Source organism: Erwinia sp. PsM31, from assembly GCF_030433775.1.
Taxonomy (GTDB): Bacteria; Pseudomonadota; Gammaproteobacteria; order Enterobacterales; family Enterobacteriaceae; genus Erwinia; species Erwinia aeris.
Genome location: NZ_JARUWZ010000006.1, coordinates 1 through 57,671, shown reverse-complemented (window position 1 = coordinate 57,671; position 57,671 = coordinate 1). Strand labels below are relative to the sequence as shown.

42 protein-coding genes (1 of these 42 running past the window's edge) are annotated in these 57,671 nt (G+C 59.0%); 34 read left to right on the top strand and 8 right to left on the bottom strand.

What is annotated here, in order from left to right; translation table 11 throughout:
- From QCD69_RS07080 to QCD69_RS07060, 5 genes are all read left to right on the top strand, one after another.
- Positions 1-3,129, top strand: the final stretch of a protein-coding gene (locus QCD69_RS07080; RefSeq protein WP_301251523.1) for a BapA/Bap/LapF family large adhesin. 4,581 nt of this gene lie to the left of the window's left edge; the window shows 3,129 of its 7,710 coding nt (coding positions 4,582-7,710); the start codon falls outside the window, past its left edge; its stop codon occupies positions 3,127-3,129.
- A 59-nt stretch (positions 3,130-3,188) separates the two neighbouring features.
- Positions 3,189-4,631, top strand: a complete 1,443-nt coding sequence (locus tag QCD69_RS07075) for a TolC family outer membrane protein (RefSeq protein WP_301251521.1) — start codon at positions 3,189-3,191, stop codon at positions 4,629-4,631.
- Positions 4,609-6,783, top strand: a complete 2,175-nt coding sequence (locus QCD69_RS07070) for a type I secretion system permease/ATPase (protein ID WP_301251519.1) — start codon at positions 4,609-4,611, stop codon at positions 6,781-6,783. The genes QCD69_RS07075 and QCD69_RS07070 overlap by 23 nt, the downstream gene beginning before the upstream one ends.
- A complete protein-coding gene (locus QCD69_RS07065) occupies positions 6,780-7,946 on the top strand; it encodes an HlyD family efflux transporter periplasmic adaptor subunit (RefSeq protein WP_301251518.1) in 1,167 nt (388 codons plus the stop codon). Before QCD69_RS07070 ends, QCD69_RS07065 begins: the two co-directional genes overlap by 4 nt.
- Before the next feature lie 135 nt (positions 7,947-8,081).
- Positions 8,082-8,615: an RcnB family protein gene (locus QCD69_RS07060; RefSeq protein ID WP_253456556.1), complete on the top strand. Its 534-nt coding sequence runs from the start codon at positions 8,082-8,084 to the stop codon at positions 8,613-8,615.
- 60 nt (positions 8,616-8,675) lie between these two features.
- Here QCD69_RS07060 and QCD69_RS07055 read toward each other — a convergent pair whose 3' ends face one another.
- Both QCD69_RS07055 and QCD69_RS07050 read right to left on the bottom strand, forming a co-directional pair.
- Positions 8,676-9,290 carry a hypothetical protein gene (locus tag QCD69_RS07055; RefSeq protein WP_253456554.1) on the bottom strand — a complete coding sequence of 205 codons (615 nt, stop codon included), beginning with the start codon at positions 9,288-9,290 and terminating at the stop codon, positions 8,676-8,678.
- Positions 9,291-9,425: 135 nt separating this feature from the next.
- Positions 9,426-10,016: an HD domain-containing protein gene (locus tag QCD69_RS07050; RefSeq protein WP_253456552.1), complete on the bottom strand. Its 591-nt coding sequence runs from the start codon at positions 10,014-10,016 to the stop codon at positions 9,426-9,428.
- A 66-nt stretch (positions 10,017-10,082) separates the two neighbouring features.
- On the opposite strand from QCD69_RS07050, the gene QCD69_RS07045 reads away from it, so the two are divergent.
- From QCD69_RS07045 to QCD69_RS06955, 19 genes are all read left to right on the top strand, one after another.
- A complete protein-coding gene (locus tag QCD69_RS07045; protein WP_301251517.1) occupies positions 10,083-10,541 on the top strand; it encodes a MarR family winged helix-turn-helix transcriptional regulator in 459 nt (152 codons plus the stop codon).
- A gap of 101 nt (positions 10,542-10,642) precedes the next feature.
- Positions 10,643-11,071, top strand: coding sequence for an organic hydroperoxide resistance protein (locus QCD69_RS07040; RefSeq protein ID WP_125289275.1), 429 nt, complete (start codon positions 10,643-10,645; stop codon positions 11,069-11,071).
- A 267-nt stretch (positions 11,072-11,338) separates the two neighbouring features.
- Positions 11,339-13,036, top strand: a complete 1,698-nt coding sequence (gene eptB, locus QCD69_RS07035; protein ID WP_301251516.1) for a kdo(2)-lipid A phosphoethanolamine 7''-transferase — start codon at positions 11,339-11,341, stop codon at positions 13,034-13,036.
- Between the two features lie 199 nt (positions 13,037-13,235).
- Positions 13,236-13,565, top strand: a complete 330-nt coding sequence (locus QCD69_RS07030; RefSeq protein WP_301251515.1) for an SMR family transporter — start codon at positions 13,236-13,238, stop codon at positions 13,563-13,565.
- 613 nt (positions 13,566-14,178) lie between these two features.
- A complete protein-coding gene (gene dppA / locus QCD69_RS07025; protein ID WP_301251514.1) occupies positions 14,179-15,789 on the top strand; it encodes a dipeptide ABC transporter periplasmic-binding protein DppA in 1,611 nt (536 codons plus the stop codon).
- A 189-nt stretch (positions 15,790-15,978) separates the two neighbouring features.
- A complete protein-coding gene (dppB, locus tag QCD69_RS07020; protein ID WP_253456545.1) occupies positions 15,979-16,998 on the top strand; it encodes a dipeptide ABC transporter permease DppB in 1,020 nt (339 codons plus the stop codon).
- A gap of 10 nt (positions 16,999-17,008) precedes the next feature.
- A complete protein-coding gene (gene dppC / locus QCD69_RS07015) occupies positions 17,009-17,911 on the top strand; it encodes a dipeptide ABC transporter permease DppC (RefSeq protein ID WP_253456542.1) in 903 nt (300 codons plus the stop codon).
- Between the two features lie 9 nt (positions 17,912-17,920).
- Positions 17,921-18,910 (top strand): dipeptide ABC transporter ATP-binding protein, encoded by a 990-nt coding sequence (gene dppD / locus QCD69_RS07010; protein ID WP_125289282.1) that lies wholly within the window; start codon positions 17,921-17,923, stop codon positions 18,908-18,910.
- Positions 18,897-19,922 carry a dipeptide ABC transporter ATP-binding subunit DppF gene (gene dppF / locus QCD69_RS07005; protein ID WP_301251512.1) on the top strand — a complete coding sequence of 342 codons (1,026 nt, stop codon included), beginning with the start codon at positions 18,897-18,899 and terminating at the stop codon, positions 19,920-19,922. The genes dppD and dppF overlap by 14 nt, the downstream gene beginning before the upstream one ends.
- 1,197 nt (positions 19,923-21,119) lie before the next feature.
- Positions 21,120-21,962 carry an RNase A-like domain-containing protein gene (locus QCD69_RS07000; RefSeq protein WP_253456530.1) on the top strand — a complete coding sequence of 281 codons (843 nt, stop codon included), beginning with the start codon at positions 21,120-21,122 and terminating at the stop codon, positions 21,960-21,962.
- 3 nt (positions 21,963-21,965) lie between these two features.
- Complete coding sequence (locus QCD69_RS06995) at positions 21,966-22,250, top strand: contact-dependent growth inhibition system immunity protein (RefSeq protein WP_253456527.1); 285 nt, start codon at positions 21,966-21,968, stop codon at positions 22,248-22,250.
- A gap of 718 nt (positions 22,251-22,968) precedes the next feature.
- Entirely contained in the window at positions 22,969-23,799 is an 831-nt protein-coding gene (gene bcsO / locus QCD69_RS06990; protein ID WP_301251509.1) for a cellulose biosynthesis protein BcsO, read from the top strand.
- Positions 23,790-24,587, top strand: coding sequence for a cellulose biosynthesis protein BcsQ (gene bcsQ, locus QCD69_RS06985; RefSeq protein WP_253456521.1), 798 nt, complete (start codon positions 23,790-23,792; stop codon positions 24,585-24,587). The genes bcsO and bcsQ (QCD69_RS06985) overlap by 10 nt, the downstream gene beginning before the upstream one ends.
- A 76-nt stretch (positions 24,588-24,663) precedes the next feature.
- On the top strand, positions 24,664-26,760 hold the full coding sequence (bcsA, locus tag QCD69_RS06980; RefSeq protein ID WP_253456518.1) for a UDP-forming cellulose synthase catalytic subunit: 2,097 nt from the start codon (positions 24,664-24,666) through the stop codon (positions 26,758-26,760).
- On the top strand, positions 26,757-29,099 hold the full coding sequence (bcsB, locus tag QCD69_RS06975) for a cellulose biosynthesis cyclic di-GMP-binding regulatory protein BcsB (RefSeq protein WP_301251506.1): 2,343 nt from the start codon (positions 26,757-26,759) through the stop codon (positions 29,097-29,099). Before bcsA (QCD69_RS06980) ends, bcsB (QCD69_RS06975) begins: the two co-directional genes overlap by 4 nt.
- 2 nt (positions 29,100-29,101) lie before the next feature.
- On the top strand, positions 29,102-32,851 hold the full coding sequence (locus tag QCD69_RS06970) for a cellulose biosynthesis protein BcsC (RefSeq protein WP_301251610.1): 3,750 nt from the start codon (positions 29,102-29,104) through the stop codon (positions 32,849-32,851).
- A complete protein-coding gene (bcsD, locus tag QCD69_RS06965) occupies positions 32,851-33,315 on the top strand; it encodes a cellulose biosynthesis protein BcsD (RefSeq protein ID WP_301251505.1) in 465 nt (154 codons plus the stop codon). The genes QCD69_RS06970 and bcsD overlap by 1 nt, the downstream gene beginning before the upstream one ends.
- A gap of 11 nt (positions 33,316-33,326) precedes the next feature.
- Complete coding sequence (locus QCD69_RS06960; protein ID WP_301251504.1) at positions 33,327-34,325, top strand: glycosyl hydrolase family 8; 999 nt, start codon at positions 33,327-33,329, stop codon at positions 34,323-34,325.
- A gap of 243 nt (positions 34,326-34,568) precedes the next feature.
- Complete coding sequence (locus tag QCD69_RS06955) at positions 34,569-36,071, top strand: T6SS phospholipase effector Tle1-like catalytic domain-containing protein (RefSeq protein ID WP_301251503.1); 1,503 nt, start codon at positions 34,569-34,571, stop codon at positions 36,069-36,071.
- Between the two features lie 32 nt (positions 36,072-36,103).
- Here QCD69_RS06955 and bcsG read toward each other — a convergent pair whose 3' ends face one another.
- Genes bcsG through bcsE form a run of 3 tightly spaced genes read right to left on the bottom strand, consistent with a single transcriptional unit; the run spans position 36,104 to position 39,467 of the window.
- Entirely contained in the window at positions 36,104-37,756 is a 1,653-nt protein-coding gene (gene bcsG / locus QCD69_RS06950) for a cellulose biosynthesis protein BcsG (RefSeq protein ID WP_301251502.1), read from the bottom strand.
- Positions 37,753-37,938 (bottom strand): cellulose biosynthesis protein BcsF, encoded by a 186-nt coding sequence (gene bcsF / locus QCD69_RS06945; RefSeq protein WP_253456500.1) that lies wholly within the window; start codon positions 37,936-37,938, stop codon positions 37,753-37,755. Before bcsF ends, bcsG begins: the two co-directional genes overlap by 4 nt.
- On the bottom strand, positions 37,935-39,467 hold the full coding sequence (gene bcsE, locus QCD69_RS06940; RefSeq protein ID WP_301251501.1) for a cellulose biosynthesis protein BcsE: 1,533 nt from the start codon (positions 39,465-39,467) through the stop codon (positions 37,935-37,937). The genes bcsF and bcsE overlap by 4 nt, the downstream gene beginning before the upstream one ends.
- A gap of 176 nt (positions 39,468-39,643) precedes the next feature.
- Between bcsE and bcsR the strand changes: the two genes are divergently transcribed.
- From bcsR to QCD69_RS06900, 8 genes are all read left to right on the top strand, one after another.
- Positions 39,644-39,838 carry a cellulose biosynthesis protein BcsR gene (gene bcsR / locus QCD69_RS06935; RefSeq protein ID WP_301251500.1) on the top strand — a complete coding sequence of 65 codons (195 nt, stop codon included), beginning with the start codon at positions 39,644-39,646 and terminating at the stop codon, positions 39,836-39,838.
- Complete coding sequence (gene bcsQ, locus QCD69_RS06930; RefSeq protein ID WP_301251499.1) at positions 39,838-40,566, top strand: cellulose biosynthesis protein BcsQ; 729 nt, start codon at positions 39,838-39,840, stop codon at positions 40,564-40,566. The genes bcsR and bcsQ (QCD69_RS06930) overlap by 1 nt, the downstream gene beginning before the upstream one ends.
- Positions 40,563-43,157, top strand: coding sequence for a UDP-forming cellulose synthase catalytic subunit (gene bcsA / locus QCD69_RS06925; protein WP_253456488.1), 2,595 nt, complete (start codon positions 40,563-40,565; stop codon positions 43,155-43,157). Before bcsQ (QCD69_RS06930) ends, bcsA (QCD69_RS06925) begins: the two co-directional genes overlap by 4 nt.
- 21 nt (positions 43,158-43,178) lie before the next feature.
- Entirely contained in the window at positions 43,179-45,491 is a 2,313-nt protein-coding gene (gene bcsB / locus QCD69_RS06920) for a cellulose biosynthesis cyclic di-GMP-binding regulatory protein BcsB (protein ID WP_301251498.1), read from the top strand.
- The gene (bcsC, locus tag QCD69_RS06915; protein WP_301251497.1) at positions 45,491-48,955 is read left to right on the top strand and encodes a cellulose synthase complex outer membrane protein BcsC; all 3,465 of its coding nucleotides are present in this window, start codon (positions 45,491-45,493) and stop codon (positions 48,953-48,955) included. Before bcsB (QCD69_RS06920) ends, bcsC begins: the two co-directional genes overlap by 1 nt.
- A gap of 153 nt (positions 48,956-49,108) precedes the next feature.
- Positions 49,109-51,094 carry a biofilm formation regulator HmsP gene (gene hmsP / locus QCD69_RS06910; protein ID WP_253456478.1) on the top strand — a complete coding sequence of 662 codons (1,986 nt, stop codon included), beginning with the start codon at positions 49,109-49,111 and terminating at the stop codon, positions 51,092-51,094.
- A 141-nt stretch (positions 51,095-51,235) separates the two neighbouring features.
- Positions 51,236-51,490, top strand: a complete 255-nt coding sequence (locus tag QCD69_RS06905) for a type II toxin-antitoxin system prevent-host-death family antitoxin (RefSeq protein ID WP_253456475.1) — start codon at positions 51,236-51,238, stop codon at positions 51,488-51,490.
- Positions 51,487-51,915 (top strand): type II toxin-antitoxin system VapC family toxin, encoded by a 429-nt coding sequence (locus tag QCD69_RS06900; RefSeq protein ID WP_301251496.1) that lies wholly within the window; start codon positions 51,487-51,489, stop codon positions 51,913-51,915. Before QCD69_RS06905 ends, QCD69_RS06900 begins: the two co-directional genes overlap by 4 nt.
- A 155-nt stretch (positions 51,916-52,070) precedes the next feature.
- Here QCD69_RS06900 and QCD69_RS06895 read toward each other — a convergent pair whose 3' ends face one another.
- Together QCD69_RS06895 and QCD69_RS06890 are read right to left on the bottom strand one after the other, a co-directional pair.
- Complete coding sequence (locus QCD69_RS06895; RefSeq protein WP_253461162.1) at positions 52,071-52,385, bottom strand: addiction module antidote protein; 315 nt, start codon at positions 52,383-52,385, stop codon at positions 52,071-52,073.
- Positions 52,378-52,725, bottom strand: coding sequence for a type II toxin-antitoxin system RelE/ParE family toxin (locus tag QCD69_RS06890; RefSeq protein ID WP_301251494.1), 348 nt, complete (start codon positions 52,723-52,725; stop codon positions 52,378-52,380). Before QCD69_RS06890 ends, QCD69_RS06895 begins: the two co-directional genes overlap by 8 nt.
- 370 nt (positions 52,726-53,095) lie before the next feature.
- Here QCD69_RS06890 and QCD69_RS06885 point away from each other — a divergent pair, with 370 nt between their 5' ends.
- Complete coding sequence (locus tag QCD69_RS06885) at positions 53,096-54,382, top strand: dicarboxylate/amino acid:cation symporter (RefSeq protein ID WP_253456466.1); 1,287 nt, start codon at positions 53,096-53,098, stop codon at positions 54,380-54,382.
- A 227-nt stretch (positions 54,383-54,609) separates the two neighbouring features.
- On the top strand, positions 54,610-56,109 hold the full coding sequence (locus tag QCD69_RS06880; protein ID WP_253456463.1) for a M16 family metallopeptidase: 1,500 nt from the start codon (positions 54,610-54,612) through the stop codon (positions 56,107-56,109).
- Between the two features lie 243 nt (positions 56,110-56,352).
- Here the strand turns inward: QCD69_RS06880 and QCD69_RS06875 are convergent, their stop codons facing one another.
- Positions 56,353-57,228 carry an alpha/beta hydrolase gene (locus QCD69_RS06875; protein ID WP_253456460.1) on the bottom strand — a complete coding sequence of 292 codons (876 nt, stop codon included), beginning with the start codon at positions 57,226-57,228 and terminating at the stop codon, positions 56,353-56,355.
- Between the last annotated feature and the right edge of the window lie 443 nt (positions 57,229-57,671).

Below are 57,671 nucleotides of genomic sequence, written 5' to 3'. Positions count from 1 at the left end.
CTGGATATGGCTGTCTCCGTAACCAGCACCACGGACTATGAGATCACCGCCAGCCAGGCCGCTTCAGGCAACCTGCTGACCGACGAGGGCATCGACGGCGCCATCGACAAGCTCAGCTCCATTTATACCCGGCTTTACGCCAAAGCGGGCGACGGCAGTGCCGATACCGACGTCGACAGCAGCTACGTTGCCGTAACCGAAAGCGGCATCACCCTGGTCGGCGAATATGGCACGCTGCTGCTCTATAGCGACGGCACCTATCTCTATACGCCGGATGCCACCACGCTGCCGTCAGGCTCTCAGGATATCTTTACCTACGCGCTGCAAGGGGTGAACGGCAAGGTGGTTACGGCCACGCTTACCGTCAACCTGGGCGTGGAGGTTGACGGCAGCAATGGCGGCGCGCTGGTATTCCAGGGCACGGAGGCGAATGACGTTTTCGCGGTTTACGATACGGATTTTGCGCAGATGGACGGCGCGGACGGCAGCGATACCCTGGCCTGGTACGGCAAGGCCGAACTGGTGCTGAGCGATGTCGCCGCCAGAGTCAGCAATATCGAAACCCTGGCGCTCGCGGCAGAAAGCAGCGGCAGCGTGGTGGTCACTGCTCAGGACGTGGTCGATATCACCAACGACGTGAATACGCTCACCGTTACCGGCGCAGCGGGCGACACCGTTACGCTGGTGGGAAGCTGGATCAACAGCGGCACCACGGTGATAAACAGCGTTTTGTACACGCATTACACAGGCACGACCGGGGCGGGCGTCGCTGTCGATCTCAACGTGCAGCAGTCGGTTGCGCTTTCGGCGGCGGGCTACCAGGACAGCTCGTCAGGCAGTGAATATGACGTGGTCGCCGCAGAAGCGATTACGGGCACGGACGGCAACGATCTTTTTAACGTTGACGGCAGCGACTTCGCCAGTATCGATGGCGGCGCCGGGCTGGATACGCTGGTCTGGCGCGCCAGCACGCTGACGGTCAGTGAGATCGCGGACAAAGTCAGCAATATTGAAGAGATCGAGCTGGCCGCCGACGCGGGCAATTTGCTGATTTCCGCGCAAAACGTGGCGGATATTACCGATGACGACAACACGCTTTATGTGAAAGGCGAGGCTGGCGATACGCTGACGCTGGGCGGCAGCTGGCAGTGGATCGGCAGCGAGGTGCTTAACAACGCCAGCTACGACCGCTACGTCAGCACCGCGGCCGACGGGCAAAGCGTTACCCTGCTGGTCGACAGCGAAATAGCCTTCAGCGCCACGGAAACCGCAGCGGAAAACAATGCCGCCGACGTCACCGGCCAGGTGACACTGCTCAGCGACAGCGTGGCGCAGACGGTTACCGTGGAGGAGGAAAGCAACAGTTTTATCAGCGACAGCTTCGTCATCGCCAGCAGTAGCGACCAACAGGCGATCGGCTTCAGCGTCTCCGGCGCCTCGATCGATGCCGATAACAGCGTGTCGGCCACGTGGTCATTGCAGCGCTACAACGGGCAGACCTTCGCCTGGGAAACCGTTACCGGCGGCTCACAGGCGCTGACCAGCAGCAGCGCGCTGAACGTGACGCTTTCTGACCAGCCGGTCGGCACTTATCGTCTGACCATCGACACCACGCAGAGCGGCCACACCAGCCTGCTGTTGCTCACGGTTTATGACGAACTGGCGATCGAGGTGGCGGTCAATATCGTCAGCACCACCGACTATCAGGTTACCGCCGATGCCAGCAGCGCCGGATCCGTCTTTACCAGCGATAACGGCCTGATAGTGAAATCTATTGCGGCAGGCATCGTCACCGGCGCGGCCAGCTACACGCTGGTAGCGGCGGCGGGTACGACGATCGTTGGCGAATATGGCTCGCTGACCATTCACAGCGACGGCAGCTACACCTATACGCTGGCCAGCGGCTCGACGATCCCGCTTGCCAGCAGCGAAGATGCCTTTACGTATCTGCTGAGCGACGGCACCACGCAAACGCTGACGGTGACGCCGGGCGTGGCGGTGGATGGCCTGGGCGGCGGCGCGCTGACCTTCGAGGGCACGGTCGGCGACGACAGCTTTGCGATTTACGACACGCAGCTGACCGTGCTGGACGGCAAGGCCGGTCACGATACGCTGGTCTGGCGCGGCGAGGGCGAGCTGCGGCTGAGCGATCTTGCCGGTAAGGTCAGCAATATCGAGGCGATAGATCTTCAGGATAACGGTGCGGCGGCGGTGCTGACGCTGAACGTTGATGATATCGCCAGCGTCACCGGCGACGGCAACGCGCTTTACGTACGCGGCGGCAGCGAGGATTCGCTTTCTCTGGCGGACGAGTGGCTGGTCAGCGGCGTGGAAACGCTGAATAACATCGTTTATACGCTTTACACCAGCGCCACGCTCAATGGCACGACTATTAAGCTTTACGTACAGGAAGGCATAACCTTTAACGAAGTAACCGCCGGGATTGAAGGCTCGTTGAGCGCCGAAGAAATGCAGGATCTGACGCTCGTCTCCGTCAGCCAGAATGGCGAAACCGCCGTGGTCGACGGCGAGGCCGCGAGTCTGCAAGGCTACTGGGGTACGCTGGCTATCGACGGCGCGGGCCACTACCGCTACGTGCCGGATGAGGCGGCCGCGCAAAGCGGCCATACCGATACCTTCACCTACACCTTATCGGACGGCAGCAGCGCGTCGCTGAGCGTCAGCTTAGGGGTGACGGTGGACGGCAGCGCGGGCGGCGCGCTCACCTTTAGCGGCTCCGGCGGCAGCGATATATTCCAGCTTTACGATACCGACTTCACCTCGATAAACGGCGCGGACGGCAGTGATACCCTGGCCTGGCACGGCAGCGGCTCGCTGGATCTGAGCGCTATCTCCGCCCGAGTCAGCAATATCGAAGCCGTAGATTTGCTGGACAACAGCGTTAACGACAGCCTGACCGTCAGCGCGGAAAGCCTGTTCAATATCACCGACGACAATAACACGCTCTACGTCAGGGGCGCGGAAGGCGATACGGTGACGCTAAACGGCAGCTGGACGCAATCGACGGCCCTGCTGGCGGACGGCATCAGCTACGAGCACTACACCAGCACGGCCGCCGACGGCTCGCTGGTGCAGCTCTATATCGAAGACGATATCGTTATTGGCTGAGCAAGCGCCGGGCGACGCGCCTGCCGCCCGGCCTGGCCAGGGATTTTCAGGATGAAGCTATGGAAAGACGTTTTACCGCCTTTTGCTGCCTGCTGGCGCTGCCTTGTGTCAGCCTTGCGCAGCCGTCGCCGCCGAAAGAAGCGCCTGATGGATTCTGGGGGCTTTTTTCCGGCGCGCCGGACACCCTGCCTGAGGCCGCCGCAGACCAGACCGATATGCTGCCGACGGGCGACGGCAAAACGCTGCCCGTCGACTGGCACACCGCGATCCTGCTGGCGGTGCAGCACCATCCGGCCATCAGCAGCAGCATCGCCTCGCTGGAGTCGGCGGGCTTTAGCATCGATAACGCCAGCGCGGGCTACCTTCCCGCGATTAAAGCGGGGGTTACCTCGGGCCGACAGCAGGACGAAGGCAGCGGGCAAATCGCCACGCTGGGGCTGTCGCAAATGCTTTATGACTTTGGCAAAACCGGCGGCGCGGTGGATCGGGCAACGGCCGGCTATCTGCGGCAGCAGGCCGCTTTGCTGGCGCAGGTCGATAGCGTGATTGAGCAAACGGCGCTGGCGCTGAACGAGGTCTGTCGCTATACGCAGCAGCTTGATAACGCACGCAAACAGGTCAGGGCGCTGCAGGATATTTTACGGCTTACGCAGCTGCGCACGACGGCGGGCGCCAGCACGCGCGTCGATCCCGTACAGGCGCAGGCACGCGTTGAAGCGGCCGAGGCGCAGCAGCAGGAGAGCGAGATCAAACTTCGCCAGGCGAAGTACCACCTTCAGGCGCTGCTGGGCCAGCCGATCGCGGACAGGCCGCTCGCCACGCCGCTGGATCTACAACCGCTGATCCGCAAACTGGGCACCACGCTCGATCTGAACAGAAACCCCACCATCCTTATCGCACAGGCCGACGCCGCCATCGCCAGCGCCGACCTGCGCAGCAGCAAAGCGCAGCGTTATCCCACGCTGTCGCTGGAAGCCAGCAGCAACAAATATATCGGCGATATCGCCCGCTATCAGAGCCGTAGCCAGTATCAAAACGTCTATCTCTCCCTGAACAGCACCCTCTATCAGGGCGGCGCGCTGGCGGCGCAGGAAAACGCCAGCGCGCGCGCGCTGGCCGCGGCCAGAGAAACCATCAGCAGCCAGAAGCTGGAGCTGACCGACCGACAACGCAGCGCGTTTCAGAGCATGGCTGGTCTGCAAAACAACATCAGCATCCTCGCCCGGCGGCTGCGCACCATTACCGAAACGCGGTCGCTTTACCGCGAGCAATATCTGGCACTGGGCAACAGGAACGTGCTTGATTTGCTCAACGCCGAACAGGAAATCAGCCGCGCGGAGCTGGATCTTATCAACGCCCGCCGCGACCTTTGGGCCGCCGAAGTAACTTATCTTGCGCTGGCCGGTATGGCCAGAGACGCCTTCAGCATCAATATGCCGGCCGTCCAGGCGCAGCGGCAAACAGTGAAAAATGAGCCTTATGAACAACCCTTTCTCAGATAACGACGCCACCGGCCATACTGAAAAAAGCCGCTACCTGCCGTGGCTGGAAGCCCTGCTGCTGATCGCCAGGCATTATCGCCTTGAGGCTTCGCCAGAGCGGGTAAAAGGCGAGGCGGAGTGGCAGCTGCGACAGCTGCCGCAGGACAAGCTGATTGAAAACATGGCGCGCCAGCTCGGCCTGCTGGTGCTGTTTGACGACTTCCATCCCGACTGGCTGGACGCCTGGCGGCTGCCGCTGGTGGTGGATTTCGGCGCGCGCGGCGTCGGCGTGGTTACGTCGCTGAGCGCCCAAGGCCAGGCGAGCGTGATGCTGACCGGCGAAAAACAGCTGCAAAGCGTGCTCAGCGTGGAAGAGCTGGGCCGCTATGCGCAGCGCGTGCTGCTTGCCCGCCCTGAAACCGCCGTGCCCGACGCCAGAGTCGACGACTATATTCAGCCTTACCGCGCCAGCTGGCTGTGGCAGACGCTGCTGCGGGAGTGGCCGAGCTGGATCAACATCATGTTCGCCTCGCTGATGATCAACGTGCTGGGCCTGGCGGCGATGCTGTTTACCATGCAGGTGTACGACCGCATTATTCCTTCGCAGTCCGTGCCGTCACTGTGGGTACTGTTTGGCGGCGTTATGATTGCGCTGACTTTTATCTTTATCCTGCGCATGGCCCGCACTTATATTTCCGACTGGGCGGGCAAGCGCGCCGATTTGCGTATTTCCGACAAGGTCTTCGGCCACGCCTTGCGCATCCGTAGCGACGCGCGGCCAAAATCAACCGGATCTTTTATCGCGCAGATCCGCGAGCTGGAGCAGCTGCGCGAGCTGATCGCCTCCACCACTATCTCCGCCGTGGCCGATCTGCCGTTTCTGATCCTCTTTCTGATCGTGCTCTGGCTGCTGGGCGGCTGGCTGGTGCTGGTGCCGCTGGTGGCGATCCCGCTGATTGTGCTGCCGGGACTGCTGGCGCAGCGGCCGCTGGCGAAGCTTTCCAGAGCCACCATGCGCGAGTCGGCCCTGCGTAACGCCATGCTGGTGGAGTCGGTGCAGGGCGCGGACGATATCAAGCTGCTGCGCGGCGAGCCTTACTTTCAGAACCAGTGGAACCACCTGAACGAAACGATCGGCAAGGCGACGGTCAGGCAGCGTTTTATCAGCGGGCTGCTGGCCAGCTGGACCAGCGAGGTACAGACGCTGGCCTATGTCAGCGTGGTGCTGGTGGGGGCGTTGCTGGCGATGGACGGCGATATCTCCACCGGCGTGCTGATTGGCTGCTCGATGCTGGCCTCGCGCATGATGGCGCCGCTGGGCCAGCTGGCGATGATTTTTAGCCGCTGGCAGCAGGCGAAAGTCGCCAGAGAAGGGCTGGCAAGCCTGCTAAACAGCGAGGTAGACCAGCCCGAGCGCGGGGCGCAGGTGCATCGCGCAAAACTGTACGGCGACTACAGCCTGGACGGTATTGTCTATCGTTATAGCCCTGAAGCCGCCCAGGCGGCGCTGGCGCTCGATAAGCTGACCATCAAGCCCGGCGAGAAAATCGCGCTGCTGGGCCGCAACGGATCTGGCAAATCCACGCTGCTGCAAATGCTGGCCGGGCTGCTGCGGCCTACGCAGGGCGCGCTGCTGCTGGATGACGTCCGGCTCGACACGCTCGATCCGCTGGATGTCCGGCGCGACGTCAGCCTGGTCAGCCAGTCCTCGTCGCTGTTTTTCGGCACCATCCGCCAGAATTTGCGCCTGGGAATGCCGCTGGCTACGGAGGAGGAGATGCAGGAAGCGCTGGCTATCGCTGGCGCTATGACCTTTATCCGCCAGCTGCCGGAAGGCCTGGACTATCTGCTTCACGAGGGCGGCAAAGGCTTGTCCGGCGGGCAGCGCCAGCTGCTGCTGCTGGCCCGCGCACTGTTGCGCCAGCCCGCCGTGCTGCTGCTGGATGAGCCGACGGCCTGGCTGGACGACGCCGCCGAAAGCCGCCTGATCGAAAAGCTTAAGGCCTGGTCGGGCGAGAAAACGCTGATTATCGCCACGCACCGACCGGCAGTGATGCAGCTGGTGGATCGTATTTTACTGTTGGATAACGGCAAAATCGTGCGTGACGGGACGAAGGAGCAGCTGCTGGTTAAACCGGCCGCGCCGCGCCGCAAAACGGAGGCGTCATCATGAGCGGACGCTTCAGAGGCCGCAAAAAAACGGCCGGGCGCGGCAGCGCGCTGATCGTCTGGTCGCTGCTGACGATGCTGCTGCTGTTTTTTCTCTGGGCCAGCCTGTTTGAACTGGATGAGGTCACGGTCGGCGTCGGCAAAGTCATCCCCAGCAGCCACGCGCAGATCGTGCAGTCGCTGGAGGGCGGCATTCTGCAAACGCTGAAAGTGCGTGAAGGCGACGTGGTGGAGGCGGGCCAGGTGTTGGCGTTGCTGGATCCCACGCAGCTGGATTCCGGGCTACAGGAGAGCACGGCAAGAATGCGGGCGGCGCTGGCGACGGCGGCCCGTTTACAGGCGGAAACGGCGGGCAGCGAGCTGCATTTTCCGCCCGAGGTGCTGGAGGACGGCGATCTGGTGGCGGCCGAGACGGCGCTGTATCGCTCGCGCAGGGAGAACCTGGACAAAACGCTGAGCGGCCTGCGTGAAGCGCTGACGTTGATCAACCGCGAGCTTAAGCTGACCGCTTCGCTGGTGGCGCAGGGCGCGGCCAGCGACGTGGAAGTGCTGCGGCTGAAAAGACAGGCTAACGATCTGCAAAGCAAGCTGAACGACGCGCAAAATCAGTACATCGTGCACGCGCGGGAGGACCTGGCGAAAGCCAATGCCGAGGCCGCTTCGCAGCGATCGGTCATCATCGGACGCGCCGATGCGCTGAAGCGCACGACGATAGTCGCGCCGGTCAGGGGTATCGTCAAAGCGATCGAGGTCAACACGGTGGGCGGCGTGATCCCGCAGCGCGGCAACCTGATGGAGCTGGTGCCGCTGGATGAACAGCTGCTGATTGAAGCGCAGATTTCGCCGCGCGACGTGGCTTTTATCACGCCGGGCCAGCGCGCCGTGGTCAAGCTGACCGCCTATGATTTTAATATCTATGGCGGCCTTGAGGGGAAAGTGGCTTCCATATCGCCGGATACCCTCCAGGACGAGGTGCATCGGGACAACTACTACTATCGCGTCTATGTGCGTACCGAAAAAGATTATCTGCTTAATAAAAAAGGGAAAAAATTCCCGGTGCATCCGGGGATGATCGCGATGGCGGAAATCCATACCGGCAGCAAAACCATTATGGCTTACCTGTTGAAACCGCTGAACCGGGCGAAAGAGGCGCTACGCGAAAGATAACGCTGGGCGAAAAGGGCAGACCACGCTTTTTCCTGCTTCCCTTGCCTGAAAAGAAACGATAATGTGCGCGTGACGAAGTGGCGCTTCCTCGCTGACCGGTGCCACCTGATAATTTCATTTTCAGCGGAGAAACTCATGAGTAAGTCGACGTCCATTCTCTTTTCTGCTTTTTTACTGGCTGCCACGCCGTTAGTGTCTACGGCTTTTGCAGAAGATGTTCAGACGCAGCAGGATCCTGCCGCCGCCGCGCCAGCCACGGATGCCCCAGCTGCGAATACGCCAGCCACGGATGCGCCAGCTACGGATGCGCCAGCTACGGATGCGCCAGCTACGGATGCCCCATCCGCCGCGCCGATCGCGCCGGAAGCACAAACGCCTTCTCAGGCGCAGACGCCTTCAGGCGAAACGGCCGCGCCGCAGCGCGATCCGGCCCATCCTTATGAAATTCAGTACTTTTTTGCCGATTTCCAGCGTTTCACTATCGGCAGCGTGGTGCCTGACCGCTACCGCACTAAAAAATATGAAATTGTGGACTGGAAAACCCGCAACCTGCCTGCGCCTGAGCAGGGCACCAGCTGGACCTATATGGGCGGCAACTACGTGCAGATTTCTAAAGAAGATGGCCGCATCCTGAAAGTGGAATCCGGCGACATTTTTTACAAGCAATAAGCTATAAAAAAGCCCGGCGTTAAACGTCGGGCTTTACGAGTATTGGCAAGGCGGCGTTTTTTATTCCGCCTTTGCCCGATCGCCATACAGATACCCCAGCGAAGCCAGCAGGCACAGGCTATAGCCCAGCAGTTCGCAGCCTTCCTCCGCCATGTTTTTCACCGTATGGTTATAGCCATCCAGCATCAGGTGCTGCCACAGGTCGCGCATACCGAACAGGCGAGCAAACACCAGAATGGTCAGCAAACCCGCGCACAACATGCCCCAGGCAGGATGACGCAGCAGATCGGCCAGGCCTTTCACGGCGCGCTTTGGCTGAAGCACGGCAATAACGACGCACGCGGCGGCAGTGGCCAGCGCGAACCACACCCAGCTGCCGTGTGATAGCTCGTCGAACAGGAAATCCAGCTCGCGGATCAGCATACAGGTGAAGAAGCCGCCGATTAATATCAGCGTCGGCCTGATGGCAGGCTGTCGATATGCGCCATGAAAATAGAGCAGCGCGATAGCCAGCAGCATCAGTTCCTGAGCGATTTCAGTAAATGAGGTTTCGTGTACGCCATCGTTCATCCAGCGAACATCGATAAAAACCATTCCCATCATGGCGGCCAGAAACAGCGCGCAGCCAATAAAAGCCAACGCCTTGCGGCGGATAAAAAGTAAATCAGATTGCATAACGCCCCTTATTTTTTCGAGGCGATTATAGGCACTGAGTTGACGCAGGCTTACCAATTAATGCCGCCGGCCTGCGGCAGCGGCGCCGATTTGAGTTAATTAATGCAGAAAAGCGCCGAAAATCCCGGTTAAGGATTAATTCGGCAGCTGATATCTTTGCTGCTGGCGGGTGAACCAGGCAAGCGGCACGTAATAGGGCGCCTGCGTCAGCTGCTCAATGCCGCTTTCGATAATAGTGGAAGCCTGCCGCCACAGCGCTTCATTTCCGTCTTTCAGCAAGGCGATCTGCACGCGTTTTTCTGTCAGATAAACGCGGGCAAAATGCGGATCGTAATGAATAATCGAGCGGGTGTTATCAATGATATCGGCCAGCTTGATGGTCTGGGCGTCGCCCGAGGCCTGTGCCGTATGGCGAAAATGGGCCACTTTACGCGCTGCGCGATTTTTTGCGTCGGGCTGCTTGCTGTCGGTCAGCATCGCCACCAGCGAGGCGACCTCCGCGCCAAAATGGCTCTCGATATCCGCCAGCGTGTTGGACGTATCTTCGACCGTGTCGTGTAGCCATGCGGCGGCCAGCATGATTTCGTTATCGGTTACGCTGCGCACCAGCTCCACTACCGCAGCCGGATGTACGATATAAGGCTCATCGGTATATTTGCGACGCTGACCCGTGTCAGCATGAGCCTTGCTGGCGTAGCGTCGGGCCTTTTCTTCCAGTGAATACATCGGTTTTCTCCCCTGAACATTAAGATTCGCTTGCAATTATATAGCGCACTATTTATATTTTTTGCCATGATCACAGATAAAGATGACAAAAAAGCGGAAGCCTCGCCACTGTTGCTTGATCAACAGCTTTGCTTCGCGCTCTATTCCACCAACCTGGCGCTGCACAAGCTTTACCGCCAGCTGCTGGCACCGCTCGATATCACCTATCCGCAATATCTGGTGATGCTGGTGCTGTGGGAGCGCGATGACGTGACGGTTTCCGAAATCGGCGAACGGCTGTTTCTGGACTCCGCCACGCTGACGCCGCTGCTGAAAAGGCTGGAGGCGGCGGGTCTGTTGGATCGTCAGCGCTCGCGCAAAGACGAGCGCCAGGTCGTGGTAACGCTGACCGAACAGGGTCGCGAGCTGCGCCATAAAGCGGTCGATTTACCTCAGGCCGTCAGCTGCGCCGCCGCCTGTGATGCGGAAAAAATGCGCGTGCTGAAAGCCGAACTGGAAAGCCTGCGCGACAGCCTCAACGGCTAGACCGTAGTCTCGCTCCGGAAAGTCTATACTGATTACAGACGCCTCATTAAGTCGCTCGCGATTTAATAGCGCATATAAAACCCAATGAAAGGAGTTGCCTGATGTCTTTAGAAAAAGTCGTTTACCGTGCCAAAGCAAAAGCCACCGGTGGTCGTGACGGTCGTGCTACCTCTTCAGACGGCGTGCTGGACGTAAAGCTGGGCGTACCGAAAGAAATGGGCGGCGCGGGCGGCGAAGCCACCAACCCTGAACAGCTGTTTGCCGCTGGCTACTCGGCCTGCTTCCTGGGCGCGATGAAGTTTGTCGCCAACCGCGACAAAATCACTATGCCAAAAGAAGCCTTTATCGAAGGGGAAGTGGGCATCGGGCCGCTGCCGACCGGTTTTGGTATCGAAGCTAAATTGAATATCCATCTGGAAGGAATGGACGCGGCGGAAGCGAAAAAGCTGGTGGACGCGGCCCATATCGTCTGCCCTTACTCTAACGCAACCCGCGACAATATCGACGTAACGCTGAATATCATCAACTGATAACGGCGCTGGCCGGAGCCGCTATGGCGCTCCGGCTGTCTGTAACCCTGCGACCCGCCGCGTTTCTCTGCTTATTCCCGCGATTGAACTGATAAATCCCCGATAATGTGGTTAACTACGCCGCTTGCGCGTGGAGGTGAATTTTTTCCCTTCAGAATCGTCCGGGGAAAGTTTCTCAGGGTGATAATCGACCCTATAACCGAACTCTGGCGAAACGGTATGGTCTGATTAGCGTTTACTCTAAAGCTACGCCGGGATAAAGGTTGCATGAATTACATTAAAACACTGACGCAGCAAAAGCTCTCGTTTTTGCTGGCGTTTTACATCGGTATCTTTCTGAATATTCCCGTTTTTTATCGTCGTTTCGATCCCTTTCTGGCCCACTTCAGCGTGGCGGAATGGCTTTCCGCCGTGGCGGAAGTCGTCGCCATCGTTCTGCTGACCTTTTTCCTGATGCGGCTGCTGTCGCTGGGCGGCAAAATTTTCTGGCGCGTGACCGCTACCGCGCTGGTGCTGATTTCGGTAGCCGCCAGCTACTACATGAGTTTCTTTAACGTGGTGATCGGCTACGGCATCGTCGCGTCGGTGATGACCACGGATACCGATTTGTCGAAAGAGGTGATTGGCTACCATTTTGTGCTGTGGATGGTGCTGGTCAGCGCGCTGCCGCTGCTGCTGATCTGGCGCAACTCGCTGCGCCTGACGCTGATTGAGCAGCTGAAAACGCCGGGACAGCGCCTGAAGCCGCTGGGCGTGCTGCTGCTGGCCGTGGCGCTGGTCTGGCTGCCTATCCGCTATTTCGACAAGCAGCAGAACATCAACGAGAAGCTGACCAATGTCGATCTGCCGAGCTATGGCGGCGTGGTGGCGCACTCTTATCTGCCTTCCAACTGGCTGTCGGCGCTGGGGCTGTTTGCCTACACCAGCTACGACGAGACGATGGACGGTAAAGACCTGTTCGATCCGGCAAAGCAGTTTACCTATAACGCACCGGCCGGGCTGGACGACACCTATGTGGTATTCGTGATTGGCGAAACCACCCGCTGGGATCATATGGGCCTGCTGGGCTATAACCGCGATACCACGCCAAAGCTTTCCCACGAGAAAAACCTGGTGGCGTTCCGGGGGGAATCCTGCGACACCGCAACCAAGCTTTCGCTGCGCTGTATGTTCGTGCGTGAAGGCGGCACCGATGAAGGGCCAGGCCGCACGCTGAAAGAACAGAACGTTTTTGCGGTGATGAAGTCGCTGGGCTTTAGCTCGGAGCTTTTCGCTATGCAAAGTGAAGTCTGGTTCTATAACAATACCGATGCGGATAACTTCGCGTTCCGCGAGCAGATTGGTTCGGAAAAGCAGAACCAGGGCAAGTCGGTGGACGATATGCTGCTGGTGCCGGAGTTGAAAAAGTCGCTCGATCGCCATCCTGAAGGCAAGCATCTGGTGGTGCTGCATACCAAAGGCTCGCACTACCTTTACTCGCAGCGCTATCCGCGCGAGTTTGCCCGTTATCAGCCTGAATGTATGGGCGTGGACGATAAATGCAGCAAAGCGATGCTGATCAACGCCTTTGATAACTCGGTGCTTTATACGGATACGGTGCTGGAAAGCGTGTTCGATCAGCTGCGCGATAAGAAAGCGATTGTCTTCTACGCGGCCGACCACGGCGAATCGATCAGCGATAACATGCACCTGCACGGCACGCCGCGTCATATGGCGCCGCCGGAGCAGTTCCGCGTGCCGATGATCGTGTGGGCTTCCGATAAGTATCTGGCAGACCCGGCTAACCAGAGCCGCTTTGAACGCCTGCAGGCGCAGCAGCGCGTGGGCGCGACGCATCGTCACGTTGAGCTGTTCGACTCGGTGCTGGGCTGCCTGGGCTACACCTCTCCGGATGGCGGCATCAAAGAGGCGAACGACTGGTGTGCGGATCCGACAAAGCGTAAAGCTTCTGGCGACAAAATCTGACGCGCCGCGTCACACCCCAGCCCCCGGAGCCGTAGCGGCCGGGGGTTTTTTATTGCCTGCCGTTAAGGCCGTATTAAGGTTGGCACAGAGAGTCATGCGTGGGATCAAAAAAACCGGGGCAGATTCTTGCAAGATAAGCCGCGGAAGCGCTGTGCGCTTCTTCCTCTAACTGAACGGGTAACCCAGGAGAACGGTCATAATGATGTATCTCATTTTATTTATCGCCATTGTGGCGGAAGTGATTGGTACCACCTTGCTGAAAACGTCGGAAGGTTTTACGCGGCTGTGGCCAACTCTGGGTACCGTATTTTGCTACGGCATCGCTTTTTACTGTCTGTCCCTGACGCTGCAGCATCTGCCGACCGGCATCGCCTATGCCATTTGGTCGGGCGTGGGTATCGTGTTGATCTCGCTGGTCGCCTGGCTGTGGCACGGCCAGCGGCTGGATCTGCCCGCGCTAATCGGCATGGCATTTATCATCGTCGGCGTGGTTATTATCAACACGCTTTCCCGCGCCGTTTCGCACTGATTATCCGTTATCGGCGGCCCTGAAGCGCCGCCGACACCGGCAGCCGATCGTGCTGTGGTGTAAAAATACCCGTCTCGCTTTATGCCCTTACTATCCGTAAAAAAGCCTTTCCCGCCCGCTACCGCCGCGTTAATTCGCGCTGCGCTGTACATGACCAAAAAAACGCGTTATTGGCCGTTTTTTATCCTGCCGTTGCAGAATTTTTGCCTGGAATGGCAGGTATAAGCAAAGCGTATTGTTAAAAAAATGGGATACAGGCGACTATTTTCAAGGGTTTTTTTGCAACGCGTTTCACTGGCTGCTGATTTTCTGGCGCTATTTTAAGCGGCATTAAAAGTTAACGGCGCATTATATGCGCTGGAAAAGGTCGCTTTTGGTTATTTTTTATATTTGTCTGTCGCCTCTCATCCTCTGTGTAAATAGCCAACGGCCGTATTGACGTTTTCTGCAACTGTTGACAAATTGATCGCTCAGAAGAGAAAGGATAAGGATTTGTCTGATGGCATCAGCCTCGCCGCGTCTTCTACCCAAACCTTCTGATACGTACGGGCCACTATAAAAAAATACAGGCCTGACGAACTGCCTAATACAACATCACAACTGGAGCAGAAGCATGCGTAATTCCCTGGCTAAAAACAGGATGCTGAAGGTCGGTTTGAGCCTGGTCGCCCTGACCGTGGCCGCCAGCGTCCAGGCCAAAACCCTCGTTTATTGTTCCGAAGGATCGCCTGAAGGCTTTAACCCACAGCTTTTCACTTCCGGCACCACTTACGATGCCAGCTCCGTACCGATCTATAACCGCCTGGTGGAGTTCAAAGTCGGCACCACCGAGCTACAGCCCGGCCTGGCGGAAAAGTGGGACGTGAGCGAAGACGGCAAAACCTATACTTTCCACCTGCGTAAAGGCGTGAAGTGGCAAACCACTAAAGATTTCAAACCTACGCGTGACTTTAATGCCGACGACGTGGTGTTCTCCTTCGAGCGTCAGCTGGATAAAAACAACAAGTATCATGGCGTTTCCGGCGGCAGCTACGAATACTTTGAAGGCATGGACATGCCGAAGCTCATCAGCAAAATTGAGAAGGTGGACGACCACACGGTACGCTTTGTGCTGACCCGTGCGGAAGCGCCGTTCATGGCCGATCTGGGGATGGATTTCGCGTCTATTCTCTCTGCGGAATATGCCGACAAGATGCTGCAAGCGGGCACGCCGGAAAAAGTCGATCTGAATCCGGTCGGCACCGGCCCGTTCCAGCTGCTGCAATATCAGAAAGATTCCCGCATTCTCTATAAAGCCTTTGACCAGTTCTGGGGCACCAAACCGAAAATCGATCGCCTGGTCTTCTCCATCACGCCGGATGCCTCGGTGCGCTACGCCAAGTTGCAGAAGGGCGAGTGCCAGATCATGCCTTATCCGAATCCGGCCGATCTCGCGCGGATGAAGGAAGACAAGAATATCAACCTGATGCAGATGCCGGGCCTGAACGTCGGCTATCTCTCCTATAACACCGAGAAAAAGCCGCTGGATAACGTCAAAGTTCGCCAGGCGCTGACCATGGCGGTGAACAAGAAAGCGATTATCGACGCGGTTTACCAGGGCGCGGGCCAGGCGGCGAAAAACCTGATCCCGCCGACCATGTGGAGCTACAACGACGCGGTGCAGGATGACGCCTACGATCCGGCCAAAGCCAAAGCACTGCTGAAGGAAGCGGGCATGGCGGACGGCTTCGTTATCGATCTGTGGGCGATGCCGGTACAGCGTCCTTATAACCCGAACGCTCGCCGTATGGCAGAGATGATCCAGGCCGACTGGGCGAAAATTGGCGTGAAGGCCAAAATCGTCACCTACGAGTGGGGCGAATACCTGAAACGCGCGAAAGCTGGCGAGCACCAGACCGTGATGATGGGCTGGACGGGCGACAATGGCGACCCGGATAACTTCTTCGCCACGCTGTTCAGCTGCACCGCGGCGAAGGATGGCTCTAACTACTCTCGCTGGTGCTACAAGCCATTCGAGGATCTGATCCAGCCTGCGCGCGGTGAAGCCGACCACAACAAGCGTATCGAGTACTACAAGCAGGCTCAGGTCATGATGCACGACCAGGCGCCAGCGCTGATTATCGCTCACTCCACCGTGTTTGAGCCGGTCAGCAAAAAAGTCTCCGGCTACGTGGTCGATCCGTTAGGTAAGCATCACTTCGAAAACGTCGATATCCAGGAGTAAAGAGAGCGGCCGGTTCGCCGGCTGCTTTACCCATCCCTGTGGGTCGTGTTCGACGGCCCGTCGCAAGGCTTAAGTCAATCTGGTCAAGGCGCCGTTAACGGCGTCGCGGACGGGCTGCCCGACCGTAAGATGTGAGCAATTATAATCCCCCAGGCTACGGTCTGCGGGAACTTAAAGAGAATCCGGATTATGCTGCAGTTCATACTCCGACGTCTGGGGCTTGTTATCCCGACGTTTATTGGTATCACCCTGTTAACCTTTGCTTTTGTCCATATGATCCCAGGCGATCCGGTACTGATTATGGCGGGCGAGCGCGGCATGTCCGCCGAACGTCACGCCCAGCTGCTGGCGCAGATGGGGCTGGATAAGCCGCTGTGGCAACAGTATGCCTCCTACGTCTGGGGCGTGCTGCACGGCGATCTGGGCATCTCCCTGAAAAGCCGTATTCCTGTCTGGCAGGAGTTCGTGCCGCGCTTTAAGGCGACGCTGGAGCTGGGCATCTGCGCGATGATTTTTGCCGTCGCGGTAGGTATCCCGGTCGGCGTGCTGGCTGCGGTAAAGCGCGGTTCCATTTTCGATCACACCGCCGTCGGCATCTCGCTGACCGGCTACTCCATGCCGATTTTCTGGTGGGGCATGATGCTGATCATGCTGGTTTCAGTGCAGCTCAACCTGACGCCCGTCGCTGGACGTATCGGCGACACGGTGTTTCTGGACGACAGCCAGCCGCTGACCGGTTTTATGCTGATCGATACCCTGTTCTGGGGCGAAGAGGGCGACTTTAAAGACGCCGTGATGCATATGATCCTGCCCGCTATCGTGCTCGGTACTATCCCACTGGCGGTGATTGTGCGTATGACGCGCTCGGCCATGCTGGAAGTGTTGGGTGAGGACTATATCCGCACCGCGCGCGCTAAAGGGCTGACGCGGATGCGCGTGATCGTGGTGCACGCGCTGCGTAACGCGATGCTGCCGGTGGTCACGGTTATCGGTCTCCAGGTTGGAACCATGCTGGCCGGCGCGATCCTGACCGAAACGATTTTCTCCTGGCCCGGCCTGGGCCGCTGGCTGATCGATGCCCTCCAGCGTCGCGACTACCCGGTAGTGCAGGGCGGCGTGCTGATGGTGGCCATCCTGATCATTCTGGTCAACCTGCTGGTTGACGTGCTTTACGGCGTGGTTAACCCGCGCATTCGCCACAAGAAATAGGGGGCTTCGTATGTCTTTAGTCGATCCGGGCAGCGTGCCCGCCGCACCCAAGCCGATGACCCCTTTACAGGAGTTCTGGCACTACTTTAAGCGTAACAAAGGCGCCGTTGTCGGTCTGGCTTACGTGGTCATCGTGTTTTTTATCGCTATTTTCGCCAATTTTATCGCGCCGCATGCGCCGGCCGAGCAGTTCCGCGACGCGCTGCTGCATCCGCCGGTCTGGCAGGAAGGCGGCAGCTGGCACTATATCCTTGGTACCGACGATGTCGGTCGCGACGTGTTGTCGCGTCTGATGTACGGCGCGCGCCTGTCGCTGCTGGTCGGCTGCCTGGTGGTGGTGCTGTCGCTGATCCTGGGCGTGATTTTCGGGCTGATCGCCGGCTACGTCGGCGGCACCACCGACGCCGTCATTATGCGGCTGGTCGATATCATGCTGGCGCTGCCGAGCCTGCTGCTGGCGCTGGTGCTGGTGGCGATTTTTGGGCCGTCGATCGTCAACGCCTCTATCGCGCTGACCTTTGTGGCGCTGCCGCACTATATCCGCCTGACGCGCGCGGCGGTGCTGGTCGAGGTCAGCCGCGACTACGTCACCGCTTCCAACGTGGCGGGCGCGGGCGCTATTCGGCAGATGTTCGTCAATATCCTGCCCAACTGTCTGGCGCCGCTGATCGTGCAGGCTTCGCTGGGCTTCTCCAACGCCATCCTTGATATGGCCGCGCTGGGTTTTCTGGGAATGGGGGCGCAACCGCCGACGCCGGAGTGGGGCACCATGCTCTCCGACGTGTTGCAGTATGCGCAGAGCGCCTGGTGGGTCGTGACCTTCCCGGGGTTGGCGATCCTGCTGACCGTGCTGGCGTTTAACCTGATGGGCGATGGCTTACGCGATGCCCTTGACCCGAAACTCAAGCAGTAAGAGGCAGCGATGGCGTTATTAACTGTAGACAAACTGTCGGTGCATTTCGGCGACGAAAAAGCGCCGTTCCGTGCGGTAGACCGCATCAGCTATCAGGTTGAGCAGGGCCAGGTGGTCGGCATCGTCGGCGAATCCGGCTCCGGCAAATCGGTAAGTTCGCTGGCGATTATGGGGCTGATCGATTTCCCCGGCAAAGTAATGGCCGACAACCTGCTTTTTAACCAGCGCGATCTGAGGCGCATTTCTGAAAAAGAGCGCCGTCAGCTGGTGGGATCGGAAGTGGCGATGATTTTCCAGGATCCGATGACCAGCCTGAACCCCTGCTACACCGTGGGCTACCAGATTATGGAAGCGATCAAGGTGCATCAGGGCGGCAACAAAAGCACGCGTCGTCAGCGGGCTATCGATCTGCTGAACCAGGTCGGCATTCCCGATCCGGCCTCGCGGCTGGACGTGTATCCGCATCAGCTTTCCGGCGGGATGAGCCAGCGCGTGATGATCGCCATGGCTATCGCCTGTCGGCCAAAGCTGCTGATTGCCGATGAGCCGACCACGGCGCTGGACGTGACTATCCAGGCGCAGATCATCGAGCTGCTGCTGGATCTTCAGCGGCAGGAAAACATGGCGCTGATCCTGATCACGCACGATCTGGCGCTGGTAGCCGAAGCGGCCCAGCACATCATCGTGATGTATGCGGGCCAGGTAGTGGAAACCGGTAAGGCGGTCGATATCTTTAAGGCGCCGCGCCATCCGTACACCCAGGCGCTGCTGCGCGCGCTGCCGGAGTTTGCGGCCGACAAGGCGCGGCTGGCCTCGCTGCCGGGCGTGGTGCCGGGCAAGTACGATCGGCCAAACGGCTGTCTGCTGAACCCGCGCTGCCCATACGCCACCGATCGCTGTCGGATTGAAGAACCTGAACTCCGTGATATTCCGGGACGCCAGTCCAAATGTCATTACCCTCTGGATGATGCCGGGAGACCAACCTATGAAGCCATCTGATTCCCCCCTGCTGATGCAGGCGATCGACCTGAAAAAGCACTACCCGGTGAAGAAAGGACTGTTTGGTCAGGAGCGCCTGGTGAAGGCGCTGGACGGCGTCTCGTTTAACCTGGAGCGCGGCAAAACGCTGGCGGTGGTGGGCGAGTCTGGCTGCGGCAAATCGACGCTGGGCCGACTGCTGACCATGATCGAAACGCCAACGGAAGGGCAGCTGTTTTATCAGGGCCAGGATCTGTTAAAGCATGACCCGGCGGCGCAAAAGCTGCGCCGGCAAAAGATCCAGATTGTGTTTCAGAACCCCTACGGCTCGCTGAACCCGCGCAAAAAGGTCAGTCAGATCCTGGAAGAACCGTTGCTGATTAACACCAGCCTGAGCAAGGCAGAGCGCCGCGAAAAAACGCTGGCGATGATGGCGAAAGTGGGGCTGAAAACGGAGCATTACGATCGCTATCCGCATATGTTTTCCGGCGGTCAGCGTCAGCGTATCGCCATCGCGCGCGGGCTGATGCTCGATCCCGACGTGCTGATCGCCGACGAGCCGGTTTCCGCGCTCGACGTGTCGGTACGCGCGCAGGTGCTGAACCTGATGATGGATTTGCAGCAGGAGCTGGGCCTCTCGTACGTTTTTATTTCGCACGATCTGTCGGTGGTCGAACATATCGCGGACGAGGTGATGGTGATGTATCTGGGACGCTGCGTGGAGCGGGGCAGCAAAGAGGCGATTTTTGCCAATCCGCGCCATCCGTACACCCAGGCGCTGCTTTCCGCCACGCCGCGCCTGAACCCGGACGAGCGCCGCGAGCGTATCAAGCTGACCGGCGAGCTGCCAAGCCCGCTGAATCCGCCGCCGGGCTGCGCGTTTAACGCACGCTGCCGCCGTCGCTTTGCGCCCTGTCCGCAGATCCAGCCGCAGCTGAAACAGTATGGCGAGCAGCAGATCGCCTGCTTCGCTGTCGATCAGGATGAGGGACAGCCGGTGCCGGGCGGCCAGCAGGCGGTGGCGCAGCCTTAAGCTTACCGACCAAAGGCCGCCAGGGTAAAACTGGCGGCCTTTTATGTTACAGCGGCGCGGCTTTTCGGTGCCGTCTGCTTCCGGACGTTGTCTCAGAAAACGGCTGCGTTTTCTGCCACTGGCTTTCATTTTTATGGGCTACTTCTCAATAAATTAAAAGAAAGAAGGTATATTTTTGACACCAAATATCCTGAAGTTGAAAAGTACGGACATATAGCACTTGTCGGGCTGCGTTATAATTATAAAGGCAAAGAAATTAAGCACGCCGATAGTTGGAAAGACCGGAAAAAAGCATCAGGAAATCACAATGGCCAAATGAATTTATAAACAAATTACCGGTGAATTGTATCTCGATGGAAAATTAATCGAAAGAGGTTATTCCGGCATACTGACAAACAAAAATAACCCTGATCGGGAGCAGGTTCGCGGTATGGGGCCAATCCCGCGAGGAACGTGGAAAATCGGCAGTGCCGGAACGAGCAAAGCCCCGCTAATCATTACCCTGTATACCCGGCAGCGAATGTGCCGCACGTGGTCATTATGCTGAAGAGATGCTCTTATCTGCTATAACTAAAGAAGGCGTTAAAGGTATTGAACGGGATAAAAAAACGGTCGAAGTGCTTAACATTTCTCCCGTTTCCGAGGCTCTGGCACGTCAGTTTTCTCGAAAAGACGCGAAAAATGGTAATAGTCTCTCGCTCAAAGATTACTACGGTATTTACCACGAAAATGGTGTCATGAATTTAACGGTGAAATACACCTCGTCAATGCTAAAGGTGCAAAAAAATGCCTATATTTCCTCCAGCTTGTTAAATAATGACGGATGTTACGTCCGATTTAATGGGTATTTAATATTCTCCCGTGGATTTTTAATGTCATTGTATCTGACAAGGTGTCTACAGGCCGCTGTTGAGCTGCGGCCATAGCTTTACGGTAAATAGCTTCTGTTAGTGAATAAGCTACAATTAGAACGTTTCTTACATCAGCATAGGATTGGACTAAAATATTGGAAAACGTCTGGTGATATGTCGATATTTATAATTTATCAACAGCGGATTTACCAGAAGAAATAATATATCAGGGTTATGCAAAAGCGGGCTTTTTTCTTAAAAGATAAAATCAGTGGCGGGATTAGCTTTCTCACTGTTGCTCAGAGCCTTACTATTTGCTCTGCAAATTATCGGACAAGGAAACGTTATGGAAAACGGTTTCAGTATTGCGATGACGCCGGTTCAGCTTGCCGCAGTAATGGAAGATGAAACGGCAACGGGTGACTCAATCAGTAACCGCATCTGGGGCGGAGTGGGCTTTCTCGGAAGTATTCTTGAACTGGCGAGCGCGACAGCCCTCTGTTTGGTGCCAGAGCCAACCGGTTTAACTAAAGCAGGCTGCATCATTGTTGGCGCACATAGCCTCGATGGTATTAGTTCATCAGCCTACCAGATCTATACCGGCAAACAGACCGCATCAATGACCGCTCGCGTTACGGCGGGTATTGCCAGTGAACTCGGAGCTTCAAATGAAACGGCTAAGCAGATTGGTATAGCTGTTGATATGGTGATACCGTTTGCTGTGGCAGGATCTGCGCGCGTAGCCTCGGTCAAAATGGGGCAGATCCGGTTGATGGAACACGAAGCGCAAAAGGGACTAAAAGGAGGTGGACACACTATTAAGAAACATGTTGGCAAAACAGAGTCGGATATGAGGGATAAAATTCAGCGCGGTCTGCAATCAGGCACGCTTTCCCCTGTTACTGGCAGTGTGAGTTCGTTTTATGATTTGAAAACGGCTGAAAAGGCATTAAGTAAAGCGATTAAAGCTAACCGGGGAAGGATCAGAGCGTGGGCCAGAAGTACTCCTGCTGACCGAAAGGATTTATACCTCGAACTGCGATATGCGCACAGTAGCTCGGTTGGTACTGTTATTAAAGTACAAACGGGAAAGTTAGCTGAAACAAATAAATTCGAATTGGTCATTTATAAAGAGCAATATAATAATCGCCCTTACTATATTCTGACTGCTTACCCAATCCTGGATTAATTTATGAAAAGATACGAATCGATTCGTCTCTTCTTCCGGATTTTTTTTAATCCGGATTGGGGGGACACCAGCCAAGAAATCGTGAACTCCTATGTTGATCATCTGGATGGGGCTGATGATAATCTCGCTGAGGAAATTGACGATTTTTTAGAGCGCTATCCGGACAATAAATCAGCCAACCCGGCTCTGGAAGAAATATGTGGGACAAGTATGGCTTTTTTGCGCCCTTCGCCCGTAGAATTTTTGAGATGGCTTTCAGCCTCCCTGAAGCAAAAACGTGACGGGTAGAGATGCGGCCCGCCGTCTGGCGGGCACTATCATGACCAGACTCCTCACAGACACCGCGCATTAGCGTGGCTTGCTTCACAGCCACCATCATCTTACGCAAAACGGTTTCCGGTTCTGCTGATTGAGTTAACTCCAGCTCATCGTGCCGCAGCGTGCAGACTCCTTACAACGGCGTTGGATTGCGTCTGTCCCTTACTCTACCGTTGCTGCGGCCTGGCAAACTTCTGACATAGTAGCCCCGTATGAATCAATCAGGTTTTTTCCACTTGCCGTTCGCCTGGTGCCCTGTGCAAACGATTAGCAAAAACGAGCGATGGTGGCAGATTTGACTTAGCGTAAGTATTTTATCGCCACTGACAGATAAAGGCCTGTGAGCACGTAATAACGTCAAACGTCAGAGGCAATAAAGTGCTTTATGTCAAATTAACCGCCGTCTGACGAATGTTTGGCTTACGCGCCGCGTAAAAAGCGGCGCGCTTTATGCCGTCTCTGTCCGCGATTAAAGCAGCATGCCATTGACTTAATGTAAGACAATTATTTAATTAAGCCAAATAATAACTGACCTGATTGATAGCCTGCGTAATTATTATTGCGCCGCAAGCGGTTAATATAATTACAGGCCAACAGCTTTTTTTATCAGCGGTAAGAATAATCTGATGTAGTTAAAAATTGTATGATATATTGCCGCCAGTTTTCTTATTATCCCGCGATCGTTCCCATGAAAAGCTATGACGACCTGCAGCGTTTTAAAGAAAAAACGCTAACAAACCATATCGAATTCAAAGATATGTCTGAACAGACACGGAATGCCGACCAGACCAACTGGGCCATCATCAGGCAGCTGATGAACGAGGGTGCAGAGCCAGCGCTGGGGAACGGTCAGCGTACGGATGTTGCCGCACCGCAGCCTGCCGCCGCCGATCTCTTTAGCCAGCCCGCGCCGGTGAAAATCCCGGCGCAAGCTTCAGCGCCGCTTTCCTCCCGCGTGGCCGCGTTTGTGGCGGCTAAACCGGCGGCGCAGAGTGGATCGCTGCTGGAGAGCATTTCCGCTTCGCTGAAGCCTGCGGCCCAGCCTGGGTTGGCTTCGCTACCGGAAGCCGCTCGCGTGCAGGAAACGGCTTCGCTGTCGGCAATCGCTTATACGCAGGGATCTGCTTCGCCGTCGGAAACTGTCGGCACGCAAATAACAGCTTCGCTGCCGGAAGCCGCTCGCGTGCAGGAAACGGCTTCGCTGGCGGAAGCGGTTCGTCCGCAGGGATCCGCTTTGCCGTCGGAAACTATCGGCGCGCGGATGCCGGAAACCGCTCGCGCATCGTCGCCGATAGCCCCATGTCTGCCAGGCGCTTCGCTGCTGGATGCGGTGCGCGCCCAGCCTGTGCCGTCAGACATCGCCCGCCCGGCGTCCTCGTCCGTCCCGCCAGAAGCTGGTCAGGCAGCGCGTTTTAAGCCGCTGTTCAGCGTTTCCGGCGTCCGCGCGGCGGAAGAAAAAGCCTTACCGAAAGAGACTCTGCTACAACCCCTGCTGGAGAAAATCGCCCTATGCCGTTAGTTTGTGTTTGTTCTCCAAAGGGCGGCGTAGGGAAAACCACCCTGGCCGCCAACCTGGCCTATACGCTGGCACGCGGCGGCAGCAAGGTGCTGGCGATCGATTTCGACGTGCAGAACGCCCTGCGCCTGCACTTTGGCGTGCCGCTCTCCGACGGGCGCGGTTTCGTGGCCAGGTCAGCGGAATCGCCGGACTGGAGCCAGGCGATCCTGACCACCGGCGGCAATATTTTCGTGCTGCCGTACGGCGACGTGTCGGAAGCGCAGCGCATTGAATTTGAAAGCAATCTGGCCAACGATGCCCACTTTCTCGCCCGTGGACTGCAAACGGTGCTCAACTATCCCGGCCTGATTATCGTGGCGGATTTTCCGCCCGGCCCCGGCCCGGCCCTGAAGGCGATGACCGATCTGGCCGATTTACACCTGGTGGTGATGCTGGCGGATACCGCTTCGCTGTCGCTGCTGCCGCAAATCGAAAACGAAAAGATGATCGGCGGCGCGCTCAATCACAAAGCCGGCCATTTCTTCGTGCTTAACCAGAGCGACAGCCGCCGCAATATTAGCCGCGACGTGACGGCCTTTATGCAGCAGCGGCTGGGCGACAGGCTGCTTGGCGTGGTTAACCGCGACGAAAGCGTGGCGGAAGCGAACGCGTCACAGCAGTCGATATTCGATTTCAGCCAGGTTTCCGCAGCCGCTTTCGATATTGAGCTGGTCGGCAAAAGGGTTGCCGCGCTGCTGGATATTAAAGTCGGCGACGGCGAGCTGCAGGCGCCGCTGACCTCGCGCTAAACCGCCCGTAAAGATAGCTTCCATGCCGGGGCGCTGCTGCGCTCCGCAAGTTCTCGTTTTGTTTTCAGGATGACTTATGAAAAAAGTCCTGTATTACCTGCAGCTGCTGATATTATTTCCGCTGGCCGCAGTGATTGTTATCACGCCGATGGACAGCCAGAAACAATATATTTTCGGCCTGATCGCCATCGCCCTTCTTTTCGTGCTGGGCCTCAGCAAAAGCCGTAAAATTACCATGGTAATGGTGTTTCTTTCGGCCTTGATGTCAACGCGCTATATATACTGGCGCGCGACGGAGACCCTGGCTTTTAATTCCGAAATCGAAGCTATATTGGGCGTCGGCTTATTTATTGCCGAGGTATATGTCTGGGTAATTTTGCTTTTAGGCTATCTGCAAACGTCATGGCCGTTAAAAAGAACCATTGAGCCGATGCCGGATGATATCAGCCTGTGGCCGACCGTCGATATTTACGTGCCGAGCTATAACGAAAGCCTGGACGTGGTGCGTGATACCGTGCTGGCCGCGCAGTGCATCGATTACCCTCGCGACAAGCTCAAAATTTATCTGCTGGACGACGGCAAGCGCAGCGAGTTCGCGGTTTTCGCCGCCGATGTCGGCGTGGGCTACATCACGCGCGACGACAACCGCCACGCCAAGGCGGGCAACCTGAATCACGCGATGACCATCACCAAAGGCGAGCTGATTACCGTTTTTGACTGCGACCACGTGGCGACCCGAACGTTCCTGCAGGCCACCGTCGCGCCTTTCCTGAAAGATCCCGAGCTGGCGCTGCTGCAAACGCCGCACTATTTCTATTCGCCGGATCCCTTCGAGCGTAACCTGAAGGCCGCGCGTGAAATCCCGAACGAAGGCGCGCTGTTCTATGGCCCGGTTCAGCAGGGCAACGATAACTGGAACGCGACCTTCTTTTGCGGCTCCTGTGCGGTTATCCGCCGCAGCGCGCTGGAAGAGATCGGCGGCTTCGCCACCGAAACCGTGACCGAAGATGCGCATACCGCCCTGAAAATGCAGCGTCGCGGCTGGAAATCCGCTTTCCTGGCGCTGCCGCTGGCCGCCGGTCTGGCGACCGAACGTCTGGGCCTGCATATTATTCAGCGTACCCGCTGGGCGCGCGGCATGACGCAGATTTTCCGCGTCGATAATCCGCTGCTGGGGCGCGGTCTGAAGTGGCAGCAGCGTCTGTGCTACCTGAACGCCATGCTGCACTTCCAGTTTGGCCTGCCGCGCGTGATCTTTCTGACCGCGCCGCTGGCTTACCTGCTGTTTGACCTGAATATTATTCACTCTTCCGCCAGCCTGATTTTCGCCTACGTGCTGCCGCATCTGGTGATGTCGCTGTACGTCAACTCCAGGATGAACGGACGTTTCCGCGCCACCTTCTGGGGCGAGATCTACGAAACGGTGATGGCTTTCCATCTGGTTATCCCCACGCTGCTGACCATGATTTCGCCGAAGCACGGCAAATTCAACGTCACCGACAAAGGCGGCCTGCTGAATACCGGCTTTTTCGACTTTAACATCGTGCGTCCGCACGTAATCTGCGCCGCCCTGCTGCTGGCGGGCGTGGTCAGCGGCGTCGTGCGCGCCGCAGCGCATAACTATTTTGGCGTCGATCCTTACGTTATCGCGCTTAACGTCGGCTGGGCGCTGTTCAGCCTGATTATTCTGATGGCCGCAATTGCCGTGGCGCGTGAAACCAAACAGACGCGCAAAACCATTCGTATCGACGTCGATATTCCGGTGATCATGCATTACGCCAGCGGCATTTCGTCGCGCTCCACCACGGTGAACCTTTCTATGGGCGGCGTGCAGGTCACGGCGCCGGACAGCCGTCATGAAACGGATGTTATTGAGGCGATCGATTTGATGCTGCACTCCGGCGCGATCTCGCTTCCTGTCAGCACGATTGGCGCAGATGACGGCGTGATCCGCCTGCAATTTGCTGAAATCCCGCTGTCGCGCCGTCGTGAACTGGTGCGCGTGGTGCTCGCTCGCGCCGATGCGTGGATCAAGCCGGAAGGGCCGAAGGACAAGCCGCTGCGTTCGCTGTTGACCATCGTCCGCACCGTCTTCGAACTGTTCTGGCTCACCTGGAAAGACCGGCGCGCCAAACGTCAGGCACTCAAGGCCAATGAGGATAGCGCGGCATGAAAAAGCTTTTAGCCATCCTTTGTCTTGGCGTAATGACGCTGGGACAGGCGTATGCCGCCGACAGCGTGACGCAGGACAGCAGCGCGCTGTCGCAGATCCCGCCGCCGGCTGGAACCGGAGCGGCAGAAGATCTGCCGCCGCTGCCGCCCATCGCCGATAACGCCGCGCCGGTGGCGTTGCTGAATCAGCCGCTGACCAGCACCATCTCCGTGGCGCAGATGGGCCAGGCCAACGGCATTCTGCTGACCGGCAGCCAGCTGCAGTCCGGCATTGTCTTTACGCTGCCCGCTGATGAGGTGATCACTAATGCGCGGCTGAATCTGTCGCTCAGGGTCTCCAAAGCGCTGGCGGCGCGCAACGCTTCCATGCAGCTGATGCTGAACGGTCAGCCGCTGGGCACGCTGCCGCTGAGCGCTTCCGACAGCGCCAGCGAAGAGTATCAGCTGGATATTCCGGCCGCGATGGTGGTGTCCAGCAACAACCTGAGCTTTAAGATCAACGACGCGGATCGGCTGCTGTGCGAGCGCGATAACGATCGCTATCAGGTGACTATTCTGCCTGCCACCACGCTGGCGCTTGAAGGGCAGCAGCTGAATATCGGCAATAAATTGCGCAATTTCCCACGCCCGTTTATTGATGCGCAGCGCATGACGCCCGCCAGCATCGCGATGGTGTTTGGCGCGGCCGTCACGCCGGGCAAAGTCAGCGCGGCGGCGACCGTCTCCTCCTGGCTGGGGATCCAGACCGACTATCGCGGCGTCAACTTCCCGGTATTGCGTAACGATATGCCGGAGAAAAACGGCATTGTCTTCGCGAAGCCAGGCGAAACCATCGCAGGCCTAACCGTGCCGCAGGTGAACGGACCGACGTTGCAGATGGTCGATAACCCGATTAACCCGGTTTACAAGCTGATGCTGGTGATCGGCAATAATGATGACGATCTGCGTCAGGCCGCGTGGCGACTTACCCAGCCGCTGAGCGTCGACAGCGACTCGCTGGCGGTCGGCCGCCAGGCTATTCCCGCGAGCAAGGCCTATGACGCGCCGCGCTGGATCAACACCGATCGGCCGGTGCGCCTGAGCGAGCTGTTGCGCAAGGATCAAAGCCTGACCACTACCGGCATCTGGCACGATGCCCTGAAGGTAAACTTCCGCGCCGCGCCTGATTTATTTCTGTGGGATGGCGAAACGGTGCCGGTGCAGCTGAACTATCGTTTCCCGTCGGAAAGCTGGATTGATGAAGATAACTCCTTCCTCAACGTCAGTCTGAACGGCACCTTCCTGCGCAATCTGACCGTAAATAAAGTCGGGCTGCTGGAAAACATCTGGCACCGGCTGGGCGGCGACGCGCGTCAGGAGAAATACACCCTGAAGTTCGACCCTTATCTGATTTACGGCGACAACCAGCTCCAGCTCTATTTCAACATCAAGCCGAAGGCCAGCGCGCCGTGCAGCGTACTGACCAATAACAACATCAAAAGCCGCATCGAGGATGACGCCTGGATCGATTTGAGCCATACGCGCCACTTCACTCTGCTGCCGAATCTTTCCTATTTTGTCGGCGCCGCTTTTCCGTTTACGCGCTTTGCTGACTATTCGCAAACCGTGCTGCTGCTGCCTGCCTCGCCCAGCGATGCGGAGATCGGCGCGCTGCTGGATATGGCGGGACGTGCCGGTAGCGCTACCGGCGTGGCGCTGAGCGGCAACCGCGTGCTGTTCGGCGTGCCCGCCGGCAAGCCTGACTGGCTGCGCAACAGCGACGTGCTGGCGTTCTCCACGCTGGCGCAAAGCGACTTCAACCAGGCGCTGCTGCGGCATTCGCCGTTTGAAGTAAACGGCCACACCCTGGGCGTGAAAGAGCCGACGCTGCTGGATAACCTGCGCGGCTGGCTGGCCGGCGACTGGAGTCGCCAGGCGGTGGATGCGGATCGCTATTTCTCTTCTAACGAAGACTGGCGCGGTTTTATCAGCTATCGCTCGCCGTGGAGCCCTTCACACGTGGTGGTGGCGACCGTAGCGACCGACGATGCGCAGCTGGCGAGCCTGCATAATGACCTGAAATTGCAGCGCATTAACGCCGGGATCCGGGGCGATACCGCGATAATCACCGGCGAAAACGGCATCCGCAGTTTCCGCGTCGGCGCGCAGTTCCCGAGCGGGGAAATGCCGTGGTACATGATGGTGGTGTGGTATGCCAGCCAGCACGCGGTCGTGCTGGCGCTGATAGCGCTGCTGCTCTCCACCATAGTGGGATTGAGCACCTTTATTTTGCTGAAGCGGCACGCCTGGAAACGGCTGAATCCGCAGCACGAGCGGCAGACGCCGGGCGAGAAAAAATGACTATGACGATCAAAACGCTTATCGCGCTGGGCCTGCCGTGCATTACGCTGGCGGCGGGCGCGGCTTCCACCGGCGCTAATCCGGCCCTGCAGGCGCTGTTCGACCAGGCTAACTACTGGCATCAGAAGGCGCATGACGAGCTGGCGCGTGACGCGCTGAATAAGGTGCTGATGGTGGACGGCAATAACGTCCAGGCTCTGTATCTGATGGCGCTGTGGGCACAGCAGAGCGGCGATAAAACAACGGCGTCCGCCTTCCGCGAGCGGCTCAGCAAAGCGTCGCCAGAGGATACACGGCTGAGCGAGCTGGATAACGCCCGTCAGCTTCAGTCCATCCCTGCGGCGCAGCTGGCGCTGGCGCGTCAGCAGGCCCGCAGCGGCAATATCGCCGCCTCGCTGCAAACCTGGCGCAACACCTTCAGCGGCAATGAGCCGCCGGCCAGCGTGGCCGCCGAATACTATCTGACGATGGCGGGCGACCGCACGCTGCTGCCGCAGGCGGTTGACGCGCTGCGCCAGTTCGCCGCTGCCCATCCGCAGGATACCGGTGCCAGGCTGGCGCTGGGCAAGGCGCTGACCTACGACGCCGCCACCCGACGCGAAGGCATGGAGACGTTAAGCGGCATGGCAGAGGGCAATGACGATGCCGATCGCTCGCTGCGCCAGGCGATGCTGTGGCTGGCCGCGAAGCCGGAAGATGCGCCGCTCTACCAGGCATGGCAGCAGCGCCATCCTCAGGACAGCGCGGTAATGGACTATTTCCGTAAAAACGCGGGCGGTGCGGAAAAAGGCGAAGGCTTTACCGCGCTGAACAGCGGCGACGTGTCCGGTGCACAGAACGCCTTCGATCATGTCTTGCAGGCCAATCCCGAAGACGCCGACGCGCTGGCGGGGCTGGGCTATGTGGCGCAGCGCAGCGGCAACTATGCGGCGGCCGCCGACTACCTCGAACGCGCGGCGAAGCAGGGCGGCGATAACGGCCAGCAGCGCCAGCAGCAGGCTGCCGATGCCCGTTTCTACGGCCAGCTGGCCGCCGCGCAGCAGGCGCTGAAGACGGGCGACGTCGCGCAGGCGCTGAGCCTGAGCGAGCCGCTGAGCCAGGCGGAAGGCGAAAAAGGCATGGCGGCGAAGCTGTTCCGCGCGGACGTGCAGCGCCGCAACAATCAGTTGGACGCCGCCGAACAAACCTATCGCGCCATTCTGCAAAGCGATGCGGATAACCGTCCGGCGAAGGAAGGCCTGTTTTACGTGCTGCGCCAGCAGAACCGGGGCAGCGAGGCCAACGCGCTGCTCGCCGCGCTGCCGGAAAGCGTGCGGGCCAGCGTCGCGCCGCGTCCCGGTGTTACCAGCGATCCGCTGCGCCGCGAAGCCAAACAGGCGGCGCAGTCCGGCCATCCTCAGCGGGCTATTGCGCTGCTGTCCGCCGGGATGCAGCGTTTTCCGAACGATGCCTGGCTGCGGCTTGACCTGGCTCGCCTTTATCAGCAGCAGGGCGATACCGCGCAGGCGGCTGGCGTGATGCAGCCCGCTTTCCGCGCCAGCGCCGGCAGCAGTGAAATCTATGCCGCCGCGCTGTTCGCCAGCGAAAGCGGTGCCTGGCAGCAGGCGCAGTCGCTGCTGGCGCGCGTTCATCAGCAGAACGGCGACATGCGTGAACTTTCTCGCCGCGTGAACTTCAATCTGCAAATGGCGGTCGCGCAGCAGTATCTGGCGCAGGGATCGACGGCCGCCGCGGCCAACACGCTGCGGGCGCTGACGGTGAATCCGCCAACCAACCCGGCGGATGCGGGCAGCCTGGCGAAAGGGCTGGCCGACGCGGGCGATCTCAATGCGGCTGTCGCCGTGGTGCGCGGCAATATGCAGCGCGGCGTGCAGGGCAACGCGGGCGATTACGCGCTTCAGGTCGCGGTGCTGAACCAGGCCGGACTGAGCGGCGAAGCGCAAAGCTTCCTGAGCAGCCCGACGCTTCAGGCTAACAGTACGCCAGACCAGCTGGCCGGTATCCAGAACGGCTATCTGATCAACGAAGCCGACCGTCTGCGCACTCAGGGCAAATATGCGGCGGCCTACGACAAGCTGATCGGCGCGCTGCAGCGCGATCCGCAGAACAGCGATCTGATGTTTGCGATGGGCCGCCTTTATCAGTCCGGCAAAATGAACAAAGAAGCGGGCGTGGTTTATGACTACCTGATGACCCGCGACACGCCAATGCAGGATGCGCGCGTGGGCGCTATCGACGTGGCGCTGGCGACGCACGACCTGGCGAAAGCCAAAGCGCTGATGGCGGGATTACAGGGCGAACAGACGCCGGAGCGCCTGCTGTTGATGGCGCGCGTGGCCGAAGCCGACGGCGACCACCAGCAGGCGCTGGCTTATCTGCGCAGCGCGCGCGGCAGGATGATAGGTGTGCAGGGTGGCCCGACGCCGGTGATTGGTGGCATGGCGCTGGCGGATAACCCGTTTGTGGATCGCACCACGCTGATAGCGCGCAAATCGCCTTCCGCCTACGGCGGCGTAATGCCGTGGCAGCAGGCGCCGACGGGTAATGGTGCCGACACCGAAGCAGCCTCACAGCAGGCGCGAACGCTGCACCAGATCGATACCATGATAGACGGCTTACAGGAACGTACCGGCAGCTGGGCGCAGGGCGGTGTGCAGGTCAGAGGACGCGACGGCGAAACGGGCCTGAGCAAGCTGACCGAGGCCAAAGCGCCGCTGAGCTGGTCAAGCGTGCCTTACGGCGATACGCGCTTCAACTTTACGCTGACGCCGGTGACGCTGAACGCGGGCAGCGCGTCGGGCACGTCGCTCGCGCGCGTCGGCACCCAGGCGCTGGAGCAGGGCCGCATCGCCCAGGCGAATAACAGCGCGCCTTCGGCCGTGCTGCTCAACTCGCCAGGATCGCAGACCGCCTCCGGTGTAGAGGTCAACCTGGGCCTGACCAATGACAACTTTAAGATCGACCTGGGATCGACGCCGCTGGGCCAGGATCTCAGCACGCTGGTGGGCGGCATCCAGTGGTCGCCGAAGCTCACCGACTATCTGACGCTGATCCTGACCGGCGAACGGCGCGCCGTCACCGACAGCCTGCTCTCTTATGTCGGCACCGAAGACAAGCTGAGCGGTAAAAAATGGGGCGCCGTCACCAAAAACGGCGGCAACGCGCTGCTGAGCTATGACAACGGCGACGCCGGTTTTTATGTTGGCGCAGGCGGCTACAGCTATATCGGTGAGAACGTTGCCAGCAACCAGAGCCTGAACGGCACGGCCGGCGCCTACGTACGTCCTTATCACGACGGTAACAGCGAGCTGAAAACCGGCATCAGCATGAGCTGGATGGATTTCTCAAAGAACCTCAGCTACTACAGCTACGGCCAGGGTGGCTACTTCAGCCCGCAGGATTTCGTAGCCGTGTCGTTCCCGGTGGACTGGAGCAAAAACTACGACGATCTGAAGGTGAAAGTGGGCGGTTCCATGGGCTATCAGTCTTACTCCCAGGATCGCAGCGCCTACTTCCCGACCGATCCGGGCAAACAGGCAGAGCTGCAAAGCTACTATGACGCCGGTTACGCCACCGAGGCTTACTACGCGGGCGGCAGTAAAAACGGCATTGGCTATAATCTTCATGCGGGCGCGGATTATAAGGTCAGCAAGGACGTCACCGTTGGCGGTCAGCTGGGTTACGACACCTTTGGTGACTACAACGAGAGCACGGCTCAACTTTACTTCCGCTACAGGCTCGGAGACAAATAATGAGTGAATTTCAGGAACGTACCCTGAACTACTACCGCCAGCAGCAGTATCAGCCCGGCTGGTTCGATCTGCTGAGCCTGATGATTAACGGCATGCTGAACAACGCGGGCGAGCAGGAAAGCCACGCGTTTTTACGGCAGATGGGCGACAGCCTGGCCGGTCGTTATCCGCTGGGCGCGGCGCGCACCGTTGGCGAGCTGGAACAGCAGATCAATCTGGCACTGGCGCGCTTTAACTGGGGTTTTGTCGACGTGCAGCCGCATGAAACCGCGATGCTGATCCACCATATGGCCCTGCCGTCGGCAGGCGGTCAGATGGATGACCGACAGTGGCGGCAGGCGCTGGGCGCGGTGCTGAGCGGCCTCTACGCCCGCTGGCTGGGCGAGCAGGGCGGCAGCCCGACCGTTTCGCTGACCTACCTCGATACCGGCAGCACGACTGCTACTTTTCGCTATCAGCTGTAAGGAATCTATCCATGACTCTGCTCAGGGCGAGCGTATTGATGATTGTAATGGTGCTGGGCTGTATGCAGGCCAGCGCCGCCGACGGCTGGAGCACCTTTAAAAGCCGCTTTTTAACCAGTGAAGGCCGTATTCAGGATACCGGCAACAAAAATATCAGCCACACCGAAGGCCAGGGCTACGGCATGCTGCTGGCGGTGGCCAATAACGATCGCGAAAGCTTCGCTAACCTGTGGAACTGGACGCAAAAGCACCTGAAAAACCCGCAAAATGGGCTGTTCTACTGGAAATACGTGCCTGACGCGACCGATCCCGTAGCGGATAAGAACAGCGCCTCCGACGGCGATGTGCTGATCGCCTGGGCGTTGCTGCAAGCGGGCCAGAAATGGCAGAACAACGCCTGGCTGCAGGCGTCCGATGCTATTCAGCGCGCCATTGTCGCCAAAGAAGTGATTACCTACGCGGGCCACACCGTGATGCTGCCGGGCGATCGGGGGTTTAATAAAACCAGCTACGTGGTGCTGAATCCTTCTTATTTCCTGTTCCCGGCCTGGCGGGATTTTGCCGCGCGCAGCCATCTTAAGGTGTGGACGAACCTGATCGACAGCGGGATGGATCTGCTGCCGAAAATGCGTTTCGGCGACGCCGCGCTGCCAACCGACTGGGTAGCGCTGAACGCTGACGGCAGCGTCGCGCCCGGCATTGGCTGGCCGCCGCGCTTCTCTTACGATGCTATCCGCGTGCCGCTTTATCTCTACTGGTACGATGCGCAGAGCCTGCAGCTGGTGCCTTTCCAGCATTTCTGGACGGGCTTCGCGCGTGATAAAACGCCCGCGTGGATCGACGTCAGCAACGGTAATAAGGCGCCTTACAATATGGCTGGCGGCCTGCTGGCGGTGCGTGATTTAACCCTGAATCAGACCGGCTACCTCAGCGACCAGCTGACGGAGGATCAGGATTATTACTCTGCCAGCCTGCAGCTGCTGGCCTGGCTGGCTTATAAGAGCCAGTAATATCCTTTCCGTGACGATTGACCTTCCGCAACGGCCCGTCTGTTGCGGAAGGTTTCCCGTCTACCGTCGTGCGCGTTCTCTTCGGCGATACCGTCCACCTCCTTCCCCGCCTGAAATAATTAACGATTTGAATACCCTACTAATTTTTACCGCGTGCCCGGCAAAATTGGCGACGGTAAATCCCTTGTATTGATCCGGCTATAGCGGCTTACTGGCCGCCCCTGAAACTGACCGGATACCCAGATGAGCCTGCTACTGCGCGCCTCTGCGGACGACCAGAGCGCACAGCAGCAAGCCGTCGTCACTCTTACCCTCGGCATCTTTTTTGACGGCACGGGCAATAACGCGCTGAACGCCCGCAGCAGTCTGGAGACGGGCGGCCCTGCGCCGGAGGACAGCGAAGCGCTGGCGGCCTGGCGGCAGGCCGCAAAGCAGACGCTGGGCTTTCGCGATAGCGCCCTCGGCAGCCATATTGGTCACTACACCAACATCCATCGGCTGCATTCGCTGTACGCTACCGACCTTGCGGGTGGGCAGAGCCAGCAGCGTCTTTATATCGACGGCATCGGCACGGAAGCGGGCGCGGCGGACAGGGCGCTGAATATGGCGTTCGGCACGGGCAGCCGGGGCATCGTGGCGAAAACCAACAAAGCCGTTGCCGCGCTGGTTGAGGCGCTGCGCAATTACGCTATCCGCCAGCCGAACCTGGTTATCAACGAGCTGCAATTCGATCTTTTCGGCTTCAGCCGGGGCGCCGCCGCCGCGCGCCATTTTGCCAACCGCGTGTTTAATGGCGACAGCGCCCTTATTGAAGCGATCGAAAGAGGGCTGGAGGGCGTGGAATATCGCGGTTCGCCAGCCGGGAAAACCCGTTTTCTGGGCCTCTTTGATACGGTAGCCGCCGTGGCGACGCTGGCGAACGGTCTGAACCCTAACAGCGCGGACAGCGGCGACGTCAATCTGGCGCTGCGGCCCGGCGTGGCGGAGAAAGTCTTTCATCTTACCGCGCAGCACGAATGCCGCTTTAACTTCGCGCTGAACAGCGTGCGGCCTGCCTGGCCTGAGGTGGCGCTGCCGGGCGCCCATTCGGATATCGGCGGCGGCTATCACGCTGTCGAACAGGAAAGCTGTTTTCTGACCCGCCCGCAGTTTGAAACCGTGCCGCTCTCTACCCCGGACGAAGAGACCAGGGTCTACCGCGCCGCCAGCAAAGCGCTGGAGGCCCTGCGCGGCTATCCGGCGATTGCGCCTTACGTTGATAACGGCGAGGTAGAAATACGCAGCTGGTTTGACGACAGGATGCCCGCCGATCGCTACGGAATGCTGCAAAAACGCAGCGGCGCGGCGGCGGTACTGCGGCGCACCGTGCGCAACGACTGGGCGAAAGTGGCGCTGAGGGTGATGATGGAGGCGGCCCGGGCGGCGGGCGTGGTATTTACCGCTATTGATGAAGCCGACCAGGCGCTGGCGCTACCGGATAAGCTGCTGCCGCTGTGTGACAAAGCGCTGGCGCTGAGCCATGCCGCTCGCCACGGGCGGGAAGCGGTCGGCTTCAGCGAGGAGGAAATCGCTTTACTGGCGGCAGACTATCTGCACTGTTCGGCCAACTGGAACGAGGTGCAAACCGATGCTGACGGCAACATTATTCATGCCGTCAGGCCGGTTGAGCAGGGGGCTTTCGTTAATCGTCCCGATAACCGCTGGCGGCGCACGGTGTACGATCTTAACGGCAAAAAAATGACCTGAGCAAAAAGGGGCATCGGCCGATGCCCCTTCCGCTATTGCGGATAGGCCACCCAGTCGCCGCCGTTCAGCCGGATCCACGGCTTGCCCTGATACATCATCACCACCGCGTTGTCGTTTTCCGACACCACCTGCGTTTGCGGCAGGTTTTCGGTCAGCACCGACATATTGACGTTGGCGGCGTTGAACACCTGGCCGTCCACCACGCGGGAAACCAGATCGGAGAGCGCCAGCAGGCTGGTCGGCGCCTCCACGGTCATCGGCTGCGCCTGGTGCGGCGCTTTCATCCCGGCAAACTTAATGCCGACGGGCACGTGCGTGATGTTCGGGCTGGGGATATCGCGCAGGCCGGACATCTGCATTTTATCGCCCTGTAGCGCCGCGCCGTGCTCCGGCACGATCATCACCATTACCCGACGACCCGATTTATCCAGATTGGTCAGGAAGGTATCAAGCTGATCGAACAGCAGCTTAGCGCGCGGCTGCCAGGCGGCGGTTTTGGTGCTGCCCAGCTCGCGGGTGCCGTCGTGCAGTGGGATCAGGTTATAGAAGGTGGCGGTGCGGGCGTCCGCGCTCTTCTGCCGTTCATCCAGCCAGCGCTGCATCAGTTCGCCGTCGTTAAAGACCGGCGTGCTGTCGAACGAGGTCCAGGACGCGCTGATACCGGCCTGCGACATCAGCGGCGCCTGCAGATCGCCATCGTCGCGCAGCTCCTGCAAATAGTTACCGAACACGCCGGTATGATCCATCATCAGCTGCTCTTTAAAGCCCAGCTTTGCCAGGTTATCGAACAGATAGCAGCGGCGATCGGTCGGCTTATAAAGATCGCTGTGCGAGGTCTGGCCGCAGCTGGCGCGCAGCAGACGGATCCCCGCCGGGCCGCTGTAGCCGGTAGCGGAGTTATAGTTGTTCAGCACGATATCGAAATGCTTCCACAGCGGATGATCGCGTAGCTGAGCCACTTCCGCATCGGACCACGAGAGCGAGCAGATGTTGACGATCAGAATATCGAACGGCGCTGAATCGGCAGGCAACGTGTCGGGAAAAGTCGTTACGCGCTGTTTTTCGCTGGCGTAAAACTTATTCAGATAGGCGGTCAGGTTGGCGCTGGTCGGCGGCGCCGACTGATCCATCGCGTTGGCGTTGGCCGCGGCTTTGTTCGGCTGCGCCGCGGTATTCAGCGCCACCGGCGGCGTCGCCTCTTTGGTCGGCAACAGCGCGAAGGAAGGCCCGGCCATATTGACCACGTTGATCCACAGCAGCATCAGCGACACCAGCACCGACACGCGCACCCACTGGGAGACAAACAGATAGATCACCAGCATCACGAACCCGGCGCCAATCATCTGCCAGTTAACGAAACGGTTAACCAGATCCAGCAGATAGGCGCCGGAGAAACCGGCCAGCTGGCTGCCTTCGCTGAGAATACTTTGCGGGCCGGGCAGCCAGGTATCGTGCCAGAACAGGCCCAGGCCGATGGGAACGGAGATCCAGTTGCGCCAGCGGTGCAGCCGCTCGTTGGGCAGCGGCAGCAGCAGCCATGCCAGAAATACCAGGTTGGTCAGGGCGTGGAAATTCAGATAACCAAACCACAGCAGCGCGAATTTGATCAGGAAATAGAAATTCCAGCCGCCGAGACCGCGCCAGTGCAGCAGGAGCGTCGGCTTTCGGGTCTTTGGTTGACTCATGTCTTATCCGATTTTGAAGAGTTACGCCGCCAGAGGCCTTCGTACTTCAGCGCGCGAGGCGGCGTGACCCGCAGCACCAGTCCCCGCCACTGCCTGGGCAGCCAGCGGGCGTAAAAGGGTTTCAGTAACAGCAGCAGCAGCACCGCCAGGATCAGGATTTGCACTCCATCCATTAACGTCATGTCGTGGTGTCCTGGCCAAGGGTGATATTGTGCGGCTGACGGCGCGCCTGCGGAGCGGTCACGGCCGACGCCGACGGCGCGGCGACAGGCGCGGGCGCATCCCGCCAGGCGGTCGGCACCTTGCTGGTCAGCTGGCGGACTTCCGACAGGATCTGCAAGTCTTCATGCCAGACCAGCCGGTTGGTAAAAATCTCGTCGTGCGGCAGATGAAAAATAAATTTCAGTGCGGTATTCAAATCGCTGAAGCGGCAGGAGGAGAGAAACAGATAGAGCCGGTCGTCCAGCAGGGTAACCAGATCGCCGTAGCGACGCGGCTTGCACAGCGTCAGCGCCTGCTCCGGCTTCAGCTCCGGCACGGGACGCAGCGCCACCAGCAGCCCTTTGCCGTTTTCCGGCAGCAGCGTATTGTTCACCAGCAGCGTCACCGACTGGCAAAAGTCCGCCAGCGGCAGATAGCCACGCGCCTGCAAAGGCTGCATCGACTTCATCAGCGCGCTGAGATCGCCCGGCACGTGGCGGTTATAGGATTGTCCCTGAATGCCTTCCAGCATGGTCAGAAAGCGCGACATGGTGGCGTTGATCGGCACGATGCTGTTGACGCCGCAGGCCAGCAGCAGCCGCTCGTCGCTGTAGCGCAGCGACGCCCGCATTTCCCGCACCACGATTTTCAACCCGCTGCCGCGCGTGCGGCGCAGGCTATGGATCTGTTCCGCCAGCGCCGGGATCTGGTCGTTATGCTGTAGGCTGAAAATCACCGTTGCCGCGCTGGCCTGCTGTGCGCGGTTGTGCAGTTCCGCATTGCTGTCAAACAGCGTCCACTGGCTCGACAACGGCGGCGCGCCTTCCAGTACTGTTTTCTCCGCCAGATAGAGCGCTTCGTCGTTCAGCGTCAGCGGCGTGCTTTGCTCTGCCTCCAACAGTCTGAACTGGTCCATATTCAGATCCAGACGTAATGCGCGATCGGCCAGCATTCCGCCGCTATTGGCCCACCAGTTGATGCGGTAATCCCAGCAGTCCTGCTGCCAGTCCAGCTGCGCCAGGCCATCGACATGACGATAAAGACTTTGCAGCCGGGTGCGCAGCGCGTTGATTACTGAACCAAAGCTAATGATTAGCAGCGTGATGGGTTTAGCATTAAGAAAGTGTTGTATCTTTTTTGTCCACAGCCGCAGCTCGTCCTGAGTTAACTTTTCCCACAGGGAAGCGGGGGCAAAAAACAGGACCAGACGAGGTTTTTCTGACAACACGCGAGCCAGATCGTCGGTAAAAGCGTGCAGCGCCCGACGGGTCTCCGGCAGAGAGAAAAGCGGGATGGCCGCAGGCCCGCCGACGGGCGCGGGCGAAAGCAGCGTATCCGGTGCCAGGCCTGACGCTATCAGCGTAACGGTATGCTGCGCGGCGATACACTGACGGGCCAGACAACGGGCGTCTTCCTGACGGTTGGCCGTCAGCCAGTAACATCCCGACGGCTGCATCAGCATCAACTCATCTCTGACCTGTTCAAATCCTAACGTAAATGGAGGTGTCATAAGATATTTCGCAACCCGGCTTGTTCTACGGCTAGAGTGTAGTCCAGTTAAAAAATGAAGTAGCATCATTGTATTCTGGCTAATATACATTACAACTTATAGCAAACCGACCTGCACCCGACCTAAGAATTTTCTTGCTCGGGGGGAATTTTTTGCTGCCTTCTGGGGCTATCTCTATGAGTCAACAGTCTGACAAAACGCGGCCGCTGGCGCGTGGAACCCAGGACGATATTGCGCAACTGGAACGCGCTTTTTCGCTACAGAACTGGCGCTATATCGATATCGATCGCCAGGAAAGGCTGGCCGGGATCCTGGACCGCTGGCCGCTGCTGGCCGAGCTGGCCGATCCTACGCCGTCCGGAGAGCAGTAATGGCGGTGATTGCGCTACAGAGCGTCAGAGGCGGCGCCGGGGCGACATCGTTGACCGCTGCTTTTTCCTGGGCGCTCAATCAGCTGGGCGAACAGGTCATTACCGTCGATTTATCGGCCGATAATCTGCTGCGGATGCACTTTAATATGCCGGTGGGGCAGTCGCGCGGCTGGCTGCGGGCGGCCATGGACGGGCAGCCGTGGCAGCAGAGCGCGCTGCGCTACGCGCCGGGGCTGGATTTTGTGCCTGCGGGGCGGCTTAACGACGATGAACGGATGGATTTTATTCGCCATCCGGAAAAATACGCCCACGCCTGGCTGACGCAAATCGACGCGTTAAGAAAGCTCTACCCCTGGATCCTGCTCGACGTGCCCTCTGGCGATACGCCCTGGACGCGAGCCATGGTGGCGCTGGCCGACCATATCCTTAGCGTGGTGACGCCGGACGCTAACTGTCATATTCGTTTGTTTCAGCAAACTTTCCCCACCAACACGCTGTTTCTGCTCAATCAGTTTTCCCCGGTCAGCAAGGCGCAGCAGGATCTGCATCAGCTTTGGGTCAACAGCCTGGACAACTTTATTCCTTTAACCCTGCATCGTGATGAAGCGGTGGCGGAAGCGCTGATGAGCAAGCAGCCGCTGGGCGAATACCGGCCACACAGCCTGGCAGCGGAAGGCATGATGACCTTCGCCAGCTGGGCGCTGATTAATCTGCAGGCGCGCGCATGAGGTCGCTGCACTGGCTATTGATGCCCGCCGCAACGGCGGCGCTGCACGAACGCTATGCGGGCTATCGCCAACACGGCGCGTCGGCGGCAACCGCCGCGCTCCAGTGCTTCTGGGTCACGCTCGGCTGGGCCTTTCTCCGTTTTGAAACGCCAGCCTGGCAGCGGGTTCAGGCGCAGCGTCGCCGCCTTTATCCGCATATTTCGCCGGAAAGGCCGCATCCTGCGGATATTTTACGCTATCTGCTGCAAACGCTGTGGCTGCTGCTGGTGGTTCCTTTTAACGGCGTCTCGCTCAGCGAGCGTGCAGGCCGCTATACCCTGAGAACGCCGCGCCAGCGCTTCTATAACTGGCTGGACAAGCTGCCGGAAAAAGCGGCCGCGCGCGACATGGAAAAGCGGGTTGAACGCCAGCTGCGTCGCGTGCCGCCAACGCTGCGTAAAGCGCTGTTCGGCGTGGCGATTGCGATCGCTACGGCGCTGGCGCTGCTTTGCATCTCGCAGCCGTTCGATCTCTTTACGCAGTTTATCTTTGTCGCGCTGCTGTGGGGCGTGGCGATGGTGGTACGGCGCATCCCTGGCCGCCTGTCGACCATGATGCTGATCGTGCTGTCGCTGACGATTTCCTGCCGCTATCTGTGGTGGCGCTACACCTCGACGCTGAACTGGGACGATCCGCTGAGCCTGACTTTCGGCGTGCTGCTGATCGCGGCGGAAACCTATGCCTGGGTGGTGCTGATCCTCGGCTATTTTCAGACCCTGTGGCCGCTTAATCGTCCGCCGGTGTCCATGCCGGAAGATATCAGCAGCTGGCCGACGGTGGATCTGCTGGTGCCGACCTATAACGAGCCGCTGAGCGTGGTGAAGCCCACGCTGTACGCCGCGCTGGGTATCGACTGGCCTAAAGACAAGCTCAATATTTACGTGCTGGATGACGGCAATCGAGAGGAGTTCCGCGCCTTTGCGGAGAAAATCGGCGTGCACTACGTGGCGCGTCCAACGCATGAACATGCCAAAGCGGGCAATATCAACCACGCACTGCGTACCCATTGCCGCAGCGAGTTCGTGTCGATTTTTGACTGCGACCACGTGCCAACGCGCTCGTTCCTGCAAATGACGCTGGGCTGGTTTGTGAAAGACCCCAAACTGGCGATGCTGCAAACGCCGCACCACTTTTTCTCGCCCGATCCTTTTGAACGCAACCTGGGCCGCTTCCGCCGGACGCCGAACGAAGGCACGCTGTTCTACGGGCTGGTGCAGGACGGCAACGACGTGTGGGACGCCGCGTTTTTCTGCGGCTCCTGCGCGGTGATCCGACGTACCGCGCTGGATGAAATCGGCGGCATCGCGGTGGATACCGTGACCGAGGATGCGCATACCTCGCTGCGCCTGCACCGCAAAGGCTACACCTCCGCCTATATTCGTATTCCGCAGGCGGCCGGGCTGGCGACAGAAAGCCTGTCTGCCCATATCGGGCAGCGCATCCGCTGGGCGCGCGGCATGGTGCAGATTTTCCGACTGGATAATCCGCTGACGGGCAAAGGGCTGAAGCTGGTGCAGCGGCTCTGCTACGCCAACGCCATGCTGCACTTCCTTTCCGGCATTCCCCGGCTGATCTTCCTGCTCGCGCCGCTGGCTTTTCTGCTTTTTCACGCCTACATCATTTTTGCCCCCGCGCTGGCTATCGCCATTTTCGTGCTGCCGCATATGCTGCACACCAGCCTGACCAACTCGCGTATTCAGGGCCGCTGGCGACACTCGTTCTGGAGCGAGGTCTACGAAACGGTGCTGGCCTGGTATATCGCGCGGCCGACCACGGTGGCGCTGTTCAATCCGCATAAGGGCAAATTCAACGTGACGGCCAAGGGCGGCCTGGTGGAAGAGCAGCATCTCGACTGGGTGATCACCCGACCCTATATGCTGCTGGTGCTGATTAACGTCGCCGGTCTGATAGCTGCCGTCTGGCGGCTGAACTATGGCCCGCCCACGGAAATCCTGACGGTGCTCGTCAGCGTGGTCTGGGTGATTTACAACATGATTATCCTGGGCGGCGCGGTGGCGGTTTCCGTCGAGGCGCGCCAGCTGCGTGAAGCGCACAGGGTAGAGATCGCCATGCCGGCGGCGCTGGCTCGTGAAGATGGCCATATGCTGCCGTGCACGCTGCGCGACTACTCCGACGGCGGCGTCGGCCTGGAGCTGCGCGAGGAAAACCAGCTGAAGGAACATGAAAAGGTCTGGCTGCTGCTGCGGCGAGGCCAGCAGGAATTCAGTTTTCCCTGTGTGGTGCAGCGTACCTTTGGCCGCCGTGCCGGGATCCGCCTGCATGAGCTGACTACCGGGCAGCACGTGGAATTTATCCAGTGCACCTTCGCCCGCGCCGATACCTGGGCGCTGTGGCAGGACAGTTTTCCTGAAGACAAACCGATGCAGAGCTTCGCTGACATTATGGTGCTGGGCTTTAAAGGCTATCTGCGCCTGGCGGAGTACGGCCCGCAGCCGCTGCGCGGGCTGTTTGCCGGGCTGACGCGTCTGACCAGCTGGCTGGCTTCCTTTTTCCCGAGGGGCCCAGGGCGACCCGATCCCACGATCCACTGACGCAAAGTTGATGATGAAACGATGACGAGAAAACTACGCTGGTTCACTGCTGTTCTGATGGGCGTTATGCCGCTGACCTGGGCGGCGCCCGACTCTGCGCCGCTGCCGATGACCGCTACGGACGCGCCTGCCGCGGCCGATCCTGCCGCGCCGGTCGCTGTCGATCCCGCCGCGCCGGTACGCGACGTGACGCGCACTTTTGCCCAGATCGCGCCGCCGCCGGGCGTTTTCACGCTGACCGGCACCCGAACCCAGGGGCAGATTGAATTCGGCGTGCGCAGCGACGAGCTGGTGACCAAAGCGCTGCTGACGCTCAGCTATCGCCCTTCGCCTGCGCTGCTGCCTGTGGTTTCGCATCTTAAGGTCTATCTGAACGATGAAATGGTCGGACTGGTGCCGATCGCGCAGGATCAGGCAGGCAAAACCAGCCAGATCCAGCTGCCGCTGGATCCGCGTTTTATCAGCGACTTTAACCGCGTCCGGCTGGAGCTGGTCGGCCACTACGCCAATATGTGCGAAAACCCCGCTAACAGCGCCGTCTGGCTGGATATCGGCAAGGAAAGCTCGCTGGCGCTGACACTGCAAAAGCTGCCGCTGCAGGACGATCTCTCGCATTTCCCGGAGCCGTTTTTTGATTCGCGCGATAACCGTCCGCTGATCCTGCCGATGGTCTTTGCCGGCGCGCCGGGCCTGGGGCAGCAAAAAGCCGCCGCCGTGCTGGCTTCCTGGTTCGGCACCAAAGCGGACTGGCGCGGGCAGTCGTTTCCGGTGCTCTATAACCAGCTGCCGGAGCAGCAGCACGCGGTGGTGTTTGCCACCAACGACCAGCGGCCGGACTTTTTAAAAACGCTGCCGCCGGTGGATAAGCCGACCATCGCCATCGTCAATCAGCCGCAAAATCCCTGGGAGAAAATGCTGCTGGTGATGGGACGCGACGATAACGATCTGCTGAAGGCGGTGCAGGGGATTGCGCAGGGCGAGGTGCTGCTGCGCGGGCAAAGCGCAACGGTGGACGAGGTGAAAGAGCTGATGCCCCGCAAGCCGTATGACGCGCCGAACTGGGTGCGCACCGACAGGCCGACCACCTTTGGCGAGCTGCAGCAGTATGCCAACCAGCTACAGAGCGACGGCCTACAGCCGAATCCCATTGCGCTGACGCTGAAACTGCCGCCGGATCTCTTCCTGGTGCGCGCGCGCGGCATCGATATGAATATCACCTATCGCTACACCACGCCGATGCAGGAAGACGGCTCCCGGCTGGCGGTTAACCTGAACAACCAGTTCGTGCAGGATTATCCGCTGTCGGGCAAGCACGACAACGGCAGACAGCTGCTGCGCATTCCGCTGGTGCAGGGTCTGACCGACAGCAGCACCCAGTTGACCATTCCGGCGCTGCGCCTGGGCGTGGTAAACCAGCTGCGCTTCGACTTCGATTACGCCAGCCTCTTTTACGGCGGCACCTATAACAGCGCCACGAAAGAGAGCCGCTGCGCCACCGTTACCCCGGTGTCCAATCACGTGGTGATTGATGATAACTCCACTATCGATTTCTCCGGCTACCGCCACTATATACAGATGCCGTCGCTGCGTGCCTTCGCCAACGCGGGTTTCCCTTTCAGCCGCAATGCCGACCTGGCACAAACGCTGGTGCTGGTTAACGCGCGGCCAGAGGCGGACAAGGTCAGCGCGCTGCTGAACGCGCTGGGCAATATTTCTGCGCAGACCGGCTATCCGGCGCTGAAAGTGAAAATGACCGACGACTGGAGCAAGGCGCAAGAGCAGGATGACGATCTGCTGATGATTGGCGAAATCCCGCAGACGTTGAAGGACGACAGCAAAATCAACCTGCTGGTGGATGCGGCGAAAAGCTGGGTCAACAAGCCTAATCGCCAGAACGACTTTTCCACGCGGCCTCTGTCGACTGACGACATGTACGCGGAAAGCCAGACCACCATCAGCTCCAGCGGGCCGATGGCGGCGATCGTCAGCTTTAAATCGCCTTTCCACGACCAGCGAAGCGTGGTGGCGCTGCTGGCGGACAGTCCTCGCGCCTGGCAGCTGCTGAACGGCGCGCTGATCGACAGCGATAAACGCGCGGCGATTTTCGGTTCGGCTTCGGTGATCCGGGAATCCGGCGTGAACAGCCTGCGCGTGGGCGACATCTGGTATGTCGGCCATCTGCCGTGGTGGGAGCGCGTCTGGAACGCGCTGGCCACGCATCCGATTATGCTGGCCGCGTTTGCCGCCGTGGTGGTGATCCTGTTCGCGCTGCTGCTGTGGCGTTTAATGCGCAGCATCAGCCGCCGTCGCTTAGGCGATGAGGACGATCTGTAATGAACCCGCACTGGCTGGCACCCGCGCTGCTGCTGCCGCTGAGCGGCATGGCGGCCGAGACGGCGCAAGTTTCGCCCGTTGACTGGCTGCTACAGCAGGTGCGCGTCGGCGAAGCGACCAACAAGTTCGATCTGGTCAGCCAGTCGCTTTATCGGCTGGAAAAGATTGCGCCGGACAATCCGCAGGTGCTGGCGGCGCAGATCCGTCAGGATTTGCGCTCGGGCCAGCAGGATCGGGCGCGGGAAAGGCTGACGCGACTGAAAACAATCGCCCCCGACGCGGTAGCCACTCGCCAGGCCGAAGCGAGCCTGTTGCTGGTTGCCGAAGAAGGACGGCAGCAGCTGCAGCAGGCCAGACTGCTGGCGGCTTCCGGCCATCTTCCCGAGGCGCGAGCGGCCTGGGACAAGCTGTTCCACGGCGTGTTTCCTTCCAGCGATCTCGCGCTGGAATACTGGCGGCTGGTGGCTCGCCTGCCCGAGCAGCAGCCGCTGGCCTTAACGCAGCTGGAGGCGCTGGATCGGGACGCGCCGGGCAACGTCAATGTCAAAATGGCGATTGCGCAGATGCAGCTTGGCGACAACCGCGCGGCCGCGATTAAGCAGCTACAGGAGGTCGCCAACGAACCGGCGGGAAGGACGCAGGCCGCCGAGCTGTGGCTGAACGATATCAGGTCGCAGCCGGTTACCTCGCAGACCGTGGCGCAGCTGCAAACCTATCTGCGCACCTTTACCAGCGATAAACCGCAGGCGGACGGCCAGCTTGAGCTGGCGCGGCAGGAGCAAATGCTGGCGGATCCCGCCTATCAACAGCGGCTGCGCGGACTGGCCCTGATCGATAAAGGCGAGAGCACGGCGGCGATCCCGGCGCTGCGGGCGGCGCTACAGGCCAGCCCCAACGATCCCGATCTGCTGGGCGCGATGGGTCAGGCGCTGTCGCGCGCTAACAAACGTGAAGAAGCGGACGGCTATTTTCAGCGCGCCGTGGCGGCAGATGCGCAGGGCACGGACATCGGTAAGTGGCAAAGCCTGCTGCAATCCAACCGCTACTGGCTGGCGATTGCCGCAGGCGACAAAGCGCTGGCGGCAGGCGACGTTCGCGGCGCGACGCGGAGCTATCAGCAGGCGCAAGCTCTGGACAACACCGACGGCTACGCGCTGATTGGCCTGGGCGATGTGGCGGTGGCGCAGAAAAATGCCGACGCCGCCGAGGCGCTTTTCCGCCGCGCGCGCCAGCTTGATCCGGACAACGCCACGGCGACGCAGCGGCTGGTCACGCTCTATCAACAGCAGTCGCCGGAAAAGGCGCTGGCCTTTATCAACGGCCTGCCTGCGGCGCAGAAGCGCTCGCTTGGCGCGACGCTCGCCAGCCTGCGCAGCAGCACGCTGAGTGCGGAAGGCGATAAACAGGCGGCGGCCGGGCGCTGGGCAGAGGCGGCGGAACAGTATCGCCAGGCGCAGCAGGGCGCACCGGATGATATCTGGCTGAACTATCGGCTGGCGGGCGCGCTGCGTCAGGCGGGCCAGCCTCAGGCGGCGGATCGGCAGATGGCGGCAATGGCGCAGCGCCAGCCCGGCGTGCCGACGCAGGCCTATGCTTACGCGCTCTATCTTTCCGGCAGCGATCGCGCAGAGGAGGCGATGCGGCAGCTTCAGGCTTTGCCCGCCGCAAAATGGGACGCGAACATTAAGGCGCTGAACGATCGGCTGGAAACGGACAGGGTTATTGCCCGCGCCGAAGAGCTGCGCGCCAACGGCCAGGAAAGCCAGGCCGTTGCCCTGCTGGGCCAGCTGCCGCCTTCCAGCCGCATTGCGCTGACCGAGGCGGACTGGGCGCTGGCGCGCGGCGATGCGCAGCAGGCGCTGACGCGCTATCGCGACGTCGGCGAGAAAGAGCCGCAGAATAACGACGCGCGGCTGGGCGAAATCGAAGCGCTGGTGGCGTTAGGGGATCTGCCCGCCGCCAAACAGCAGTTGCAGGCTTTACCGTCGGCCGTAGCGGAAGCCAGCGTCAATACCGGACGGCGGGTGGCGAACGCGGCGCAAAGCGTCGGCGATACCGCCCGCGCCGCCACGCTGTATGGCCTGCTCAAGCCAAAGGCGGCGCAGGAGATGCCTTCGCAAAGCAGCGCGCTGGTGTTTCGCGATGCGGCAAGGCTGGAAGCGGCGCAGAACGATCCTGCCGCCGCGCAGTATGATTATCGTCAGGCGATGGTCGCCAGCGGCATCGCTACGACGGCGCCGCAAAGCACCGAAGACTATACGCGGCTGACGCGCAATAACGAGCAGGATGACTGGCTGAAGCGCGGCATCCGCAGCGAAGCGGCCGATCTGGCGCGCCAGCAGGACACCACGCTGACGCTGGCGGAGGATTACGCCAGAAATAAAGGCACCGGCGGTGTTTCCGATTTCACCGCGCACACTACTATGGCGCAGGCGGAAACGCCGTTCGGCCAGGGCAAAGGCTGGCTGCGGCTGGATAACGTGGATATTTCAGCGGGCACCTTCTCGCCCAACAGCCTCGGCAATATTGATGAAAATTTCGGCACCTGCGCCAATGCTGACGCAACCTGCAACCGGGATTTCCGCCAGCATCAGAACGGCACCAGCGTTGGCGTCGGCTACAACAGCGACAAATGGTCGGCGGATATCGGCACCACGCCGCTGGGCTTTGAGGTAACCAACTGGGTTGGCGGCTTCACCTGGAACACCAGCCTGAGCGATCTTGGCGTGTCGCTCACCGCCTCCCGCCGTCCCATTTCCAGCTCGCTGCTGGCCTACGCGGGCGCGCGCGATCCCAATACCGCCAGCGGCAAAACCTGGGGCGGCGTGGTCGCCACCGGCGGCGCGGTGGGCCTGAGCTACGACAAAGGCGGCGCGCACGGCGTCTGGGCCGATATCAGCGCCCATCAGATCACCGGTGAAAACGTCAAGGACAACGCCCGTGAACGGCTGATGGTCGGCTACTACTATAAGCTGCTCAACGAAGACAACCGACGGGCAACTATTGGCCTGAACGGCATGTTATGGCACTACACCCGCGACTTAAGCGACTATTCGCTCGGCCAGGGCGGCTACTACAGCCCGCAAACCTATAACTCGCTGTCGGTGCCGCTCAATTACCGTCAGCGCACGGAAAACTGGTCGTTCGACGTGGGCGGTTCGGTTTCCTGGTCCCACTCCCGCACCCACGCGCAGTCGCGCTATCCGTTAAGTTTCGGCGCGCTGACCAGCGATAATCCGCAGGGCACCAGCAGCAGTAGCAGCGGCTTTGGCTATACGCTGCAGGCGGCGGTAGAGCGTCGGTTAAGCGCGCACTGGACGCTGGGCCTGGGAATGGATATTCAGCAGGCGGAGGACTATACGCCCAGCCACGGCATGATTTATCTGCGCTATTCCATGGCGGGTTGGGAAGGCGATCTCGATATGCCGTCGCAGCCGCTGACGCCTTATGCGGACTTTAAATAGCGATCTGTGTTGTCCGAGCGCCGATTTCCTGTCGGAAAACACCTAATCGACCCCTGGCTGCAAGGGATAACTTAACAAGCGCCTGTCATAGGATATACTCAGGGCTGTTTTTGCCGCCCGCTTTGGCGGCAGTCAGCTTTGCGGAGAACAGGCTTGCGCGTTAGTCGTTCGTTAACGATAAAACAGATGGCGACGGTATCCGGCGTCGCGGTGGTCACCATCCTGATTTTTATCGTCATTCAACTTTTCCATTTTGTGCAGCAGCGCAGGATTGACTATGCCCAGCAGATGGAAAACGTCGCGCATACCGTGCGCCAGCCGCTGTCGCAGTCGGTGCTGAAGGCGGATATCGGCCAGGCTGAACGTATTCTTAATTCCCTTAAGCCCGCCGGTATTCTGGCGCGCGCCGAAGTCGTGTTGCCCAACGGGCTACAGACGCTGCACACCGATTTTGAACCGACGAAGCCGGTGCCGAAGCTTATCGCCACTATTTTTGAACTGCCGGTGCAAATCACGGTGCCGCTCTATTCGGTGGGGCCTTCCAACCCCAAGCCGCTGGCGCTGCTGGTGTTGCAGGCGGACTCCTGGCGCGTTTATCAGTTTATCCTCAGCGCGCTCTCCACCATGGTGACGACCTACCTGCTGCTGGCGCTGATCCTGTCGGTCGCTATCAGCTGGTGCATTAATAAACTGATCGTCAGGCCGCTGCGCAGGATCGCCGCCGAGCTGCACGATCTGCCGCCGCAGGAGGCGATCGGCCATCAGCTGGCGCTGCCCGCCCGCCATCGCGACGACGAGCTGGGCATGCTGATCCGCAGTTATAACCACAATCAGCAAGTTATCGAGACGGTGCACGATGAGATGCGTCGTTTGACTACGCGCGTTGCGCTGACCAATCTGCCCAATCAGACGCTGTTCCTGGCGCTGCTTGAGCAGCACATCAACGCAATAGCGGATAAAGACGGCTTCACGCTGATGGTGCTGCGCATCGAGACGCTACAGGAAGCGAACGGCGTGGTGGCGGACGAGCAGCGCGACGCGCTGACGCTGACGCTGCTGGATAAAATCCGCAACTGCATCGACGGGCAGACGCTGACCGGCCAGCTGTCGGACAGCGATTTTGTGCTGCTGATGAAACGCGCTACGCCTGTCCGCGCCATGCGTATGGCCCGGCTGCTGCTGCTGCGCCTGACCCAGCCTGTTATGCTGCATGAGATGCAGATCCGGCCCAGCCTCAGCATCGGTATGGCGACGCGGGAAGACGCTCATCTGAGCGCGACGGAGCTGCTGAGCCGGGCGGCGTCGGCCATGATGTCGGCGCGCCTTGAAGGAAAAAATCAGATCCTCTTTTTCGATGCCACCATGACCGAACGGGCGCATAAGCGGCTGACGCAGGAGCACGATATTTTGCAGGGGCTGAGCGACGGGCAGTTCGCGCTGTTCCTGCAGCCGCAGATTGATATGCGCAGCGGCCAGCCGGTCGGCGCAGAGGTGTTGCTGCGTATGCGTCAGCCGGACGGCAGCTGGAGCCTGCCGGAAGACCTGATCGTCAGCGCGGAAGAATCCGGCGTGATCCACGCGCTGGGCCGCTGGGTATTTGAAGAGGCTTGTCGCGTGCTGGCTGGCTGGCAAAAACGCGGTATCACGCTGCCGCTCAGCGTGAATATTTCCGCCGTGCAGCTGCGCGAACCGGACAGGGTGGCGCATCTGCAAACGCTGATCCAACAGTATCAGATTGCGCCAGGCAGCCTGATGCTGGAGCTTACCGAAACGGCACAGGTCGGTGAACCGGCGTTGGCGCTGCGGCTGCTGAACGATTTGCAGCAGGCGGGCGTCGCTGTCGCGCTGGACGATTTTGGCATGGGCTACGCCAATTTAAACTGGCTGAGCCAGTTTAAGTCGCTGCCGGTCAGCAAGCTGAAGATGGATCGCAGCTTCGTCAGCCCGCTGCCGGAAGAGAACGCCATGGTACGTATCGTGGCGGCTATCGCAGAGATCATGCAGCTGGAAGTGATTGCTGAAGGCGTGGAAACCGTTGAGCAGCGCGACTGGCTGCTGGCGCGCGGCATTCATATCGGGCAGGGCTATCTCTACGCTGGCGCGTTACCCATCGCGGAGTTCGAGCGCCTCTATTTTTAAGGGCGGGCTTTTGTGACTGAAAGAAACAACCGGCACGCCTTTGATCCCGGCCTGGCAGAAGCAAAAGTCGATGGTTGAAATATTGCACGCCAGGCGTAAAATGTAGTTACGTTTCTACATCATCCGCCGATGGGAGGCAATATGTCTGTCACCACAATGTCCAGCCGGGCGTTCAATCAGGCCGTTTCGGCCGCCAGACGGGCCGCAGAAGCCGGGCCGGTTTACATTACGGATCGCGGTAAGCCTGCCCACGTACTGCTGACTTTTGAAGACTATAAAAGATTGACCGGCTCAAGCCGTAATATTCAGGATGCGCTTGCCATGCCTGAGGCGGCGGAGATGGACTTCGAGCCAGAACGTGAAAATATCGTATTCAGGGACGTGGATTTCTCATGAGATATTTGCTTGATACCAATGTAGTTTCTGAGCTTCGTAAGGCACGGACGCCAAAAATAGATCCTGCGGTGGCGTGTTGGACTGACACTGTCGATGCAGGAGATATGTTTATCTCGGCTATTACCGTGATGGAAATTGAAAAGGGCATTCTTAATCTTGCCCGTAAAGATCCTCGCCAGGAAAAGATATTGCGCGGCTGGTTTACACGCCTGGTGATGCCGGAATTTAAAGATCGTATTTTGCCTTTTGACACGGCAGCCGCCGTTTATTGCGCGGGGCTACATATACCCGACCGACGTCCTGCCAATGATGCCATGATTGCCGCTATCGCTTACTGCCACAATATGACGCTCGTCACCCGTAACGTTAAAGACTTTGCCGGGCTGGGCGTGACGCTGCTTAACCCCTGGTGCTGGCAAAAATAGTCACTCAGGTTTTAACAAAGCCCTCACGTACTTTTATGCCGGTATTCACTGCTGAATGATCTCGGCATAGGCTGAGTCAGTTTAAATCGTTACCGATCGCGGAGTTCGAGCGCCTCTATTTTTAAGGGCCGCAGGTTGCTCAATCTGTTGCGGGACTAGCTGAGCCTGACGCCCGCAGCGCGGGTGATTGCTGTCAGCGTGGTCAGGGTCGGGTTTCCGGTTGCCGACAGCGTTTTGTAAAGCTGCTGGCGAGAAAGCCCTGATCTTTTCGCGATCTCGCTAATCCCTCCGCGAGCTTCTACCACGCGGCGTAACGCCGTTAAAAAGGCAGCGATACCGCCATCCTCATAAATATTTTCCAGCGCAATTTGCAGGTAGGTTTCGGCGTAAGTCGGATCGGCTTTCAGCTCTGCAATCGTTGCGGCATCATGATCGACCGTAGGCGGAAAGTTTTTAGCTGTTTTATGAATGGTTGTCACAATCTTTCCTCGCATTGTAATCGTGTAAATAAGAAATGGCTTTAGCGATATCAGCAGGTTGGCTGTTTTTATCGCCACCGTAAAAAAGAAGAATGACGGTTTTTCCTTCTATAGCGTAATAAACACGATAACCCGGCCCGTGGTTAATGCGCATTTCCCAAACCCCATCGCGCACGAATTTATGGTCACCAAAATTCCCGGCAGCGGCGCGATCGATCTGATTATCGATCCTGGCGGCCGCTTCCCGCTGTTTTTTACGTAGCGTCGTCATCCATGTTGCAAAAGGAACATTGCCTTTCCTGTCCTGATAACGACTAATCTTGTATGCCATCTCCCGGCATCCTCCACGCTTTCCCTTGTGTGTTAATTGTCTTTTATATAAGACAGGTGAGCAAGGTGTTTAATAAAATTTCTTGCCCTGAATGGCGTATCCGTAGGGTTCACTATCTTCGTTGCAGCAGCGTTAAGGAACGACTGAATGGATACATTATTATTACATGCACAGTGTTTTTTTTGAGAAAACCGCCTGCCCGAAACCCCATTTCACCGCTGCTGAAGTGATTCAGCTCTTAAAATCACGCCTCCGTTCGCGCAATGTTTATCAGATTATATCAATCCAGTTAACGCAGTGTTATTTTTGGCCTGTTGTCAAAATAACCATAGCCACGTCACCCGCCATCCAGGCCGTTAACGGATATTTTATGAAAACTTCCCTGTTTAAAAGCCTTTATTTTCAAGTGCTAACCGCCATCGCCGTCGGCGTACTGCTGGGGCATTTTTATCCGGAGCTGGGCGCGCAGATGAAGCCGCTGGGCGACGCTTTCGTTAAGCTGATCAAGATGATTATCGCGCCGGTGATTTTCTGTACCGTGGTGACAGGGATCGCCGGGATGGAAAGCATGAAAGCCGTCGGCCGTACGGGTGCGGTCGCGCTGCTTTATTTTGAAGTGGTCAGCACCATCGCGCTGATTATCGGCCTGATCGTGGTGAACGTGCTGCAACCGGGCGCAGGGATGAACGTCGATCCCGCCACGCTGGATGCCAAAGCCGTCGCCGTTTATGCGCAGCAGGCGGAACAGCAGGGCATCGTGGCCTTTTTACTGGATATTATCCCCGGCAGCGTTATCGGCGCTTTCGCCAGCGGCAATATTCTGCAGGTGCTGCTGTTCGCCATTCTGTTTGGTTTTGCGCTGCACCGCATGGGCGACAAAGGCACGCTGGTCTTTAACTTTATCGACAGCTTCTCGAAGGTTATTTTTGGCATTATCAATATGATTATGCGCCTTGCGCCGATCGGTGCCTTCGGGGCAATGGCCTTTACTATCGGTAAATATGGCGTGGGATCGCTGGTGCAGCTCGGCCAGCTGATTATCTGTTTCTATATTACCTGCGTGCTGTTTGTGGTGATCGTGCTGGGCCTGATCGCACGGGTGACCGGCTTCAACATCTTTAAGTTTATCGCCTATATCAAAGAAGAACTGCTGATCGTGCTGGGTACCTCCTCTTCCGAATCTGCGCTGCCGCGGATGCTGGATAAGATGGAAAAGCTGGGCTGCAAAAAATCGGTGGTGGGCCTGGTGATCCCAACGGGCTACTCCTTTAACCTGGACGGCACCTCAATTTACCTGACGATGGCCGCCGTGTTTATCGCTCAGGCGACCAACGCGCATATGGATATTGTCCACCAAATCACGCTGCTGGTGGTGCTGCTGCTCTCTTCAAAAGGCGCGGCTGGCGTGACGGGCAGCGGCTTTATCGTGCTGGCCGCCACGCTTTCCGCCGTCGGTCATCTGCCGGTCGCGGGCCTGGCGCTGATTCTGGGCATCGACCGCTTTATGTCTGAAGCGCGCGCGCTGACCAACCTTATCGGCAACGGCGTGGCAACGGTGGTGGTCGCGAAGTGGGTTGACCAGCTGGATGAAAAACAGCTGAAAGCGACGCTTAACGCACCGAAAAAGTCGAAAAAACTGTCGGAAACCCGCCTGTAAGCAGTTAATAACATAAATATCCCGCCGAAATGCCCGACGTGACTTGCCCTCACGTCGGGCATTTGCATAATAACCCCCATTGTTTGACTATTTTTCACTTTGCGGTGGGACATCCCCGCCGTCGCGTGGTCTAAGAAGCTATTCGTCGGCTTCCCTGAGTTATCCTTTCCACCGATAGCCGTAGGCCACCAGCGATTTTATTGGTTTGTGATTGAGTAGGGGTTCACATGCAGGGCACCACAATTCGTCTTTTAGTGGGTGGGATAGCGCTGGCCTTCGCCAGCAGTTCGGTGCAGGCTGAAACTCTTCAACCCGATCCCGCCTGGCAGCAGGGAAAACTGGAGAACGGTTTTCGTTGGCAGGTGCTGACCACGCCGCAGCGTCCCAGCGACCGCGTGGAAGTCCGCCTGATGGTTGATGCCGGGTCGCTGGTGGAAAGCACCCAGCAGGCAGGCTACAGCCATCTGCTGCCGCGCCTGGCGCTGGTGCATAACGCCAGGCTGGACACCGCGCAGCAGCGCTCGCTGTGGCAGCAAAGCATGAATCCGGATCGCCCTCAGCCGCCCGCAGTGACCTCGTATGACTTCACGCTTTATTCGCTTAGCCTGCCTAACAACCGCCCTGAAGTGCTGAAAGAAGCGATGAACTGGCTGGCGGCTACGGTCAGCGATATGACGGTCAACGAGCAGACCGTTAATACCGCGCTGAACGCCGACGATCCTATCGCTACCTGGCCTGCCGACCCGCAGGATCCCTGGTGGCGCTACCGGCTGAAAGGCTCCGCGCTGTTAGGCCACGATCCCGCTTCGCCGGTCAGCACGCCGGTGGATATGGCAAAGCTGAACGCTTTCTACAAACAATGGTATACGCCGGACGCCATGACGCTGTTCGTGGTCGGCAACGTGGAAAGCCGTGGCCTGGTGGAACAGATTAACCGCACTTTTGCGCCGCTACAGGGCAAACGTGAGACGCCCGCGCCGGTGCCGACGCTCTCTTCCCTGCCGCAGGAGCCTGTCAATCTGGTCAACGCTAAACTGAACCAGGATCGCCTGTCGCTGGTGTGGGATAACCCGTGGCAGCCGATCCGCGATTCGCAAAATCTACAGCGTTACTGGCAGAGCGATCTGGCGCGCGAGGCGCTTTTCTGGCACGTACAGCGCGTACTGAGCGACAATAAAGCGCAGAAAGTGCAGGTCGGCTTTGACTGTCGGGTACTTTATCAGCGCGCTCAGTGCGGGATTAATCTGGACGCGGACAACAACACGCTGGCCCCTAATCTGAACCTGATCGCGCATGAGATGGCGAATATTCGCGATAACGGTCTGCCGCAGGAAGAGTTCGACGCGCTGATGGCGCAGAAAACCGTCGAGCTGAACAAGCTGTTTGCGACCTACGCGCGCACCAATACGGACGTACTGATGAGCCAGCGCCTGCGCTCGCAGCAGAATGCGGTGGTGGATATCGCCCCTGAGCAGTACCAGAAGCTGCGGCAGAAGTTCCTGTCAGAGCTGACGCTGCAGATGATGAACCAGGAGCTGCGCCAACAGCTTTCGCAGCCGCTGACCATGCTGCTGATGCAGCCGCAGGGCGAGGCGGAAACCAACGTGCAGGCGCTTTACGACGGCTGGCAGAAAATTATGCAGCCTGCGCCTGCCGCTGAAGCCGCTCCGTCAGCGGTGGACGAGACCCGGCCTGAAGTGTCGGATATCCCCGCCACGCAGAATTAATCGACCCGGGGCGCCGTTCTTTTTTCGTCCTGCGGCTCAGCTCAATCGGCCGCAGGCGATTTCAGTCAGGCTGCGGCCAGATTAGAACTCGTCGCAGGCGCTTTCATCCAGGCTGCGGCCAGATTAGCACTCGTCGCAGGCGCTTTCAGTCAGGCTGCATAAGCCTGATTGGCAATCCCGGCGCAGTCGCTTAATTAAGGCTGCGTAGCGTAGACCAGATTCGCTCTTATCCGCGGTCGCGCGCTACCACTTGCGCGCGCGCAGCCACTCATTCACCAGCATCGGCCAGCTGGCAAGCGGCAGATCCGCCACGTTGCGGATGCCGAAGCCGTGACCGCCTTTCTCATAGAAATGCAGTTCGCTGGGCACGCCGTGCTCACGCAGCGCGCTGAACATCACCATACTGTTATTAATCGGCACCGATTCGTCATTAACGGCATGGATCAGCAGCGTTTGCGGCGTTTGCGCCGTTACGCGGGTTTCCAGAGAGTAGGCTTCGATTTCGCGCTGGGTCGGGCAGTCGCCCAGCAATTGCTGCCGTGAACCGGCGTGCGCCAGTCCTTCACGCATACTGATCACCGGATAGAGCAGCACCAGCGCATCGGGCCTGGCGGCCAGTGAATCGGCGATATCCTGCACAGGATAAAGCTTTTCGTCAAAGCGCGTGCCGACGCTGGCCGCGACATAGCCTCCGGCTGAAAAACCCATCATCACTATCCGTTTGCCGTTCAGGCCGCGCGCTGCGCGATGGCGCAAGACGCGCACGGCGCGCTGGGCGTCTGCTAACGGCGCTTCGGCCGCTTCATGGTGGCCGTCCTGCGGAAAACGGTAGGTCATCACCGCCAGCGTATAGCCCATAGAGGTAAAGAACATCGCCAGCGCGCTGCCCTCTCTGTCGATCATAATGCGCTCGAAACCACCGCCTGGCGCAACCAGCAGCGTTACGCCGTTGGAGGTTTCGGGATACCAGAACGCCAGCTCCGGGCAACGCACGCCCGAAGCAGCACGATCGAAAGGCTCATATTCTTTAGCCATATCCACAATCTGTGGGCTAACGCGTGAATCGCTGGCGCCTGGCGCATCGCCGTGGGGCCAGATAGTGATAATGTCGGCTTTCATAAACGCTCCCGCTCCGCCTTATTGGTCATACAGGCGAAGCTAAAAATTCAAATACCTTATGGTAATAAATTCAGCATCACCGATTTTGGGCTAAGCCGTCCACTATTCAGCGCTTAATTTCATCTATTTCAGAATTTATCCAGGAAGTTTAGCAGGTATTCTGGTCGCGATAAGACAGCAGAAATAAGTAGTATTAAATGCTGGAAGTTTGTTTTTTATTGAGAGGAAATAATTACCGTTAAGTTTTTAAAAGCTACCTGGCATCGCTTTCTGGATAATCCACTTTTTATTTGGCTTAGGTAAGATGGAAAATTTAGGGTAAATATCATTAAATTTGCCCGTTAGGCGCAAACCGCTGCTGTGTAATCTGTTGATTTGGTGCTTACTGCCTGTTACCTGTTACCTGTTACCTGTTACCTGTTACCTGTTACCTGTTACCTGTT

What these genes read in the sequence shown, in the direction of transcription:
- QCD69_RS07030 (WP_301251515.1), top strand. Translation starts at nt 13,236, where the DNA reads ATGATGTATCTCATTTTATTTATCGCCATTGTGGCGGAAGTGATTGGT.
- QCD69_RS07075 (WP_301251521.1), top strand. Translation starts at nt 3,189, where the DNA reads ATGGAAAGACGTTTTACCGCCTTTTGCTGCCTGCTGGCGCTGCCTTGT.
- bcsQ (WP_301251499.1), top strand. Translation starts at nt 39,838, where the DNA reads ATGGCGGTGATTGCGCTACAGAGCGTCAGAGGCGGCGCCGGGGCGACA.
- bcsC (WP_301251497.1), top strand. Translation starts at nt 45,491, where the DNA reads ATGAACCCGCACTGGCTGGCACCCGCGCTGCTGCTGCCGCTGAGCGGC.
- bcsB (WP_301251498.1), top strand. Translation starts at nt 43,179, where the DNA reads ATGACGAGAAAACTACGCTGGTTCACTGCTGTTCTGATGGGCGTTATG.
- bcsG (WP_301251502.1), bottom strand. Translation starts at nt 37,756, where the DNA reads ATGAGTCAACCAAAGACCCGAAAGCCGACGCTCCTGCTGCACTGGCGC.
- QCD69_RS06970 (WP_301251610.1), top strand. Translation starts at nt 29,102, where the DNA reads ATGACGATCAAAACGCTTATCGCGCTGGGCCTGCCGTGCATTACGCTG.
- bcsF (WP_253456500.1), bottom strand. Translation starts at nt 37,938, where the DNA reads ATGACGTTAATGGATGGAGTGCAAATCCTGATCCTGGCGGTGCTGCTG.
- QCD69_RS07070 (WP_301251519.1), top strand. Translation starts at nt 4,609, where the DNA reads ATGAACAACCCTTTCTCAGATAACGACGCCACCGGCCATACTGAAAAA.
- bcsO (WP_301251509.1), top strand. Translation starts at nt 22,969, where the DNA reads ATGAAAAGCTATGACGACCTGCAGCGTTTTAAAGAAAAAACGCTAACA.
- bcsD (WP_301251505.1), top strand. Translation starts at nt 32,851, where the DNA reads ATGAGTGAATTTCAGGAACGTACCCTGAACTACTACCGCCAGCAGCAG.
- QCD69_RS06905 (WP_253456475.1), top strand. Translation starts at nt 51,236, where the DNA reads ATGTCTGTCACCACAATGTCCAGCCGGGCGTTCAATCAGGCCGTTTCG.
- QCD69_RS06880 (WP_253456463.1), top strand. Translation starts at nt 54,610, where the DNA reads ATGCAGGGCACCACAATTCGTCTTTTAGTGGGTGGGATAGCGCTGGCC.
- QCD69_RS07050 (WP_253456552.1), bottom strand. Translation starts at nt 10,016, where the DNA reads ATGTATTCACTGGAAGAAAAGGCCCGACGCTACGCCAGCAAGGCTCAT.
- QCD69_RS07000 (WP_253456530.1), top strand. Translation starts at nt 21,120, where the DNA reads ATGGAAAACGGTTTCAGTATTGCGATGACGCCGGTTCAGCTTGCCGCA.
- QCD69_RS06890 (WP_301251494.1), bottom strand. Translation starts at nt 52,725, where the DNA reads ATGGCATACAAGATTAGTCGTTATCAGGACAGGAAAGGCAATGTTCCT.
- QCD69_RS06960 (WP_301251504.1), top strand. Translation starts at nt 33,327, where the DNA reads ATGACTCTGCTCAGGGCGAGCGTATTGATGATTGTAATGGTGCTGGGC.
- bcsA (WP_253456488.1), top strand. Translation starts at nt 40,563, where the DNA reads ATGAGGTCGCTGCACTGGCTATTGATGCCCGCCGCAACGGCGGCGCTG.
- QCD69_RS06885 (WP_253456466.1), top strand. Translation starts at nt 53,096, where the DNA reads ATGAAAACTTCCCTGTTTAAAAGCCTTTATTTTCAAGTGCTAACCGCC.
- bcsB (WP_301251506.1), top strand. Translation starts at nt 26,757, where the DNA reads ATGAAAAAGCTTTTAGCCATCCTTTGTCTTGGCGTAATGACGCTGGGA.
- dppD (WP_125289282.1), top strand. Translation starts at nt 17,921, where the DNA reads ATGGCGTTATTAACTGTAGACAAACTGTCGGTGCATTTCGGCGACGAA.
- QCD69_RS06900 (WP_301251496.1), top strand. Translation starts at nt 51,487, where the DNA reads ATGAGATATTTGCTTGATACCAATGTAGTTTCTGAGCTTCGTAAGGCA.
- bcsE (WP_301251501.1), bottom strand. Translation starts at nt 39,467, where the DNA reads ATGACACCTCCATTTACGTTAGGATTTGAACAGGTCAGAGATGAGTTG.
- bcsR (WP_301251500.1), top strand. Translation starts at nt 39,644, where the DNA reads ATGAGTCAACAGTCTGACAAAACGCGGCCGCTGGCGCGTGGAACCCAG.
- QCD69_RS07045 (WP_301251517.1), top strand. Translation starts at nt 10,083, where the DNA reads ATGATCACAGATAAAGATGACAAAAAAGCGGAAGCCTCGCCACTGTTG.
- QCD69_RS07055 (WP_253456554.1), bottom strand. Translation starts at nt 9,290, where the DNA reads ATGCAATCTGATTTACTTTTTATCCGCCGCAAGGCGTTGGCTTTTATT.
- QCD69_RS07060 (WP_253456556.1), top strand. Translation starts at nt 8,082, where the DNA reads ATGAGTAAGTCGACGTCCATTCTCTTTTCTGCTTTTTTACTGGCTGCC.
- dppC (WP_253456542.1), top strand. Translation starts at nt 17,009, where the DNA reads ATGTCTTTAGTCGATCCGGGCAGCGTGCCCGCCGCACCCAAGCCGATG.
- QCD69_RS07065 (WP_301251518.1), top strand. Translation starts at nt 6,780, where the DNA reads ATGAGCGGACGCTTCAGAGGCCGCAAAAAAACGGCCGGGCGCGGCAGC.
- dppB (WP_253456545.1), top strand. Translation starts at nt 15,979, where the DNA reads ATGCTGCAGTTCATACTCCGACGTCTGGGGCTTGTTATCCCGACGTTT.
- eptB (WP_301251516.1), top strand. Translation starts at nt 11,339, where the DNA reads ATGAATTACATTAAAACACTGACGCAGCAAAAGCTCTCGTTTTTGCTG.
- dppA (WP_301251514.1), top strand. Translation starts at nt 14,179, where the DNA reads ATGCGTAATTCCCTGGCTAAAAACAGGATGCTGAAGGTCGGTTTGAGC.
- QCD69_RS07040 (WP_125289275.1), top strand. Translation starts at nt 10,643, where the DNA reads ATGTCTTTAGAAAAAGTCGTTTACCGTGCCAAAGCAAAAGCCACCGGT.
- bcsA (WP_253456518.1), top strand. Translation starts at nt 24,664, where the DNA reads ATGAAAAAAGTCCTGTATTACCTGCAGCTGCTGATATTATTTCCGCTG.
- QCD69_RS06995 (WP_253456527.1), top strand. Translation starts at nt 21,966, where the DNA reads ATGAAAAGATACGAATCGATTCGTCTCTTCTTCCGGATTTTTTTTAAT.
- bcsQ (WP_253456521.1), top strand. Translation starts at nt 23,790, where the DNA reads ATGCCGTTAGTTTGTGTTTGTTCTCCAAAGGGCGGCGTAGGGAAAACC.
- dppF (WP_301251512.1), top strand. Translation starts at nt 18,897, where the DNA reads ATGAAGCCATCTGATTCCCCCCTGCTGATGCAGGCGATCGACCTGAAA.
- QCD69_RS06875 (WP_253456460.1), bottom strand. Translation starts at nt 57,228, where the DNA reads ATGAAAGCCGACATTATCACTATCTGGCCCCACGGCGATGCGCCAGGC.
- QCD69_RS06955 (WP_301251503.1), top strand. Translation starts at nt 34,569, where the DNA reads ATGAGCCTGCTACTGCGCGCCTCTGCGGACGACCAGAGCGCACAGCAG.